The sequence below is a fragment of the Mesorhizobium sp. B2-4-2 genome (assembly GCF_006442845.1).
In the GTDB taxonomy this organism is placed as follows: domain Bacteria; phylum Pseudomonadota; class Alphaproteobacteria; order Rhizobiales; family Rhizobiaceae; genus Mesorhizobium.
Genome location: NZ_VFVM01000012.1, coordinates 1 through 57,671 on the forward strand (window position 1 = coordinate 1; position 57,671 = coordinate 57,671).

Here is a 57,671-nt window from a genome sequence, read left to right on the forward strand (position 1 = left end):
GCCGCTTCGGTGGCTGGCGGGCCCTCTATTTCCAGTATGTTTGGTGAGCAAAAGACAATGACATCGATCCAGAGAACCAATGAGAGTGGCAACGCAAACCAACGGGCAAATGACAACGATGATCATGCGCCTGCGCTACTGGACGCTGTTTCTTTGACGAACGAGGAAAACATTGCCGACCTTGTCAGGCGAACCGAGCGCGTGGCGATTTTGGTAGTGTTGGGAATGGGGGGCTGGTTGATGTTAGTCCCCGCTATCTACCTTGTACTGAGCCACCGAATATGAATGAATAATTACGCCAGCATATGATCGCCCGTCTCAGGGGCCGGGGTCGGACAGTTTCATCATCCGCGCAGCTTTTCGCCTCGAATTCCAGCGTGGCGCTCGTTACCGTGACGCTTGATCATCTTGTTGGGCTGCAGCACCTGATCTGGAACTCGAGCGCAGCCCATTGCTGACCGGCTCGCTAAAACACACCACCAATGCCTATGCCGCCACTGATGTCCGGTGGGGGAGGCGCGGGACGTCTCGGGGCGGCCTGCGAGCGTTTCGCAGTCGTCCGTACGGAGCCGTTTCGTGAAGGGGCGGCGTCCGACGCTATCTTAGCCGGCTTGGCCTTCACGATGACCGGCTGCTTGCAGATTCTGCCTGAGCGCAAAAAGAGATCGCCCAGCAGTCCGACGCTCGGCTCCGTCGTCGCCGCGACTTGCTTGGTATTCTTGTAGTAGTCGGTGAGAGCACGGATTGAACCCGTGCCCCAATCTCCATCAATCTGCATCCGGTAGCAACCCAAGCGACGAAGTTCGGTCTGAACGCTGCGCGCAAGATCGGCTGTCTTGTCTTTGTCCGCCTCGCCCATGGATGCGCCGACAATGAGCGTTTCGAGACCGGAGACGACGCTTTGGCGAGCGTCCTCAACCCTTTCGGTCGGAGACAGATTGGCGACCTGTGTGCCAACCGGCTCCGGTGAACTGGCGGACGGTGCCGGAATCTCGACCGACCGCAACGTCTGTCCGACGATTAGCACGGCGGTCTGCAGGTCATTGGAGGCAAGTTCGACTTGCAATCTCTTCTTTGCCGCAGGGTCCGCAAGGATGCGTGAAAGGCTTGCGCTCAACTGTCCCGGATCGAGTACCTGTTGCTCCGTGAAATAGAACTGCTCACGCAGGTTCGATTGATCCCACGGCACTTGACGGCCAACCGTCAACGCTTCGGTTTCGTTGCGGACGCGGATCATCATATCCGAAATGCTGAGCCCGGGGATCTCGAGATTCTTCAGCAGCGCAATGGTGAACGGGCTGTTTTCGCCGCCGCCATCGGCCGTGACATTGCCTGGCTGGGTGGCAAAGGCAACGAACGTGTTTTCACCGACTTCAACTTGCGCCAGACCATTGCCGGCACCGGCACCGAGCGGATTGTTGCGGCACGCGTCCAGGAATATGAACGTCTGGCGGTCGCGGCGCGCGAACCGCGCGATCACATCATTCAGCTTGATGGCCGTGGCGGTGAGTTTTTCCAGGCTTTCAGGATCGGGCGTATCGACCGGGAGCAGGTAGTTTTCGCCGTTCAACTGCACGCCATGACCGGCGTAGATAATCAAAACTGCGCTGACGGTAGGCAGCCTTGCATCAGCTTCTCGAAAGATTCTGGAAAAATCTTGGGTCGAAAGATCGGTGCCCGTCAGGACCTCAAAATTTAGCCGCTTCAAGCTCTCTGAGAGCTTTGCGGCATCATTTGCGGCATTGGGGAGATGCTCAAGTCGGCTGCTTTGATAGTTCGAATTCCCGATGACGATCGCTAGCCGGTTGCGTGGCTGCGGCGCCGCGGTCGGCTCCACCGCGGCGCGAGCACCAGCTGAGCCAAGAAGCAGGAAAATGAGAAACAGTGGGACACGAAACAGAAGTCCGTTGCAGTGGGTCATGTCAGCACGCTCGCTCCGGCCTGCCTCAATCTTGGTCCAGCAACTTCCCAACGCACCACGACGCAACCGCAATCAGCCTGAGCGCCTGCCCCATACCGGCGAAGGTCACCAAAATTTATACCAAGAATCCTGTCAAAGATAGGGAAAAGGGATTTGTATGCGATCAGTCATTGGACTGTGGAGGACAAGATGCCGACCAAGATCAATCTTGCGCTGCCGGTTTATGGAGCAGCCTACAAAAGCGTGTTCGTTCGCAGCTTGTTCGCGGCCTTAACTCATAAGAGCCTGTCCAACTACGCCTTCACGCTGTCGGAAATCGAGTACACGGATATTCCATTTTCGCGGAACTATCTGCTCACGAATTTCTACTACAATAAACCGGATTGCAGTCACATTCTGATGATCGACAGTGACATGGGCTTTTCACCTGATCTTATCGCGGCGATGCTGGCGCTGGACAAGCAAGTCGTCGGCACCCTGTATCCGCGGCGCCGGATCGATCTGCGCAAACTCCACTCCCTCTCGACACTGCCCTTCGACAAAGCCTTTGCGCAAAGCCTGGAGTTCATCGGAACCGTCGTCGAACCTCGGCAAGAGCAAGAAGGCTTTGTCCGGGTAACGTCATGCGGCACGGGCATCTTTCTGGTCTCCCGCGACTGCGTGACGGCCATAATCGAGAAGTTACCCGAGACGGTGGACCGGTCTCGTTACAGAAAGAGCAAGTACACCGCTCAGTTCGAGAACTTCCTCACGCCGTTTGCGAAGATTATGACGCCGGAACTGGACGTCCCTACCGACTTCTCGTTCTGTTACCGCTGGGTTGAGCAGTGTGGTGGCGAAATATGGGCAAGCTACCATCGCAAGATTGCACATGCGGGAGATCTGACTGTTTCGGCGGCCTATTCTGATCTTTAAAGATGCCTTTGAAGTTTGGCCACTGCTTTTGACAGGCTCATTTAAGTTTACGATAGTGTCCTTGTCGCCACAGATAGCCTTATAGTCTCCTGAGAACGAACGCCAAACCATTGCCGCCCAGCAACGCGACGCGTACAGTGCCGGTTAAGCAGTCAACGATCCCATGAGATGGATCGTTGATCTATTTAATTGCCTTGATTTGTGACGGTATCGATTTCTCGTAAGGTGGGGTCGAATGAGAGTGTCGCGCGAGGCCTATCAATTGACGGGAGTCTCGTTGCTCGCCTTAGCGGCGGCGTCCACGTTCCAAGTGTCTGGCGCGGCGGCCTGCTCCGCTACTGCAAACGGCGGCGGCACTCCCTTCCAGGCAACATCGGTTACCGTGAACTGCACGACGACCGGGGATTTTCAGGACGTCGATGGCGTATTCACCACCCGATTTAGCGGCTTCGAGAACTCGTCGGAAGTCATCGTCAACGACTACGACGGCAATGGCGACGACGTCGTGAGAATTTTTGGCGGCCTCCTGACCGATAAAGCGGCGACAACACCCGGTGTAGGCGGCCTGCCTGCGGGAGGGTCGACCTCCTTGCAGCCGGCGGACGGTACAATCGAACTCCTCGGCGGCAACGACCGGTTTGAGATGTTCTATGGGGATTTCTTGGGGGTTCCGTACGCCCCAACCGTCGCGGCCAATCTCAATACCGGGGCGGGGGATGACCTGGTCGTCATCCAGAGCGGCAGTATTCAGGACATTGACCTTGGAGATGGTGCCGACAGCGTCGTGATATTCGGCGACGGTACACAGGTTGGCAATGTGACCGGCGGCAGTGGTGACGACCTGTTATCGATCGGCATCCTCACTACCGAGGAGGGAATTTTTTTCAGTGCGCCGACCGTCGGCGTTCTCTCCGGGGGCGATGGCAATGATACCATCATCATTGCGGGGGGCACAGTTGATGCCCTGGATGCCGGGGCTGGCAATGACCGGGTCAGCGTCAGCGGCAGTGCCGCGGTCGACCTCGACCTCGACGGAGCGGGCGGAAACGACACGATAATGGTCGCTGGCAACGCCACCATTGGCGGCAGCATATTCGGCAATGACGGCGACGACACCGTCAACATAAACGGCGGAACCATAGGCGCCACGACAGGCGGCAACATCACCGGCGGCCTAGGCTTCGACAGCGTCTCGGTCGTCGGCGGCGACATAAAGGGCGGCATCGACGCCGAACATGTCCATTTGTCGGGTGGCACGATCGAGGGTGACATTACCGGCCTTGGACCCAACACGCTAACCATCGATCATATCGGCGCCGTCGAGCCGCTCATCCTTAGCGACGGGGTGCTATTCAGCGGTACAGGCGCCAACGGCACAGTCGTCGACACCGACCTTGCCGCCGGCGGCAAGAGCCAGAACTTTGCCGGCTTCGACAATTTTTCGGCCGACCATTCGACCCTTCGCTTCAGCGGTGGCACGCAGGGCATAAACCAACTCAACCTCGGTAACGGTTCAACGCTGTTCATCAACGGCAACGTCACTATGCCGGGTTCGATCATCGCGACAAATTCCCTGATCAACATGATGGACGGTGTCGCCGACGACGTGTTGATGCTCGGCGGCCTCGCCCTCAACAGCGCCACCATCGGCCTCGACATCAACCAACAGACGCTACGGTCGGATCAACTCGTTGCCAATGCGTTTTCGGCTGCCGGCACCAGCACCATTATTGTCAATCTGCTGGGCACCCCCCAATTCGCCCAAGTGACCAATATCCCGATCATCGTCTCGGCCAGCGGACCGGTTGCCGGCACCTTCCGTCTCGGAAGTATTTCCGGCACGCCGGGTTCGCTTTTCAGCTATGAGATCGTAAACGGCCCGAATGGCGGCTTGTTCCTGCGTGCCACGCCGGCCAGTTTCGGCATTGCGGCGGCGCCGACCAGCGCGACCAACGCGGGCGCGGTCGAGGTGGCACTCGACGCTCTCTACGGCATAAACCGCGACGCGATCGATGCTGACCTCCACCTTTCGCCTGCATCCGGATCTGGAATGGTACCGGTTTCTTCGAGCTTCGGGGTCTTTGCTTCCGGCCAGTTCGCTCATACCGAGCATGACGGCTATAACATCAGTGGCGGCGGCTTGAATGGCCCCGGCCCGAGCTTCGATGCCAATGATTTTTCGGCTGCCATCAGCCTGGACTTCAATGCCGCCAAGCATTTCCAGTTCGACAATGAGTATGGCCTGAACATCGGTGTATTCGCCGGCTACGCCTCGACTGACGTCAATCTCGGAGCCTTCCAGGGATTTGATGCCATAGGGGAAGGTAACAACAAGGCCGGACTGTTCGGCGGCTACGCACTGTTGCGCAAGGACTACAATTACGCGCTGGTCTCGGCCTCCGGTTTCTTCGGCCGAAGCGACGTGATGAACGGGGTGCTTGACACCACCGGCAGCTATGACACCGAGGGCTACGCGGTCACGGGATCTGTCGGCCACATCTTCGCGCTGGGCGAACGCACCCGTTTCGATCTGCGTGGCGGCCTGCTTGGTGTTTCATTCCGCGGCGATCCCTACACTGACAGCGGTGGCAATCAGTTCGGCAAGAGCCGGCTTTCATTTGGCGCCATCAAGTTCGAGCCTGGCATTTATGGCGATTACACGCTGAGCAACGGTATGGTGTTCAGCCCCTATGCGCGTGGCGAATTGCAGCAGCGTTTCGGTTACAAGAACACGACCGAGATCGGTACCAGGACGATCGCCTTCGACGATGCGGATTTTTCCGTGGCGCTATCGACGGGGTTCAACCTGAAAGTTTCGGAGTTGACGACCGTCAACGGCGAAGTCCGTGGTAAGGCCTCGTCGGATAGCTCCACTATTGGCGCCAAGCTCGGACTTAAGATAGCTTTCTAGCGGTTCCTCGATCCGCGGATCATCCGCGCCCGCGCTGAGTTCCTGACGTCTTTGGGATGGGAATAGCAGGACCTTCGAATCCCCCGCACTCAGGCAAGGTGCGGTATCGCGATGCCGGGATCGCGGGCTGGCCAAACACACCAACCGGGATGCTCGCCAATTGGCAACAAGTGCTCTATGCTCTCTGGAGACACCGCATGGTCGTGATGTCGATACGGGGTTCTGTTGTCGTAGGCAGGGGGAGCCATGTTCGAAGTTCTCGGAGTCTGGCGCAAAGCACGGTCAAGAAGCAGAGTCGCCGCGAAGACGCTTGGCTTGATCGTTTCGTTGTTCGTGTTGTTTTTGCCCGGACTGGGAACGGCGAACGCGCAGACGAACTGGGCGCTCGATCCGACCGCTTCGGTCCTCACCTATCAGTCGGTCAAGAAGAACACGATCGTCGAAACCAACAAGATCAGGAATATTTCCGGCAGCCTTACTTCGACCGGCGACGCCAAGGTCTCCTTTGACCTCAACTCAGTGGATACCGGGGTCGACCTGCGCAATGTCCGGATGCGGTTCCTTTTCTTTGAGACCTACAAGTTTCCAACCGCCGAACTGACAGCGAAAGTGGATCCGGCGGCATTTGCCGACCTCGCCACCAAGCGACGTATGAAGGCGGTTCTTCCATTCCGTCTCAACCTGCATGGGGTCGACAAGGATCTTGAGGCCAACGTCGTGGTGACCATGGTCAGCGACACCATGGTGTCGGTCGCCTCGGAGGCCCCTGTCGCGGTGCATGTGGAAGACTTCGGTCTATTGCCCAATGTCGACAAACTCCAACAGGCGGCCAGTGTGACCAACATTGTTCCTACCGCATCGGTGTCGTTCGATTTCGTGTTCACGGCCGACGGAAGCAAGCCGCCCCCCGCCCAGACCGTTGCGGCAAGCACCGAGGTCGGGCCCGTCGCCACCGATGCGACGAAGACCAACTTCAACGATGAGGAATGCCTCAACAGGTTTGCGGTGCTGTCCCGTACCGGGGCGATCTATTTTCGCCCCGCGAGCGCGCGGCTCGATGCCCAAAGCCGCCCGCTCCTCGCTGAGGTCGTCGGTGTCGTCAGCAAATGCCCAGGCCTAAAGGTCGAAGTTTCCGGACACACCGATGCCGATGGACCGGTTGCAGAGAACAAGCGCTTATCGGAGCGCAGGGCCCAGGCAGTGGCCGACGCCATTGTTGGAGCGGGCATTCCGCGCACGCAGATTACGGCGACCGGCTACGGCGAGGAACGCCCAGTCGCCGGCAACGACACGCCGAAGAACAAGGCGCTCAATCGGCGGATCGAGTTTTCCGCCACCAAGCTCGTCAACTGAGGAAGGATCTGTTGTCCCGGTGGGTTTCGATCTGATCGCCCGTCGCAGTAGCCTTCTGCGCGCAATCGGGCTCGCGGCAGTTGCGCTGCTTTTCACTTTGACGGCAGCCGATGCCGAGCGCCGTACAGCGCTGGTACTTGGCAACTCCCAATATCTGCACGCCCCGACACTCGCCAATCCGGTGCGCGACGCCAAAGCCATCGCCGAAAGCCTGAAAGATCTTGGTTTTGAAGTCGTTTCCGGCTTCGATCTGACCAAGTTGCAGACCCAGACGACAATAGCGCAGTTCGCAAAGCAGGTGCGCGGGGCGGACATCGCGCTTTTCTTCTATGCGGGCCATGGCTTGCAGGTTTCAGGCAGCAACTATCTTCTTCCGATCGATGCCGCCCTGGAGGACGAGACTTCGCTCGACTTCGAGGCGGTGCCTGTCGATTTCGTTCTGCGACAGATGTCTCGCGAGACCAGCATAAGGCTTATTTTCCTCGACGCCTGTCGCGACAATCCTCTAGCCGAGGTGCTGGCAAAGACCGCCGGCGTCAGGGGAGCAAAAAGCGGCCTTGCGGAAATCTCGATCGAGAATGGCGGTGCCGGTACGCTTGTCGCGTTCGCCACCAGTCCAAATCAGGTCGCCTACGACGGATCCGGCAAACATTCGCCGTTCACCTCGGCGTTGCTTGCGCACATTGGCGAGACAAATGTGTCCATCACTGAGGCGATGAACCGTGTTACCGCCGATGTGTTCAAGGCAACCGCTAGCAAGCAGCGCCCCTGGAGCAACGTCTCGCTGACCACCGAGGTCGTCCTGCACAAGGTTGATCTCAACGCACCGCTGATCGTCGGTGAGGCGGGCGTTCCCGGACCGCAAGGCGGCTCGGATACGCGCAATGCCACTGCTAATCCGTCGAGCTCCGCCAATGACGCCCAACTCGCACTCAATGTGCTCCGTCAGAAAATCCCAAAACTCGCCTCTGACGACCCGATCTTTTTCGACGTTCCGATCGATTTCGGCGACCCCGAAATCGATGGGAAGAGTATTGCGGAGCTCATAAAAGGCGAGCCACGCTTCAGTCCGGTGGAGGGCCTCGACAATTCGGTATGGCAGGGCAAGCACTGCGACGGCTGCCATGAGTGGAACGAGACCCGACTGTGTGATCAGGCGAAGAATTTCGCCGCCAACGATGTCTCCGTTCTGCGCTTGCAGCATCCGCTTGGGACACGCTTCAAGGTGGCGCTCGCCAAATGGGCTCAAGGCGGTTGCAAGTAGGCGGGACGGAGGGCGTCCTCCAGTTCTGTGGGTGCCGGTCTTGTGGGCGAGTGCCCCTAAGATGCATCCGTTGACTGGTGGAGGGCCTCGATCTCGGCCATCTGGATACCGATTTCGACGAACGCCGACAGCACCGAGAAACGGTCCACGAGCGCCACGCGTGCCAGACCGGCCAGAATTCCGGCATTGATTGCATAGGCAGCAGGAGAAGGCTGCAAATCCAGTGCCGGCATCGCGGCCACGGCTGACCGATCTTCACGCGATCCCGCAGCCAGGATAATCCAGCCGACCGGGGTTGTTGGCGATTTTGCCGCGGCGGCTCTGATCTCTGTTCGATGGCGGGGGCTGTCGGGCTCGCTCACCCAGTCGCGGACAAGACCGAGCAACCGGTGATCGGTCTCATCGAAGAGGTCGCTCAGATGGCTTAGGCATTCGTGGGCCCACCAGACCGCGGCCCGCTCGGGAAGCAGGTAGGCGCAAAATGTAATCGCTTCCTCAGGAATGCGCCCGGCGAGGAGGTCGCGGCAAAACGCGATCGAGTGCTGTTCGGTCGGAGCAGTGCGCATGTCCCTGGTGATAGCGGGACAAGCTGCGAAAAGATCCCGTGCCGTTTTGAATCGGAGCCCATGGGCCATGAACGCCGCGCTTTCATTGAGGAACTTTGGCCACTCAAGCCTCCGGCACGGCGCGGGTCAAGTCTCAAGCCGTGCCACGGCCAAAACAGTCGCGATGATCGCACCTCCAACGTTTGGCCACAGACAATTGCGCTGGAATTCGGTATGCTGGCGGTCGATCAAAATCGGATACTCAAACAGGAGGAGCGCTATGCAGTGGAGTCGTTCAGCCTTTGTGTTGGCGGTCGTGTTTTTCTCGAACCATGCTTCCGCCGATCCGGCTCGGAAATCAGAAGACATCGTGAAGTTTTTTGCCGGCGCAGCCGATCTTGGCAAATCTCGAGGAATTTGTGTCGGTTCCGAAGAGGAGTGCAACAAGAGCAACACCAATGGGCAGCAGGAAGGCAGATCCAACCTCGACATGCTGATCAATTTCGGGCTGGATTCGGCCCAACTCGACGCAACCGCGCGCGCTGAGCTCGAAGAGTTCGCCAAGGCTTTGAAAGACAACCGGCTGAGCACGTTCAACTTCGTCGTCGAAGGCTACACCGATGCGACGGGCACGCTGCGCTACAACGAAGGTCTGTCACAACGAAGAGCGAAATCGGTGGCAGCTTTCCTGACGGCCAGCGGTGTCGAGGCCGCGCGCATCAACGCCGTCGGCATGGGCGAGAAGAACCCTCGCAACGCCAACCCGTACGATCCTGCCAACCGCCGCGTGGAAATGCGGATAAAAACGCAATAACCGTCGAAACTGCGCGGCAAACCGAGGGGGAACCCTTCTGCGCAAGAAACTCATGCCAGACCTGACGCTCAGAGCGTATTTGGGATCGAGCCCATGAGAGCAGTGATGGCCTGTTTGTATTTTTCGAACTCCGGCGACGTCTGACGGATTTCGGTGGTCGTTGTCTGTGACCCGGCGTCGGTTGCCAGATGAGTCAGCTTCTGGCCCATTTTTCTTTCGGCCCAGTCCACCACGTAGCTGGCTGTCTTGCCGGTGAGGAACGGGTTGGCCTGGATGACGGCCGACCCCAGGACAGCGCTCAGCTGCGCCGAACCTGATGCCGACAGAACCTGATGCGCGCCTTCCATTCCAAGGAAATGACAGAGATAGAGCCGGCCGGCCGTGATTTGGTGGCCGCGCTGGCGCAGGTAGGCCTCGCCTTCGCGCGCCAGGTTGCGCACCATCTCTCGCGAGATCGTGGCGTCGTAGCGCAGGGCGAGTAGGTCGTCGGTCGACAGCGTGCGTGCAAGCTCCGGGCGGTAGGTATTCATCATCCTGATCCAGGTCTTGGTTATGAACTGGCCGGCGCCCGTCGCGGAAGAATTAGGATTCTTGGCGCGAGCACTACCGCCACTTTCGACGTGAACGATGCGCTCGGTGAGCGTTTCGACCGCGGAATCGTTCGATGCGACCGCGGTAACCGTGCCCAAGGGGTCGATCGCCTCGCCATTTTGGTAAAGCTCGAAATGCAGGTGAGGGCCGGTCGATAATCCGGTGGTGCCGATATAGCCGATGACGTCGCCTGCCTTGACCTTGGTGCCGACGCCGGCTTCGATTGCAAATTTCTGCATGTGCGCATAATGCGTCTCGCGGCCGTTTTTGTGCAAGATCTTGACCAGATTGCCGTAGCTTCCCCCATCGCCCTGGAACGTGATCTCGCCATCGAAGGCGGCTGCGATCGGCGTGCCGACGGGTGCCGCCCAATCGACGCCCTTGTGGATGCGCACGGTCCCCAGAATGGGGTGCTTTCGTGGTCCGAAGGTGGAGGTCATGACGCCATTCACCGGCGTGACCATGCCGTTGGTGACTGTCAGCGAGCGTACCTGATCGTCACCTGTAACACACGCAAACTGGCCGTCGCTTTGCTGGAAGACAAAACAGTCGAGGCTTTTCTCGCTCCCCTGCACGCCCACATACAGAACCCGTCCCGCGCCCTCGTCCTTGCCCCTGGGCGTCTGTGAATAGATCATCACCAGACGCTGGTCCTCGCTTGCAAAGGCGTCCAGATCCTGTCCTCTCGAAAGATACATGATCGCCTCGCCGATCACGCCGGTTGGAACATTGTTGCGGGCTGCCGTCGAATAGATGGCGTCGAGCAGACGATACTGTCGTTTACGCGTGCCTTCTTCCTGTGCGCCCGAATAGTTGAACAGATCTTCGCGAACCCAGGGATCAACACCCGACACGAAGGCGCCCGCGCCGTTGCGCGTCAGCGTGCCGACGAACAGGTTCTTGGCGTAGATCGAAACCTGCATCAGGGACATTGCGCTCGTGTCGCGCGTCGGCCTGAACCCTCGCATCGCAACGACGTAACCCGCTGCCAGGCCGTCCCGGTGGAAAAGCGCGCTCAGGGCCTCGCCTGCCAGCTTGGCATCCTGCGCGGAGAAGTGCGCATCCAACGCTACGCTGTCCAGACTGCGATCATTGAGAACCTTCACGAACGTGTCTTCGGTCGCCGCGAATCGCTGGTACTCATTGGTGACGGCTACGACGCTCGTGTTGTTCTCGATCTCGGTCTTCTGGAATGCCGGCAGGGCTGCATCGCCTGCATCGATCGTCTCACCCCATCCGGCTTCGGGATCGTCGCTGTCGGCTTTCTGACCGGAAGCCGCTTCAAGTTCCCTGGCGGGAGGCGAGGGCTGAAGATCGTTCTCCAGATCGCCCGATGGCGCGGCAGCGGTTTTTCGTTGCGCTTGGAAGAATGCGAAATCCTCCTGCGTCGACGGTATCGTCGTCATGAATTTTTCGCTGGCGCTCAGCATGACGTCTGACAGGACTTCGAGCTGGGGAGAAACGTCGGCCTGATCGAGTTCTGCCGGACGCGGGACCACTCGGCCTTTGGTTGCGGCGCCGGCATCTGGCGCAAGGGTGATCCACATCGGGTCCCCCGCCAGATCGATCAGCGCTGGCACGTAGACGGATGCGTCGGCCGGCACATCGTCCGCCCCCTCGACCGCATGCAACTCCTCGTCTTCGTCGCCGAATGACCAATAGTCCGCGGTCAGGTAAAAACCGGCGGCCACGCAAAGCAGCACAGCCGAGGTCAAACCCACCATCAACCTACGCCATAGCGTGCGCCTGCGAAGGGCGGCGCGCGCCTGCTTCTTCTGTCTGAAGCTCGTGTCGATATGGTGTGTCACGGATTGCTTGCGGTCAGGAAGAAGGTCCACCGCACCTGTTCGAGGGTGTCGACTTCCAGAAACCGGGCGGTGATGTGGCCGCGCTGCCAGCATTCGTCACTGCCGCGGATCGAGAAACGTCGCCGTTCGATGCACATTTCGGTCAATCCGGCGAGGATGGCATGACCAAACACGTCAGTTGCATAGATGTAGACGTAGCGGTTGGTCAGTTCCTCCCGGATAACGTTCACGCATTGGTTTGCGCCGATGGTCCACCATCCATCGGTCTGGTCCGCATTGTCGACCTTCTGGCCGACGGCGAGATTGACGACATCGAGTGTCTGATTGCAGACCGTGAACTCGGCTCGCGCTTGGCTGGACAACAGCAGGGCGAGGGGAGCGCCCAAAATGATCGCGAGTTTCATGCGGGCCCTCGGGGCAGATAGGGCTGGAACCGGACCTGCTGCTTTTCGGGCAGGGCAGACCAAGCGGTCAAACACCAGCGGCGGCGTTCCATGCTAGGCCCACGCTATCCGCCGAGCCGGAAATACTTGGCAGTGGCTGAGAACCGAGATCCGTCGGTCTCGACTTCCTCGATGATTTTGGGCAACAGCGCCGAAGCTGGCGTGGGATCGGAGAAGGCAGCCGACTGAATGTCGCGAGGGCCCGTGATCACCAGTATTATCTGCGGCACGGACTTTCCAGCAGCCTTATCGGCCGTGCCGAGACCAATCGGGATCCTGAAGGTCGCCTTGTCCGACCCCGTGACGATGCGGTCGTCGAGATTGAACACCATGCCTTTGTGGTCGATCAGCAGAACGCTGGAGATGAGCCCTCTGCGCGTTACCAATGTACCGCTAATCGGCGTACCGTTCGGCACGGATGTTCGGTCGAGAACAAGCTGCGGCTGGTCGGCCGCGGTCTGTCCCAGAAAGCGCAGAAAATTGGTTACCTCGCATTGGCTTGGCTCAATGAGGCGGACGCTGATGTCTGGCTCGACATGGAATTTTGCCTGGAAATCGCCGAGCATGCGTTCGAATGGCTGGACGGCCGTGCCAAATCCTTCGATTGCGGCGGCCTTGTCGGTAGCAGATGTGACGGCGGCATAGAAACAGTCGCCGCCGCCGAAGGCGCGAACCCAGGCGACGCGTTGAGCGATATCGTCGACCGCCGGGGGGATCGCTGGTTTGGGCACGTTCAACGCTACAACGCGTTGGTTCGGCTGCTTGCCTGTCGGCAATGCAGAAATCTGGCTGTTGCCGTTGGCATCCACCGCTGGACCTGCATTCGATTTCAGTTCCGGGATTGGGGCGGCCGGCGGGCTGGCCCGTGGTTCGGGCTTTTTGATCTCGACAACCTCTGTCTCAGCCGGCAGCGGAGTTGGGATCGTTTCGGCTTCTGGCGGGGTTGGAGCGGTCGTATCGGGGGAAGTCGGCTTTTGCCTATCGCTGGCCGTCATGTCAGGCTGGATTGCCGGCGATGCTCTTCCTGGCGGCGGCGCGTTCGTCGGGATTGGCTTCGGCGGCGCCTCGGTTCGTAGAGGTATGTCGACGGGCTTGGCCGACGGCAGTCTTTGAGCTGCCACAGCATCTGGCTTGCCCTCGGCCGGCGGTGTGCCGGCCTGCGTTTTCGGCTGCGCCGGCGGAACAACATGTGGCGGCTCGGGCGCGTTCGCCGCATTCTGCGTAGCGGCGGGCTGTGACGTTTGGGGCGCGGGCTTTGCTGGCTCTGCCGCGGAAAGCGACGTCTTGCCGACAGTCGGCGTCGCAGGCGTCATGACGCCGCCCAGATAAAGGCCGCCTCCAGAGGCCACGGCTAGCGCCGCCAAGGCACAGAGCGCGATCGTTCGGGTCCTTGTGGATTTGCCAGGCGCCTCGGCTGTGGCGGTACGTGCAGCGCCGACGGGGCCCGGACGCGGCGGTCCAGACAAATGCGCGGGCCGCACATGCTGGACGAAGCGCGGCCCACCTGAACCCGTCGCGGCTGCCTCGTCGTGCCGCTCGACCTCATTCTTGCTGGCTGGAGCCGCGGCTTGCCCTATCGGCGGCAAACCCGGCCTAACGCGGGGTGTGAGGGAAGTCGGCGGGATTGTCTCCTCGTTTTCATCACGCGTCATCCTGGCGATTTCGGCCATGCTGACGGGCCGGTCTCGCGGATCCGGTTGAAGCATGGCTTCGACAATGCCGCGAAAATCGTCATCGATATCGGAGAGATTAGGCACGGTCCGGCGCTTTTCGATGACTTCGAACTGCGAGCCGCTCATATCGATCGGCTTGCCGCGCAAGGCGGCGACCAATACCAGCCCAAGGCTGTAGATGTCGGACTGCTCTCTGACGTCGCCGCTGTAGAGCCCGAGTTGTTCGGGCGAAACATAGTTGTACTTTCCCGCGAACCTTCCGCCTATCAGGGTCTCTCCGCCCACCGTCGCCGAGCGTGCGATGCCGAAATCGATGATCTTCGCACGGTCAACCCGGTCCCCCGGCAGAATAATGTTATCCGGCGAGAGGTCGCGGTGTATTGCTCCGGCCTGGTGCACGGCGCTTAGACCGGAGGCGAGGCGATGGCACAGCTTTCGTACCTCTCCCGTCGGCATCGCCCCACGTCGCATGATGTCGAACAACGACGCTCCATCGACGAATTCCATGGCGAGGTAGGGACGACCGATCCCCGGATCGATCGTGAAGACGTGATAACGCACGACCGCGTCATGCGACAGGTGGTTCAGGATAGTTGCCTCTTTGCGAAACAGGGACAAGATCGTTTGGTCGCGCGCGAATTCCGGCAAAACGATCTTGATCGCGACGTGGTCGCCGGTCTGGATGTTGTGGCCCCGGTAGACTTCGCCCATGCCCCCGAATGCGATCCGCTCGTCAAGTTCGTAGATACCGCTCAGTTGCGTGCCCACGGCAGTGTTGGCCGCGCCTGGCGATATCCGCGTCTTGTCGTCGGCGCTCATCAGCCCCGCCCCCGCGCTTTGTACAGAGCTGGACGGGGCGACTGGCTGTCGTATCCGCCCGCGACCCTGACAAGCACGATGGTCACATTGTCTGTTCCGCCACGCGCCAGAACCGTTTCCAGCAGGTTTTCACACGCCGACTGAGGTGTCGCGGACACTGTCGCAGCCTTGATCTCAGCATCGGTGACATGCGCCGTCAGGCCATCGGTGCTCAGCACAAAGATGTCCCCCGGCAGGATTTCACCTTGCTGGAAATCGATGACAATCTCGTCGCTGACGCCGACTGCCTGCGTAATGACATTGCGGCGCGGCCAGGTGAGCGCTTCGGCTTCGGTGAGCATGCCTTTATCGATGAGTTCCTGAACCTCGGTATGGTCCTTCGATATTTGCGAGATCGAGGCCTCGCGGATCAGATACACGCGGCTGTCACCAGCCCAGAGGCAGGCGAACCGCCCGTCTATGGCAAGCAGGGCGGCAAAAGTTGAGCCGATTGTTATCCCGCGAGACTGGGAGATGCGGCGGATCTCGGCATTAGCCCTGCTCAGCCTGTCTTCGAAGCGCGCCCGAAGATCCGGTGCGGAGCTGGCAATCCCGATCGTTGCCAGATGATTGACGATACTGGCTGAAGCGACTTCTCCGGCGTCGTGACCACCCATCCCGTCGGCGACCAACCACAGGCCAGCCTGGGGCTCGACCAGGTAGTTGTCTTCATTGAGCTCCCGCACACAGCCTCTGTGGCTCACGCCGAAGCTTTCAATGGGAAGGGCGACATTGTTCAATTTGCCACCAAACGCTTCACCCAGCGTCCTCCGCGGCGCACCTTCGGGCGCGTTCGTGCCACTTTGCCACAGGCTCAAACATTAGAGTATCGAAAACTAAAATATGTGTGTGCCTGGTTTTGCGCTTCTGCGGCTTACTGCCCAGGATCATCTCAATCTCAGAACGCCTTGGGACAGGTGAACCCGGAAAGGGCAGGGAGCAGGAAGGGGTTGGTGCCGGACCCTGTCTGGATCGTGTAGGTGACGTCGCGCCCGCCGATCACGAAGCGGGCCTGCATGCTGCCCTCGTTGCCCGTGATAGCCGCCTTGCTCAGAAGCCGCGTCAAGGCCCACGGCCCTTCGAACGTGATGGCGGACTGGCGCCCTGGCATTTCTGGTGTCAGGCTGAGGCTCGCGGATGGGCTAGCCGTACCGGTCGGCCAAGTCACCGTGCTCGGCCCATTTCCGGTCTGGTTGCTCTGAACGGTCTGGCCATCGACATCAAGTACGGCCATGTCGGCATCGCCATGCAGCGAGAAGGGTGTAAAGGTGACGCTGACGGAGGGTACTGAAGCGCCCGATGGAAAAAAGGCAATGCGGATTTCCGCAGCCAACTGGAAGTCCTTCAAGGTCGATTTCGACAAGTTGCGTCCAAAGCGCGTATCCTGTTTCCAACGCCAGTCCTGGCCGGTCATGTCGATCAGCGAGGCCAGATTTTGTGCAAAGAACCGGTCCATCAGTCCGCCTGGGGCGAACAGCTTCGCGAAATCGGCCATGGCGACATCCTCGGTGCTGCTCCCGTCGAAGGGGTAACGGCCGTTGATCGCTGCCTCGCAGGGGGCTGTGACCGTCTGGTCGAGTATCTGGTTCAAGTTTGTCACCGAGGTTTCGGCGACGTTACCTTCGAACTCATCTGCCGTCGTGTTGACCATCCGGCCGAGTTGCTTGGGCAGACGCGAGACATTGGCGCGAAGGGTGGCAATCTGTAGCTGCAGATTACCGTTGAGCCGCTCCACCTGCGAAGGAACTTCGGTGGCCAGTCGCAGGCTTTGATAGATGTCGCTGAAGTTCTGGGTTAGTGCGTCGATCGGGCGATGTCCGGTGGGCCCGTTCACCAGGACCTGGAATGATTTGAATCGCGCTTCAATGTTCGCGCCCGGATTCAAGTTCTGTACGTCAGCGGGCTGTGCGCCGGCGCGGATTTGCGATTTGCCGTTGGCTATGTGTATGCCGATACGGGCTAAGCCCTTGGCTAATTCTGCGGCGCTGCGTTGCTGGTTTTGAGCCGCGGATTCTGTCTCGGCGCCAGGACCGTCACCTGGGTCCCGTGTCAGCGCCGTCTCGTTGGCGATCGCCGAAAACAGCCGCTCTATCGGCGAATTGGGGGAGGCAGCGGCTGAAAGCGCGGTGTAGTGCGGCTTGTCTGTCAGCATCGCCTTGAATTTCAACTGGTCGAGAACGCTGTTCCACGCGACGGCGAACGCCTTGCCGTAGCGATCGAGAAGTTCGGGGCCGAGCCTGAGCAATTGCTGATCGATGTCGCCTTGCTCTCCGCCACCACCGAGAACCCACTGCTCGTCGACGAGCATCTGCGCAATGCGCGAGAGTTGGGCAAGGTAGAACCTGTTGAAGCCGGAACTGGTGTAGAGACCGGGAACACGAAGGTCCGCCAGCTCGCTGCCATCGATACGTTCGAACAGCAGTTGGGCTTCGGGACCACCTTGCTGGGAAACGGAGAAGTCATCCAGCGCCGCCGCGTAGATCGCCGACTTGATCAAAGCGGTCGCTCGATCGGCAAGGCTCATGCGTTCGAGAGAGCGTTGTGCGGCTTCAACAAGTGGCTGGTTCAGTTCGAAAACGGGGTCGTAGGCGTCGTCCAAGGCGAGCATGGCGCGCAGGTGCTTTTCGAGGTGCGCTCGTCCCTCGCGGTTGTTTTCGCCCGGGTATCGGTTCTGTTCCCAATCTTGCTTCATCCAGGAAACGATCAGCGCGTCATCGACCTTCGGCGCTTTGCCCCCAAGCATGAGGTAGATTTTCAACGGCTCGTAGAGTGCGGCGGGATCGCCCATCTTGGCTTGGATCGTTCGCTCGGCCTGGATCAGCAGGCGCGAGCGCAACATGCGCTCCAGGCCTTTCCGATAAGCGGTCCGGGACGCGGAAAGAAGTCTTTCCCGCTGACTGAGGCCGAACGTCTCCCCGATCGGTGTCGCTAGCTCAGCCGCTTCGAACCCGGCCGGCAGGTCGCGCAACTGGTCGAGCGGGCCGATGACGTTTTCAAGGTCCACATCGGTAACCGTGGCCGCCTTGAGCAGCTTTTCCGCCGTCGCGCGATACTGGCCCATGGCAACCGTTGCGGACGCGATCAGCGAGCGGTTGGCCGCGAAGCTCAGAGCGAGCGTACCGAGTGCGGCAGCAGCGATCAGCGCTATCGTACCGAGGCCGCCAAATCTGGCCACCGCCGCCCGCCTCGCAGCTGATTTGTCATACGAAACCCATCCGGATTCGGCAAAAATGACGTCCGTCAGCAGATCATGCAAAAAGAAGCTTTTGCCGGTTCCGGAAAGGTGCGGGCGGGAATTGCCCCCGAAATTGCGGCCGATTGCGCCCAGCACCTGATCGATGGGCGTTCCCTCTTGCGTGCCTGACGAAAAATAGAGTCCACGCAGGCTGGCGTTCACCTGGCTGCGGGACGGGTCGAATAGACCGGCGACAAAACTGGTAATGCGAGCCCTCAGCGCGCCGAACTGAGCCGGAAAGCCGAAGATGGAGATGCGCGTGACCGGATCAGCCTCTTCCTGGAGGCGGTCGGCCATCTCGTCCGCCAGTCGTTCCGCCAGCCCATCGAGTTCGGCAGGAGCCGCGGCGGCCATGTTCCTATCGCGCTCCCCCGTCTGGAATGTCGTGCCCCATACCTTGCGTCTGCGCGCCTCGTCGAAACCGCCGAAATAATCCGTGAACCCTGAAACCAGATCGGCCTTGGTGAAAAGCAGATAGACGGGAAACTGGATCTTCAGCGTCTCGTGAATTTCTCTCAGGCGGCTGCGTATCTCGACGATGTGGGCATCAAGCTGCTGATCATCGAAGCTCATCACATCGGCAAGGCTGATGGCCAGGATGACGCCGTTTATCGGTTGTCTGGTGCGGTACCTCTTGAGTAGTGACAGGAATGCGAGCCAGCTCTTCTTGTCAATCTCGGGATTGGAGTCCTGCGTCGTATAGCGTCCTGCGGTGTCGATCAGCACGGCCTGATCGGTAAACCACCAGTCGCAGGCACGTGTTCCGCCAACACCGACCACCGGTTGGGCGTCCCCCGAACCGGCAAGCGGAAAATTCAGGCCTGAATTGACCAGGGCCGTCGTCTTGCCGGCACCCGGCGGGCCGATGACAACGTACCAGGGGATCTCATAGAGAAAGTTGCGCTTGCCGCTCGACCGTTTGAGCGCCGCCACGGCCTCGTTCATCCGCGCTTCGAGCACCCGAGAATCGTCATCGCGGTCGTCATTGTGCGCAACGACGGCTTCGAGCGCTTTTTGCGCCTTCCTCGCTTTCCAGAAACGCAGCGCGTAAAAAAGCGCCAGCAGCGCGAGGATCACACCAATGATCGTCGCGCGCAGCCACCCAGGTCCGAGCGGCCGGATGTCGGCGAAGCGGATCAATGGCCCGGCAAACCACACTGCCGCGACGAAGCCGACCAGCGCGATCACGCTGAATATCCGCAACAGCCAACGCGTCATGGGTGGTTCCAGCGGGCCGTGCTCACAGTGTTTCCTCCCTGGGGATCATCACATCGACACGGCGGTTCTTGGCGCGGCCATCCGGTGTCGCATTGTCGGCGATCGGCTCGTCCTCGCCCTTACCCTCGACCGTCAGTCGCGAGGGATCGGTGAATTTCACTGCCATCAACACTTCGACTGCCTTCGCCCGGGCGACGGAAAGGTCGAAGTTGGATTTGAACGCGCTCGACTTTCGTGGTTTCACATTGTCCGTGTGGCCGACGATCCGGATTGGTCCAGGCTCGTGTTCCAGAGCCGCGGCGATGTCGGTGGCAATGGGCTGGAATTCCGGCCTCGCCTCGGCCCTGCCGGACTGAAACAGCAGGAGATTGTTGATCTCCACGACGATGAAGTCGCCCTTGGTGCCGATGGTCAGCCCGCCGCCTTCGAGATCCTTGGCCAATGCCGCACGAATACGATCAATCTGCGCGGTGGCCGCTGGTGGGGTGACTTTCGCCGGCTCAGCCAACGGCGCCACGCTGGCGCGTTCTATGACGACTGGTGTTGATGGGTCGAGCGCCAGCAATTCACCCGCGACCGCCTCGCCTTCATTGGTGATGAAGACCCGCAATGCGAAGAACGCCGCTGTCAGCAACGCGGTCGCCGCTGCCGCGACGACCCAAAGCGGCAGGCGGGCGGAGGACTGCGCCATCGTCGCCGCTAGGCCCTGCCAATGCGGCGAGATGTCTCCACCGGAACGCGGCCTGAAATAGCGAAGCGTCTCGTAGACGTCGCGACGAACGCGTTCGAGATTGTTGTCTTGTCGCGTCACGCCTCGATACTGGCCTTCGAAACCCAGCGACAGGCAGGCATGCATCAGTTCGAGCAGATCGTAGTGTTTTTCGGGACTGGCCAGGATCTTGTTCAGCGCTTCGTAGAAGCCGGTGCCGGTGGGCTCGATGTGAAAGAATTGCCGCAGCATCCCGTGTGGCGCCCAGGCGTCAGTCCTGGGCCACGGCAGGTTACCGATGAGATCGTCGGCGGTTTCGCAGAGGGCGAATTTCGCGATCCGGGCATCCTCTTCGGCAACGCCTGACTTCTCAACTATCCGGTCGAATTTCTCAATCGCCTCCGTGACATGTTGCGCCAATGGCGCCGCCTGTCTTTCAACGGGCAAGAGCCTGAACTGTCCGAGCAGCATCAGCAAAGGTGCCGCCGCGGCGAGAATGGGGTTTGCCGCGGCGTATTTGATGCCGCTCCCGGCGTTGAATAGGCTTTCCTGCTCGATGCCTGTCCTCGGCGCAGTCCCAGCAGAGCCTGTCGGCGCACCAACATCGCCGGGGCCACCTTGATAAATCACGGTTCCGGATGCCCAGCCTGGCGACCACCCGCCGCCTGGATCGAACACCGTCGAATCCTTGATTGGAGAGGACTGGCCTCTGTCCGCGACGGGCAGCTCGGGAATTAGCGTCGATTTTTGCTTGCTCCGCGGATTTGCGCGAATGACCGTCTTGCCCGCCGGGCCGAAGGGGTCGTCCTCCGAACTCATCGCAGATCGTCCGTGCAGGCGGGGCGCCGGCGATGGGGTGAGATGGGCGCAGAACGGTTTCCAGTCGGGTAAAGGAAAAACAGCCGCTGCCGGCCGTGGCAATGGCTAGAAGATGCTATCACGCAGTGACATGACATTTGCCGCAGACCCTCAGCTCAATGAGTCTTACCCGCTTGGCGAACTGTCTTATGCGATCGTAATCTCAGAAATCGTCGATTGGAACCGGACGCCGGGCGTCAGCGAGACTTTTCTTCGCCGACTGCCGTGCCATGCATTTTTGGCCATATGCTTTTTGGCCATACGTTTCCCGGGGCCGTGCCTTCCTGGGACCTCCTATTTCTGCTTGCCGGCCTTGGCGTAGGCCTCGCTGAAATAGGCCAGGAATATATCAAGCATGCCGTTTTCATGTGCCTCCTCCATGGTCCGCCATGTCGCGACATAGACGTCCCAGGCTTGGCTCTTCTTCTTCGTAAACGAGGTAGGCGGGAGTTTCCTGCCGATCGCCTCGGGCGACAGGTCGTCAAGCAGCCGGGAGAGCGCGGTTTGCATCGCGGTATAAGTGGCAAACTCGTGAGTCTTGAGATCGCGGAATGCATCTTCGATGCTGCGCCTGGCATCAAGATAGCCGGTCCTGCGCCGGGCGAACATGATTTCCAGGATGTCGTCGGTTCCTGGAACGAACTTCATCGGATTGTTGTCGGCGGCGCTGATCATCGTTCGCTGTGTGCTTTTGGCCAACATTTTCGCGGCCGCGCGTGCTTTCAGCAGCAGGGTCAGCTCCTCGACCACGTCCCGCAAGACCGCGCCGATTTCGGCGGCAACTTCATGGGGGTCGCGCGATTGAAGCAATTCCGGCGAAATGCCGGCTGCGATCGCGATCTCCCGCAGCACCTCGTCCCTGGTTGAGGGCAGGGCGGGCGACGAGAATGTCGGCGCGGAACTGCGCTGTGCGGACCGTTGCTGCGCGGGCTCGAAGAAAGGCCCATCTCCGAATTCCAGCGGCCGGCCTGTCGCGACCGGCGTTTCCCGCTGTGTCGAATCGCGGCTGGGGTGGTCTGCCGTGGCGCGCTCTTCTTCGACCGATACTAAGACGACATAGCGGCCGATCAGCATCCGGTCGCCATCGACCAGCCGATGCGGGCCGCTCATGCGCTGGCTCGATCCATTGATGAAGGTCCCGTTGCGCGAGATGTCGTGCAGCCAGAACGCGCCCGCCTCGTATCGAACCTCGCAGTGCCGACCCGAGATGAACTTGTCGGGGTCGGGCAAGGTCCAGTCACAAGCATAGCGCCCGACTTCGAAGCCGCTATCACGCGCCGCGTAGCTGGTCGAGGTGCCAGCGAGCAGGGCGTCGACATTGTTGATCCGCAGACTGATGTACATCCAAGATCGCCGTCGATCGTTGATCGATACTCCAACATTCTAGCAGCTTGCAGGCAAAACAGGACAGCGGCGTTTCAAGCCGACGAGAAGGCGGGTAAGATTCTGTCGCCCGCCTGTACTCTTTGGTCAGCGGGAAAACATGTGATAGGCTAAACATGGCCTGGCGTGGCGGATTTGGAAAGTTCCTGAACGTAACACCGCTAATGACACCGTTGATATAGCGGGAACAACAAATCCATCACACTGGCGGCCGCGTCCAGGAGGGGGCTCGACCCATGCCGAATGAACGTGCCACCGTTGTCCGCACACCGGTTGGCTCCGACTTGTTGACCTTCACGCATCTTATCGGACGCGATGAGATCAGCCGTTGTTTTGCCTACACGGTCGGGTTCGTGAGCACAGATTCCGATATCGACCCGTTGAAGATGCTGGGCGGGCCTGTCTCGATCGAAGGTGAATCCGATCCGAAGCGCTGGCTCAGTGGAATCGTATCGGAGTTTCGGCTCACCCGCATGGAGGACCGGCTGGCCTACTACGAGGCCGTCATCAGGCCGTGGCTCTGGTTTCTCGGCAACACCACAGATTGCTATATTTTCCAGAACAAGAGCGTCGTTGACATCGTCAAGGATGTCTTCAAGAAATACGGTATCTCAGAATTCGATCTACGCCTGCAAGGGTCCTATCCGGCGCGTGAATATTGCGTGCAATACGACGAGACCGATCTGGACTTTGTGCAGCGGCTGCTGGAGCACGAAGGCATCTTCTATTTCTTCGAGCACGATGACGGCAAGCATACGCTTGTCCTGGCTGACGCGATGAGCAAGCTGAAGCCTGCGCCGGGCTACGAGAAAGTGCTCTATAACTTTGAAGGTCAGGGCTCCCGGCGCGACGTCGAATACATCACCGAATGGATAGCGGGCAGCTCGGTGCGCCCAGGCGCCTATGCCCACACCGATTATGATTTCAAGAAGCCGGGCGCCGACCTTATGGCCAAGTCGGCCCAGCCGTTCAGTCACAAATTGTCCGCGGGTGAGAACTACCGCCAGCCGGGCGCGCATCTCGAAGTAAGCCGGGGCGACAGCCTGGCTGCGATCCGGCGCGAGGAGATCCAGGCCTTGCACCAGCGCATCGCCGCGGCCGGCACCGTGCGCGGCTTGTATTCCGGCTGCACGTTCAAGCTGGACGGTTTTCCGCGCGAAGACCAGAACCAGGAATATCTGGTGGTCAGCGCCGAATACAGGCTGTTCGACCCCGGCTATAGAGCCCAGGCCGACGTCGAAAGCGAGAGTTTCAAAGTGGTCCTCGGTGTGGCGCCGACAGCCTTGCCCTATCGCCCGCCGCGGACCACGCCACGACCGATCATGCGCGGCCCGCAGACGGCGACGGTGGTCGGTCCATCCGGCGAGGAGATATTCACCGACAAATATGCGCGGGTGAAGGTCCAGTTTCATTGGGACCGCGTCGGCAAGAAGGACCAGAACAGTTCCTGTTTCGTACGGGTGTCGCAGAGCTGGGCTGGCAGTGGCTGGGGGTTCATCCAGATACCGCGCATAGGCCAGGAGGTCATCGTCGACTTCATCGAAGGCGACCCGGACCTGCCGATCATCACCGGCCGGGTCTACAATGCCTCGCAGATGCCGCCCTACGGCCTGCCTGGCAACGCCACACAATCGGGCTGGAAGTCGGATTCTTCCAAAGGCGGTGGCGGCTACAACGAACTGATGTTCGAGGATAAGGCCGGCTCCGAACTGGTCAATTTCCAGGCGCAGAAGGATCACAACCTTCTGATCAAGCATGACCGCACAAAGCTGGTCCAGCACGATCAGTCCGACCGCATCGACCACGACGCCAAACACTCCGTCGGCCACAACCTCGACGAGGACGTCGGCAACAACAAGACGGTCAAGATCGGCGTCGACCAGACCACCAACATCGGCTCGAACGACACCGAGACAGTGGGCGCCAACCGCTCGCTGACAGTCATGGCCAACGAGACCATTCATGTCGTGTCGAACTCGACGGAAAACATCGACGCCAATCATTCTCAGACAGTGGGGATTGTACAGACGATTACGGTGAAGGCGGCGCGTTTCGACACCGTCGGCGCCGCGGAAACCCGCTCTGTCGCCGGGTTTCAGAAAAATACGATCGGCGCGACCCGCTCCGTCAGCGTGGCGCTGGGGCAGAGCCATGACGTCGGTGCTTCCGACAGTTGGACCGTCAAATCCGACCAGACGGTGAAAATTAATGGAAATCAGACATTCAAGGTAGACGGCGATCATGCTTCGACAATCGGCAAGGGCCGTGCCGCCAAGATCACAGCGGACGACGGCACTCAAATCGACGGAGCGCATTCGCTCAAGGTCGGCAAGGGCAGCGCCATCGACGTCGCTGAAGACATGTCGATCGCTTCTGGCAAGAATATAACGATCAATGCGAAGGATTCGATCACATTAGAATGCGGCAGTGCATCGATTACTATGAAGAAGGATGGAACGATTCTGATCGATGGGAAGAATATCTCCATAAAGGGCGGCGGTAAGATTGACATCAGTGCTTCCAGCAATGTGAATATTAAAGGCAGCAACGTTCACAATAATTGAGGACAGGCAATATGGATGTGCTCAATCGGATTGACGGAGTGGTAATCGGGCTTGTGATCGGCATTGACGGCGGAATGCCGCTTGTGGTCTTTGTCGGCAATCCCCGCAAGACTGCGATCCCGGCGCGCAGCTTGGCCGAGCTCGATTTGACCGCCATTGGTTCGGAAGTGGCGTTACTTTTTGAAGGCGGCGATCCAACGAGGCCGCTTGTGGTGGGACGAATCGTTGAGCCCCTGCGAAAGAACAAGGACCTGCAGATCCTCCGCGACGGTGAACGGGTGTCGATAACCGCAGACCAGCGCATTGAGCTGCGCTGCGGACAGGCGTCGATCATCCTGGAGAAGGATGGGCGTATCACAATTCGCGGCAGCCAGCTGACGAGCCAGGCCAGCGGCACCAACTGCATCCGTGGCGGAGCCATCCATCTCAACTGAGGCATTCACGATGCTGCGTATCGCGTCTATCGCTGCCATCGTCGACCAGCACGCCAGCAACGCAGCCTTCCTCTGGTTCCGTCGCCGCCATGAAATCGATCGGCCGATCCTGGGCGAAACCGATATCGGCCGCATCGACCAACGCCTGAATGCAAATCTCGACGGGCTGATGGCGTCCGGAAAAGCCGGTTGGGAGGCGGCGCAGGCGCATTTCGCCGATTATGCCGAACTCGGCGAGCTTTTCGTGCTTGGCGCGCTGGCGTTGCGCTGGGGCGATTCCGAAGCCGTTGCTTCGGCGATTGACGCCGCGGCGACGCTGGGCGAGGTTGGCGTGTCGGGCCTGTCCGGCGCGATCGCGCGCACGCCGCGCGAAAACCTGCGTCCGTTCATGGCGGACTGGCTGGACGCGCGCGACGCGCGGCTGCGCGCCCTCGGCCTCGCGGCACTCTGGCATCATCGCGTGGATCCCGGTGCCCGCCTCGGCGTTTTGCTGAGCGATCCGTGCCCGGATGTTCGTGGACGTGCGTTTCGGCTTGCCGGCGGGCTCAAACGGCGCGACCTCCTTCCGGCGGTGCTGGCCGGACTTGAGGGCGACACGCCGAAGGAACGTCTGACTGCCGCTCTTGCGGCTTGCCTTCTTGGCGAAGCGCGCTCGGCTCACTCGGCGCTCGACCGGATAGTGCTGGCAGAACCCGGCCTCGCGCCCGCGGCGATCGAGATGCGCCTTCTGACGACGCCCCTGAAGACCGGCAGGGGCTGGTTGCAGGACCATTTGAAGCAGTCTGCCTTGCGCGCCACCGCAACAGCGGCGATCGGACTCTTTGGCGACCGGTCGGTCATGCCCTGGCTGATCGCCAAGATGCGTGAGCCGGAGCTTGTCTTCGCCGCCGGGCTGGCGCTGCGAGATCTTTTCGACGTGGATTTCAATGATACCAACCTGTTCACGATAGATCCGGCCTTGCTCGGCAGGGAATTTGAATTCCTGACCGCCAGCCCGCTTCCGGTTGCCGATCGCATCACGGCGTGGTGGGATGAGGTGCGCGGCGGAGGCAATCACGAGCCCTTCTATTCGATGCGCAGGCTTCGGCTGGACGCAATACGCGCCGCACTCGTTGAGCCGGATGCGCCGCTGACCGATTGGCGCAGGACGCGCCGGTTCCCGGCTTGGATGTGAGTTCGGCCGCAGGGTTAGCGGCGGGTCATGCCGGCCATCACCGCTGCCGCGCGCAGGCCGCCTTCGGAAGACACCTCGCAGATGGCGGTCGGCCCGGGCGCATAGTCGTTCACAAAGCTATCAGCGGCCAGCATCAGGGCCATCGCCCCTCCGGCAGCGCCTACGTCGCCGATCGTCATCGCTGGATAGGCGGTGGGCAGGATTTCACGGCTCGTGCGGTAAAAGCGCTGTCGCACAATGAGTTGCTCCCAGCCGTTGTAGCGCTCGCCATTGCCGTTGCTTACGACGAAATTGATGTCTGGTTCGGACGGACCCGGTCCGCTCGTCGCATCGCGCAGGGCACCGAGCATTGCCCGGCCCTGACTGAACCGCTTCGATAACACGCCATCGGTCTCCTGCGCCGTGCCGACGCCGTGGATCGCCACATGAACACGATCCACCGCCTTAGGCTCGCGGGTGAGACGTACGAAGACGGCGCCTTCGCCTGGCACTAGACCCTGCGCGTTGTCATCCCCAGAAAGGCGTCCGGCCCGGGCCAGCCGGGCTAGATCGGTGTCGTTGACAAGGCTGTCGACGCCGCCGAGCAGTACCTGCTCGGCGCCCTCAGTTTCTAGGATATTGATGGCGCGTTCAAGGAGGCCGAGACTGGCCGCCGCGCCGCCGTCCACAGCCCGTGACGCGCGGTGGAAGTGCTGCCCCGTCGCCGCAATGATCGCGCCAGGGAAGGCTGACGGGCGGATGTCTCCGTAGGCGGTATGCTGGCGAAAGCTCTCAGGTGGAGTCATAAGAATCGCCGTCGCCTCCGTGCGCGATTCGCCGGTGCGCATCGCTTCGTTGATCGCGCGGGCGGCTATGTTGGCAAGCCACTCGCCTTCGTTTCGGCGTACCCGGGAGCGCGCCGGCACGCGGGCAACGGTAATTGTTTCGCCCTCCTCGGTCATCCACGCATCGACTGCTGATAGACCGGCGCGTATAGCGGCGAGCGTCTGCGCAGCGTTGAGGCCAGCAGCTGTGACTGCGCCTGCGCCTGTGATATAAAGCGGTCGCCTCATGGCCGCCACACAGGCTGGTCGCGTAGTGTTCCGTCACCGCCGATGCCTGTGTATTCCTTGCCCTTGCGGGCAGCAGTAAGGAACATCGGTGTCACGTGGCCGAAGACGATCTCCCGCAGCGCGGGCGCGTTGCGCCGCGTCAAGACCGCAAGACGGGCCTTGAGCGTGACGCGTCTGAGATCAGGCTCGATCACTACCGTGTCGGCCCGGAACGCAGCGTTCTCGATGCGATCGTCGAAGATCAGCCGTACCGGCGCGGTGACGGATGGGAGGCGAAAATCCCAGCGGCTTTCGGGCGTTAGCCCGACTAGCGTCACAGCCTCCCCACCTAGTATCTGCGGCAGGCGCTGGTCGGCCGGCGCGCAAAGATAATGCTGAGAATCGAAGTCCTTAGGCGGAAGGGGCCACTGCGTGTCAGTCCACGCTTGATCATAGGTGCCGGCATAACGGATGCGAGGCTGCCACCCCCGCCCGATTACACCGAATCCCGCAGGCTTCGGCCGGTCGGAAGGACTGAGATAGGGTTCCCCCGGATAGGTGATGTTGGGAGCATGGGTCTTTACCGCAGGGTCGGCCGAGCGAGCATGGTGGAAGCCAACGCCAACCGGGTTGCGTGTTTCGACGCGCCCGTCCTCGGTCGTACCGCCATATGCACGCTCATAGACCAGCGACAAGGTGCGGAAAGGGTGCGGCGTCGAATAGCTGCCAGCGTCGTAGATACGGTCGCCGGCAACCTGAAGCGCCTTGCGCACTACGCCAATTCTCAAGCCAACCTGCATCTCGCGAACCGGCTTGTCGTTCGGCGCGTATGCGGTGCCATTGACCACGACCTCGGCGACCGTCTTCACTGGCGCGATATCGGCCTCATAGCGTATCGAGGAGGCTGCGGGGTCGCCGAACGGCTCGTCGCTCAACGCCACGGGAAGTTGTTCGGCGGCCGGCCAAAATGGGGCGCCCGCGTCGGCCGCCTCGAAGCTCGCGGAGAACATGGCGACCATGAGTTCCTGACCCTCAGCGTCGACCTGTACCATGGTGGCGGTGGCAAACGGCGTGCGGTTCTCTATCCAGACGTTGAAAGCAGCCATGTCAGCACCAACGCCCCTCTTTGGACAGGCCGACAGGCCAGTAGGGCTGGCTGGCCAGCACTTCGACGCAAAGGTTCTCGCCAGCTTCGATCACCCATGCAAGTAGGAATATCGGCGGGTCGACGGATTCGGCTCCACCGTCGTTGAGGGCGTCGCAGGCCAGCCAGAACTTGCGCACCACGGCGATGAAATGCATATCGGCAGCAGGACCAGCCGGATATTCCTGAGTTAGGAAGTCGCGCGCGGCCTCGGGGCTGCCGAGCCTGACGGTCTGATAGGTCATCGCCTCCTGCCAATCAGAGGCGACACGCTCCACGTGCGGCCGGAGTTGGTCGAGATAGGTCGCGAACAGTTCGCGATGTGGCGGCGCTCCCGGCTGTGGCACGGCCGATCCGGCAAGCGGCGCGCCGGAGAGCATGAGGTCGTCCGGCGCTTCCAGAAGGCGACGAATGTTCTGCTCGCGTCGATGCTGAGTAAGGATCGGGGACATGGCTCGGCTCCTCTCAGACCACGTGGTCGCTGGCGTCGAGACCAACCGGCTGGTAGACCAGCCAAACAACGGCGTCGACGAGATCCTCGTCCTCGCCATGCAGCGCATCCACGAGCAGCAGCCAGGGAGCGATTGGAACACCGTCTTCAAATCGCCGATTGTCATCATCTTCGTCGTCGATACCCCAGTCGTCCTCCGACGGCGGAATCCTTTCAACAGAATCACGTGCGTCGCCGTAGGTCTCGATTTCCTCGTTGATCGCCACCACGCTAAGGTAATATTTGCGGAAGACCGCCAGCACGAATGGATGCGAGGACGGACCGAACGGCCAGCGGGCCTCGATTATACGGGCGGCTTCCTCCTTTGAAGAGGTTTCGCCTGCAATCTTCACCTGAAGCTTTGCCCACCACTCGTTGGCCGCGCCTAAGGCTTCACGCAGGTCAAAAACGTAATTTCCATACAGGCGATCGAAGGCATTCATGCGCGTGTGTCCTACGCCAGATAGGTCTTGATGCGCTGCTGAACCTGGGCAATGGTCTCATTATACCGCGTGAAATGGGCCATACCTTTCTGCACATTATTAAGGCTGTGGTTGGCGCATTGTGGCTGAACTGCGGCGTTGGATGTTGCCCACCTCTTGAACGCTGCTCCGTTCCGGCAACCACCTTTGTACCATGCGATGACGATCGGGGGCTGGTGGTCGGCCGTCTTGCCCGGTTTTCCGCAACGTGCTCCTGTTGGCCCGATCACCCAGCACGGCTTGCCTTGGATATGGGCAGTCTGCGTGGGAGTAGGACCATATCCTTTGCCTGAACGCTCGTAGTGACGGGAGCATCTCTTCTTTCCCGAGAAAGCCTTGCGTCGCTTGAAGCGGGCAAGGGCGGACATGTCGCATGCCCCTGCGGGCGCGGATGCCGCCGCCTGGCCCATCGGATCGCCGTGGCGGCCAACCCCCTTGCCCTCGACTTTCACCAAGAAGGACCAGAGCATGAAGAAGCCCTTACCCTTGATCTTGTGCGTAACGACGTTGCCGCCCTGAACACCGCCTTCGTCGCCGGAACTCATCATAATCTCGGACGCGTTCTCGAGCGCGGTAGGCTCGCCATCAATTTTAACGCTCTTGCTTCCCTTAATAAGGTCGCCGGCCTGCAGCATGTTTACATAGGGCACAGGCACCGGCCCGGCCGGTGGCGGAGGAGGGCTGAGACAAACGTCGCCTGGCGCAATGCCCTTGCCACCACTCCCCTTGTGAAAAAAGCCCATGCTCTCAGCGAAGACAGTAAGGCCCATCGTCAGATATCCTCGATTGTGGGCTTGGTGGCCCGTAGCTTCGGCAAGGCGTTGTCGGCGAGGTCGTGGATATCAGCGAAGCTAAACTCGATGACGTCGAAGTCATCGCACCAGAACGTTATGGCGGAAGCGTCGCCCGTGCTCGTCTCTCTCAGCAAGGCCAGCGTCTCTGCTAGCTTGGTGGTTGACCAGTTTCCTTCCACAGCGCCGTTAAGGCAGGCGGCGATTTCGTCAAACCATCTGGCGGTAGGTTCCGGTGGCGGTCCAAGCCGCACAATGGCAAAGGGGTATCGGCGCCCGACACGGTCCTCGCTCATGCGCCATGCGCCGGCGCAGGGCAGGTCACCAAAAATACCGGGCTGCATAGTAAAGCGCCAGACACGCGAGTCCAACTCACCTTCATCCGGCCGCGCCAGCAATTCCATCGACATCCAGCGGTCCCAGCGGTCGATAAAAGTCCGCGGCAGGTTCCAAGCGACGAAATCCCCCGTCGCCGGGATCTTGCCGTAGAAGCCGGGCGCGTTCATATCTGCGGTGGACATGTGAATTTCTTGAACATTTCGAGGTTGTAGGGGTTTTCGACGCTGGCGGCCTTGAGCTCGAAATCGGCGTACATGCCTTTCGTGCCCAGGCGCAGACTGTAGACATCCGAAAGCGAGGTTCCGGTGAATCGGCCGCTGCGCAACATCCTCAGCCACGCCCAGCTGCCGGTCTCGTTGAGCATGATTTCGGGCGATCCGTCGATCGGCTGGAAGGCGAGCGAAATGACCCCGGTGCCGTCCTTGCCGGGCCAGGTCATCGGTTGCGGCCGCGTTGCGTTGTTGTAGTAGACGAGGCTCTGGCCATCGAGATTGAGCGTGACGCGCGTGAGGTTGGGAGACAGATCCTTCGGTTCGAGCGTGAAGCTCATCACCGGTCCGGCACCCCCGGGGAAAAGATCGTCGCGGATGTGCCTGGCCTGCTCGAACGCCGCCAGCGCCGAAGGGTCGAGGCCGAAATCGGCGCGCCACTTCCAAGGCTCGCCGGTCGTGTCGACATAATTGATCAGGTGGTCGTTGATGAAACCGTCGATCAGCCCGGCCGGCCCGAACAGGCGGGCGAAATCGCGCACGTTGACGTCGACCGCACTGGCTTCGCTGAAGGGATAGCGATTGTTCAGCGCCGCTTGGCAGAAAGGCAGTATGTCGGCTCGCCAGATGGCGTTGAGTTCCGAAGTGACCGCCTTCTGGGTCAAATTGCTGGTGTCGCCGGCTATCCCGCCCAACCAGCTGTTGATGGGATCGGGCAGGATCTGGGCCTGCCTTGCCACCGCGCCCGTCAGTTCGGCAAGGCCTCCCTGTTTCTTGATGGCATCCTGTGGATTGGGGTTCGCGGTGACCGTTTGCAGGACGTTGGAAAGCGCGGTCAGTGCGACAACGGCAGCATCCAGCGCCGGTGGCTGGCCGTCGACCTCTGCGATGGTGCTCTTCAGCGGTTTGAAATGTTCGGCCACCAGATTGCCGGTCAGGTCAACCTCGCTGGCGGATCCGGCGCGGGGAAGCAGTTTCGCACCCGATGTCGCCAGTTTGCCCAGCTTGCCCAGCTTGCCGAGCAGTTTCGAAGCGCCCTTGGCTGCCGCCTTGTCGTCGGCAGGCGCTTCGTCGGAACGGGTCAGTTCTGTCTCCTGAACGACCGCCGTAAGCAGCCGCTTCAGCGCTGAATCCGCACTTGAGAGGTCTTTCAGGTTTTCGCCGGCGACATTGAGATCGGTCAATGGTGCAAGCCTCATGTCGCGCAGGAAGCTGTCCCATTGTGCGATGTAGTCGTCGTAGTAGAGCTTCAGAATATCCTCGGACAGCGCCGAGACGGATGTCTCGGAATTTTCCGAGCAACCGCCGGCGAAAACCGCACGATCGAGCGCCGCCTGGGCGGCGACATCGTCGATGCGGTCGAGAATGACGTCGTGAAAGCCGGAATAGGTGAAAGCGCCCGAAATGCCGACGCGTAGTGTCTTGCCCGAACGCCGTGCAAACACCTTGCCGCCGTTTGGGCCGGCGAAATTGGCCGGTATCCACTCCTTCAGCCCGGCCACTGCCGGATCGGCCAACAACTGCTTGTAGCCACGCGCCGGCAACGAAATCGTGCAGACCGTTTTCAGAGCTTCGGCAACCAGGGCCTGGTCCGGCGCGACATAGCTTTCGTCGACCGTCATCCGGTGGATCGCGGCAAGCTGATGCTCTTCGGCGTCGGCTGTCGGAAATGGCGCCGCGGCCGCGAATTCGGGCAGACTGTTCACCCACCAGTTCTGGGCGTAGTCTGGATCCATCTGCGACAGGCCCGTCATCATGCGATAGGTCTTGAGCGCACCGAGCATGAAGTCGGGATCGCGGATCTGGCGCCACATCGTCGCCTCGAGCAGGGCCACCATCCGGGGCTCGAGCACGTTGCGGAGGGCGTGGTCATAAGTGTCGGCCTGTGCCCTGACCAGTTCCGCCGAGGCCGATGGGCCAAGCAGATCGTGGGCAGCGCCCGGCGGTGCTGTCCGGGCATTTGCGACCGCGTCCATCGCCTCGAGCGCGCCGTCCATGGCAGGCCGCTCCACCGATGCCGGGGTTGCGGCAGCGGAGGTCAGCGGCGTTTGCAGCGCTTCGAACTGGCCTGCCTGCGCCGAGATCGCATGGCGGTTGTCAAAATAGGACCAGGTGAACAGGCCGCCGGTCAGCAACGTCGCCGCCGTGCATGCTGCGGCCGCACCCCGCCACATCCAGGCGCGGCGGCGTTGCGCCAGCGGGTCGAATGTACCGAGGCCTGCTTCCTTGAAGATGACTTCAGTGAGAAGGTTCTTCAGGAAGAAGCTGCGTTTCTCGACCCGAGATGCGGGCAGGGCGCGCCGCGGCGGAAGACCGAAGGAGGAAGACAGCGCGGCGGTCAGCCGGTCGATAGGCGCCCCTTCCTGCGTCGCCGATGTCAGGTAGAGGCCGCGCAGCCAGGCAGCCTCCTCATACCGGCTTTCGCCGAACATGGCTTCGACCAGCACCTGTATCGGTTCAGACAAGCTTGCCAGTTGGGCGGGAAACCTGAAGATTTCGGCACGGGCGGCGAGTTTGTCCTCGTCCTCCAGGCGCGTCACCAAGCGCCGCTCGAGTTCGGTCGCCAGCGTCGCGATTTCTCGTTCGATGGTCTTGCCATCCACGCGCGCATCCAGCGCGAAGGTCGTCCCCCACACCTGTTCGCGCGAGGCGGTCGACAGGCCGCCGAAGAAGGGCTCGAAGCCCTTGATCAGGTCGGCCTTGGTCAGCATCAGATAGACCGGCAGGCGGATTTCAAGCCGGTCGTTGAGCTCGGCCAACCGGCGGCGGATCTTGCGCCCGTGCGCCTTGATGGCCTCGTCGCCCTCCGAAAGGACGTCGATCGAAAGCGCGACGATTACGCCGTTCAGCGCACGGCGGCCGCGATGTTTCTTCAAGAGGTCGAGGAAACCGAGCCATTCGGCCGCGTCGACATCCGGCTGGCTCTCCTGCTGGACATAGCGGCCGGCAGTGTCGATCAGAACCGCATTTTCGGAAAAGAACCAGTCGCAGTTGCGCGTGCCACCGACCCCCTGCAAGTCGTCTGTGAGGTCGATCGGAAAATTCAGTCCGGACTGCCGCAAGGCGGTGGTCTTGCCGGTGGCCGGCGGTCCGACGATCACATACCAAGGCATCTCGCGCAGGAACTTGCGCCCGCCCAGCTTGCGCCGCCTCAGTTCGGTCATCACCTCGGCGAACTTGGCGCCCACGGCGGCGACGTTCTCTTCGCCTGGGCTGAGCGGCTTTTCCACCGCTGGCGCGGCAATCTCGGCGACGAACATGCGGTTGGCGCGGATCGCCCGACGCTGGGCAACGATCAGCCAGACCAGCCAGAAGATGACCAGCAGCGCGACAATGACGATGCGCACATTTTCAGAGGCGAAGGGCTCGTAGGGACCGACCCTGACGATCGGACCGAAGATCCAGATAACCAGGGATAGCAGCGTCAGGCCGATCAGCGTCCACAGCCAGCGCGATGTCAGGACCGCCCAGAGGAAGCGCAGGATGAACATCTCACAGCCTCTTTTCGACGAGCACCTCGACGCGGCGATTCAAGGCTCGCCCCTCGCGCGTGCTGTCGCTGGCCACAGGATCGGTGGCTGCCCGGCCCTCCGAATGGACGCGATCCTGCGGCACTCCGTTTTGAACCAGCATGTCGGCAATCGTCCGGGCGCGAGCCTCGGATAGGCGCTGGTTGGTCGACAGCGGGTTGGCCTTTTGCAAAGGAACGCTGTCAGTATGGCCGACCACCGTGATGTTTCCGATCAGCTCCTCATTGGCGAGGATCACCTTGGCGATCGAACCGATCAAGGGTTCGAAACCATCGGTCAGTTGTGGCCGCGATGACTGGAATAGTTCGGGGTTGGAGGCCTGGATGATCAGCTTGGCCAGTGAAACACTCTCGGTGCCGCTGAGAGCAGATTTGAGCTCGGCCGGCGCCCCCGCCTGGAATTCCGGCAACAGCGCAAAATCCACTTTTTCCGGTGGCGGGGAGTCGACTTTGGGCGACGCGCGGGTGATGTCGCCGCGGGCAGGCGGTGGCAGGGCACGAACAAGTGCGGAAAGCTCGACCGCCTGGCTGCTCAGTCCCATCGACAGCCCGATATGGATCGCCGCGGCTGCAACCGCAGCACCGAGCGCCATGACCCAGACCGGCACGATGAAGCGCTGCGGCTGGTCGGAGGCGATGACACCTTTCCAGTTTGGCGCTAAAGGCGCGCCTTCGGCGTCGGCATTGCGCAGGAAGCGGGCCGCCGCCACCCGAACCGCATTGAGTGAGCGGTCGCCTGAGCGGCCGGGCACGCGATATTTGCCACGGAAGCCGAGCGCCAGGCAATGGTACTGCAGTTCAAGCAATTCTCGGTCCCGGTTAGGATGTCGTTCCAGTTCGTCGAGTCGCGTGAAGAATTGCGTGCCGGCATCGACATCGCCGCGCAGCATGACGACGAGCGGCTGCCGCGGCCAGGCACTGGCCCCGCCCCAAGGCGTGTTCAGGGCCAGATCGTCGAGCAACGCAGCCACCACCCAGGCTGCCTGGTCGGCCCGCTCCATCGAGGACCCCGTCGACATAGCCGTGTCGCGTGCCCGAACCAGTTCTTCGAGCAAACGGGTGCGCAAGACTTCCGGATTGTCTGGCGGCATTGCGCTTTCGAGCTCGGGGGCGAACTCGAGCAAGGGCGCAAAGGCGTTGACAAGCGCGTTCGGGTGGGTGCGAGAGCGTTTTACCAGTGCGCCCGGCGAAAGTGGCGCCATGGGCCTTGGCATCGGCGCGCCGCTCAATCGTATGCGAGTGCGTTCGCGATCCTCCGACAGTCCGAAAGGATCATCGCGGCTCATGATCTCACCTGTTCACCGAATAGCAGTCCACCTGCGGCTCGCTTGGCAACACGCCCGAAACACCGATGACGAAGCCTGGTGCGTCGAGCAGCGAGGCCCAGTGTTCGCTTTTCTGATCCAATTCGAGGCACAGTCGATCGCCGTCGTAAGGGATTTCGCGTGGCTGGGAATGAAGCGGTTTTAGCGGAATGCCGGGCAAGCGCGATTTCCACAGGCCCTCGAACTCGTCGGCCGAGCCGACGGTCGCCTGATTGACGAAGATCTTGCGCAGGGCATCCTCCGACAGCTCCGAGCCGACCCGGATGACGATGCGGCTGGCCACCAGCAGCTTTGGGTTGTCGATGCGAATTTTCCAGACATTGGTCGAGTGCCGCATGACAGGCAGCGCACGCGATTTCGGCTCGATGTAACGAAGGCTGAGAATGAGCGAGCGCAGCGCGTCCGCCAGCGCCGAATAGGCAGGGCCGGGCGCCATGTGATCGTAAGCGGGCAACTCGCCCAGCCGCCGCGCGCTCGATCCGTAAGTTGCCATCGAACCGGCGAGCCCGGCAAGTTCCAGGTAAAGCTCGGCCGGATGGAAGACATCCTGCGCCAGCATGTGAGCCAGACGCGGACGCGCCGCATTGGCGAGATTGAGCATCAACAGATCTTCGACGCTGCGCCCAGGCCCGCCCATGACCATCTTGCCATGCGCCTCGGCGATCTGGTCGAGGCCGGTGACAACTTCCAGAAGCAATTGCCGATACCAGGCCACCGCGCCGGTAACCAGTGCCGGTGGCAGGAAGGTCTCGTCCAGAGAGACGCCGCCATCGGCTCGAACTCCGTTGAGGTCGGCTATCGGCAAGGCGGTGTAGCCACCAACCGACTTGCCAGGTGCAAGCAGCAGCGCCTGCGGACGGGCGATTTCTATTTCTTCAGGATCCGAACCGCCCTGGACAGCGTCGCGCACCGAAACGATCCGCCCGTGATATCGCGCTCCAGAGGCGGCGGCGTGTGCCGGATCGAAGCCGACACCACCGGGAGGCTCCAGCGGCAAGGCGACCAGCACCGGCCCTGCGCCCGTCTCGGGGGTGACCGGCAGCGGTCGCGGCGCGTCCATCCAATCCGGAATGGAAAAAGGTGTCCCATCCGGGAAGATGCCCCGGGCCGACAGGATCGCGACCTGGCCGGATTCCAGCAATGCCTGGTCCAGCGTCAGCTGTCGAAAGCCGAACGTATGCAGTTGTCCGGCCTGCAACGCGCCGCGCACCGTCGCCTCGAAGAAACGATCCTGCTGCTGGAAATGCTGGGTTCGCAGGAAAAGTCCTTCGGACCATAGCACCCTGTTTGCATCGCTCATGCCGCTACTCTCTGCATTGAGCTCCCTTACCTTGGCTGCTAGGCGGAGATGCCGCCGCTGCCCAACGTGACATTGATGGTGAACTTTGATCCCGGCGACACCGACTTGGTTGTCCGCCAGTTCCTGCCGCCAGGTTCGCGGATCAGTGCAACGAAGCCCAGAGCCGTCGCGTCCGGCTCGACAGTGATGGTCTTGGATGCGGATTTTCCGGGCCCGACGGCGATCTGGTCGGAACCGATAAGATCTCCTGCGAGTGCGCTGCCGGCATCCCCCTGCAGCGCAAAATAGTCGGCGGAATTGAATTTGCCGGTGCTTTTTAACCGCATCACGAGAACCGTCACCGGCCGGTCGCCGCCACCTGGCCCCGGATTCATGCCGGCCCCGCCGGTCACGTTGACGGTGATCACCGACGGCTTTGGCGGACCGCTCTGGCACGCTGCAACCAGCCCGGTCGCGCCCAAGGCAATCATCAATTCACGTCGGTCGATCATGGCTTACTCCTCCTCATATGCATCTCGAAAATCAGTGCCGATTTCGCCAAGGAAGCTTTTTTCCGCGCTTTCGGCGATTTCGCGATGGCGTTTTTGATAGAGCTCCCACAGCTTGGCGCCGCGCCCGCCCGAAAGCAGGGTGCCGATCGCCGAATTCGATTTCAGCTCGTCCTCGATCGCTGCGGGATCGAAACGATCGATCATCCGTCGCAAAGCGGCCTGTATGCCTCGCCAAGCGCGCACGTGATGTTGCGCGAGATCGCGAACTGCATCGGCGATGGCCGCCTCCCCGGCGAGAAATCCGGGGCTGCGCTCGGCGATCAGCGTCACGATGGCGTCGTCGACCGACGGCAGAAATTTGAGCGGATTGACTTCGGAGGCACCGACCATTGTCTGGGCGACGCGAGCATTTCCTTTCTCCTCGGCCCGCTTGCGCAGAAGCTGCATCAGCCCTTCCATCATCAGCCGGTATTCGCGGCCGAACTTCTCCATTTCCACGATGCTGTCGCGCCCGGGGAAATCGGCTTCCTCGACGCCCATGCCGCGCAAGAAGGCGGCGCGGAGCGCCATCTCGGCGGGCTGCGCGCTTGCCGGCGGGCGGGCAGGTTTGGAAGCAGCACCCATGCGCGCTGGAGGCAGGACATCGGCCGGTTGCGCGGGAATATCCCAGGGATTGGCGGATGGTGGCCGTTGGGCAATGCGCTCGCGCTGTCCGGTCGAGGCCGAGTTATTCGTCGAACTGGGCGAGGAGACCGGTCCGAAACCAAAATCGTCGTTGAAGTCGGACAGCTTTCCCGCTGCGGATTCGCCTCCGTGGCTGGGAGAGGGGGGCCGGTCGAAGCTGAATGGATCCGCCCGGCTGGCCACCCCGCCCTGCTCGACATAAGCGGCGGCGCTTTTTGACACCGGCGTTGAAACCGGATCGAGGCTGAACGGGTCGTCGAAAGCAGGCGAGTTGCGCTGGCCGGAAGACGCGCGCTCGAACGCCCCTGGGATCGGCTGCTCGAACGGGTTCGGCAGATCAGCAGGTCGAGGCCGTTGCGGCGCTTCTTCGACCTTGGCGGAAAAGAAGTCATCGCGGCCGATGCTTACCGGCGCCCGCGATGCCGCTGGCAGACGTTCTGGTACCGGCTGGATGACTGCGGGCGCTTGAGCGGCCGCGATCTGCAGGTCGACACAGACGACGTAATCGCCCAGCCTGAGCCGCATGCCGCTTTGAAGGCGTGCGGACCTGCCTGGACCAAGCGGGCTATCGGAATCGTTTATGAACAAACCGCTGCTCGATGTGTCGGTGACGAAATATCCATCTCGCCCGCCAGAGATTTTGCAGTGAGCACGTGAAACGAACATGTCGGGATCATCGATCTGCCAGCCTGCATCGGCGCTGCGGCCGATCACCAGCTCACCTTCGTCCAGGCGAGTTTGCCGCACCGCCTGGGTGCGTGGCCCTTGCTCTAGCGTTAGCAGCAGACTCATGCCGCGCCCCCCGCCATTTCCGGCCGCCATCCGACGATTGTGCGCAGCCGCATATCATCAGCATCTCCCCTTTCAGCGGGTCGCGCAAGCCAGGCGGTTCGGCCGAGCTGCACCGCTCCAATACGGGGCGGCGGCACTGCTTCACGCGCAAGCACGATACGCAGATCGACATCGAGAGATTCTCCGACCATGTCGCGAACCGCGTGCTGGAACAGTTTGAGCCGCTGGCTGCCCGGCAGGAATGTCTTGAAATCATCATACTTCAAAGGGCCGACCCGCAGTTCGATCCTGCTTTGGCGGGTGAAAACGCGTGGGCCGATCGTCGCCCCCCGACCGAGCACAGCAAAGGATTTTGCGAGGCGGGTCTGGAGGCCTGCTGGTATGATTGTCCAGGCGGCGACGAATTCCTTGATCTTTACCGGCACCTTGAAGGCTTCCGCCAGGAACAGTGTCAGTCGTTCCGGGCCCTCGACCTGGCTGGCGAGCGAAGCCGCCTGGCGAAGCTTCACCACGTCGAGATCGATGTTTCGGGTGCCGGGAAGTCCGATACCGGCCATGGCCGCAAGCATGGCGCGAACCCGGCCACCGACCGCGCGTTCAACCTGAACGGCCGGATTCGCATCCGCCCACGCCCGATAGTAAAGGGCGATCATGCGGTGCTGCAGAATGTTGACGAAATCGACGAAAGTAGTGTCGCTGGTCAGCTGTGCGTTGGCCCCGGCGAACCACCGCTGCGACAGCCGGTCGAGCACCCAGCGCGTCAGATGCAGCGGCATTGGACCCTCGGGGCCCAAGAGACCCAGATTTGCAATCGTGACCCGGGCCGGCTTGCCGTTGTCGGCTTCGCGGAAATGGACTAGGTCCCTGGCCGAGAAGGCGAGGCGCACATGCTGGCCAAGCCTTGCCGGCTCACGGTCGGGACGGCCGGAATGGCCGAACACGGCATTTTGCTGTTCGAGACGGCGCAGCAATTCGAAAAAGTCGAACCCTTCGGACAGACCTTCAGCGGGGTTTGGGCTGGGCTTGTCTAGATCAGGGAGCGATTGCCGGGCGTCATCGGCCATGGCACATCCTCCTGCTTCTGCAGCAGCCGCGTGCGGGTCCGCACGAAACCGTTTATTCCGGCATATCGGGCGAACAGCCGCGCCAGCAAAGCCGAAAGCAGCAAAGTGCTTTGGCCAGCCAGGATGGATTCATCGACATGCAACGTCACCTCGGTGCCGCGTCCGAAGCACATCGGCCCCTCGATCTGAAGCCGCTCCACGACGGGCCGCGAGTCGATGCGGGCGATCGAATGTACATTGCGAGCCAGGCTGGGATCGCCTCGGTCGGCATAGATATCGAGAAGCGCATGCAACGGGTCGACGCCGCGGCCCTCCTTGGCAAGGCTGAGGAAGTTGAGCATGAGCTGTGCCACCAACCGCCAGGCGAGATCGTCGGCGCGCGATTCACCCTCGGCCCCTGTGGGCAGTGCTGCGGGGATCGCCGGCTGCGGTGGACGCAGGGCTCCAAGGAGCCTGACGATTTCGACCGGGTCGCCGGCCTCAAGCGTCAATGTGGGATTGTCATCGAGGATCGGCAGGTCACGATTGGTGCACAGTGCTACGACGTCGAGACGCTTCAGAGGTCGGTACGCCGGGCTTGCGAGCGGTCGCGATACGGCCAGGAAAACGTCGTCGCCGGTGTATGACGTGCGCGTTAGACCGTCGCGCCGTTCGTCTTCGGTCGCGCGCCGAGGGCGCCGCTCGGTTGAGTAGACCCACCCACTGCCGCTGTTCTGCCCCAGGCTGAACAGTTCCGGAATTTCGGCGTCGTTGCCTTCGGTGTCGGCGTCCTCAACACGAATGATCCGATAGATTTCAAAGTCGCGCGCCCTCGTGCGGTCTGCATGCAAAACCTGGCGTGTCTTACGCGCATCGATCTCGACGACGTTGCACTCACGTTCGAAAAGATTGATGATCGGCGTTGCGAAAAGTTCGAAGTCGGCCGATGTCAGATCGGCCAACTCTGGCACCGGACGCCTGAATTGGAAGACGATCTCAAGCCCTCCGTCGCATCGACGCACGACAGGCTGTAGCCCCGAAACCCGCACATAGTGGAAGCGCTCGGGCATTATGAAGTATTCTCGCAGGAGGCGATATCCTTCGAATGTCGGGCGGGTACGCGGCATCAAGGCTTCGTCGTCGCTGATGCCAACCATTTCGGGCGCTGGCAAGGGCGACAACGGGTTGCTCTTGCCCTCAGCGCGTGCGCCAACGCTTGAGCAAGTGCCGAAGATCGCGTCGAATAGCAGCGGCGCCTTGGTTCGCCCGGCAAAATAAATATCGAGCCGGTCGAGCGTCAATTCGTGGAGCTTGCCTTTACCGGTCGGGGCCAGCGTGATGCGGAGCGCCGCCTCGCCGCGCACACCGCCGACCGTGGCCATCCCGGCCGCCGCCAACGCGCTGCGGTCCTGAAAATAGCTGACCGAAGTGATTGCTATCGGCCACAGGGTCGTCTCTTGCGCGGTCGAGAAAGTGCAGCGCGTCGAAAGGCCGGGCCGCAGGCTGGAAACCAGCCGGGTGTTGCGCCTGACGACGTGGCCGTCGAGCATGGTCTGGACCTGCTGGCCTGGTTTGAGCACCACCATCGCCGTTGCCGGCGCCGGGGTGACCAGATCGGGATAAAGAACGTCGAGCACACTGCGCGAAAATCGCGAACGCTCGGCGTCGACCTTTAGCCGGGTGCGCGCCGCGAGGAAAGCCACGCCATCCAGCAGCCGCTCAACATAGGGGTCCGGACAGGGGACCGTGTCGAGGGAAAGGTTGCGCGCGACCGCTGGATGCATATCGGCAAATTCGGCCGCAAGGCCGCGGATGTGGGTCAACTCCTCCTCGTAATATTCGACGAAGACCCGATCCATCTCAGGCGTCCCTGATTTCGGTCCGCGCCGCGCCGTTATCGAGATTGATCGTAGTGCGCAGGCGCATGCGTTCCGGTGCCGGGGTTATGATCAGCACACCGTCAATCTCGATCTTGAGGCCGGCGGTCTTGTCGCCAAGCGTCACTGTGACCTTTGTTGCGCTTTCCTTGAGGCGGGGCTCGAAGGTGGCGAGCACCGCACGGATCTCACGCGCCAGCACATCGCGATCAAAGTCGCGCGAAGACCTGCCCGAGAAGGAGGGGACGCCGTAATTGACCACGCTCCGGCGCACCTCCGGGAAATCTGCGAGCGATGGTGGGTTGTCCGATACCTGTTCATTTTCCAGATCGGACAGGAGCGGCGTGGCCTCGAAGCGCTCGGTGTTGAAGAGCGCCTCGACGTCACGCCGCACTGCTTCTCTGAGCACGCGGGCTGACACCACAACGCCGCGACTTTCGATCTCGACCCGATGCTGGGTCTGAAAGGCCAATCGATGCAGACGCCGTTTTTGCTCGGCTGTGAGTTCGGCATCAGCGTCGATAGCCCGCGCGCTGGCGCCAACGAGGGCGTCGACACGGTCGGCGCCAAGCTCGTCGAGCAAGACATGGCGCAGCCCGTCTATCTCCGAGGTCAGACCAGGCAGGTCATTGACGAGGCGATCCCAAAGCGACGGCTGGACGGCCTCGCTTTTTGCCCGCAAGCTGCCGGTACTGTGCTGCTTGCCAGCGTCGGGTCGCCGACCCTCACTTGCCGACATAGACATCCATTTCGGCTTCATCATTGCCGTCATAGACGAACTTGATCTTCTTGTAGGCGAAGCTGACCTCTTCCTGGATCAGGTCTTCCTCATCCTCGGCCTGCGACATGTCGTATTCCATGATCGAGGCGTCGGTGAGGGTGACGACCAGATAATCCTTAGTCTCGCCATCGATCGTCCGACGTGCCGAGAACACCACTTCATCGAGGGCCTTGTTCTCGAACAAGGCTTTCTTGAGATAAGGCGAAGATTTGTCGTAGTGTTTGATGAACTTGATCATGCCCATGGACACGCGCCCCCGACGTGAGAGCGAATTCGGGTCATAGGGTGCGACCATCTTGTAGTCGACGCCATGGATTTCGATCTCATCATCGTGACCGTCGCGGGTGCTGGGGCCCTTGATATCGGGAACCTTCAGAAAACCATCAATCTTTACTGGCATTGTCTCTCTCCACCATTGTCAAAAAAAAGATTGTTGTTGCTGCAATCAAGTCTTAACGGACGGCAGTTCCGACACCAGTCGAAGCGAGGCATTGATGCCCTCCAACTGGTAATGCGGGCGCAGATAGAAGCGGGCGTTGTAGTAGCCCGGCCGCCCCTCCACGCTGTCCACTTGGACCTCGGCGGCGGCGAGCGGGCGCTTGGCGCGCGCCTTGTCGTCGGCAAAGGCCGGGTTGGCCAGCACGTAGCGGTTGATCCACTCGGTCAACCAGATCTGCATGTCGGAGCGTTCCTTAAACGACCCGACCTTGTCTCGCGCTATGGCTTTGAGATAGTGCGCAAAGCGCGAAACCGGGAACAAGTAGGGCAAGTTGGCGCTCAGCCGCTCATTAGACTGCGCATCGGGGTCCACCAGTCGGCCGGCGCGCGTTTCGTCGTCCTGTAACGAATGGGCACCGATGAAAGCCGCAAGATCCGTGTTCTTCCGGTGCAGGATCGGCATCAGGCCAAGCTTGGCGAGTTCCGCCTCACGCCGGTCATCAATGGCGACTTCCGTGGGGCATTTCATCGCTATCGACCCATCATCGGTCGGGAAGCTGTGCACCGGCAAATTAAGCACCGTTCCGCCGTTCTCGACGCCGCGGATCTGGGTACCCCAGCCAAACAGCTTGTGGCTGCGGTTGATGTTGACGCCCATCGGGAAGGCGGCGTTCATCCAGACATACTTGTTGTGATCGCCCTGCACCTCTTCCTCGAAGGTGAAGCCCTTCACCGGAACGGTGTCCGTGCCATATGGCAGCCGGGCCAGGACGCGGGGCATGGTCAGCCCGATGTAGCGAGCATCCTCGCTTTCGCGCAGCGACTGCCAGGAGGCATAGGCCGGGTTGGAAACGATCTGCTGCAAATCCTGAGGGTTCGGCAATTCCTGCCAGCTATCCATACGAAACAGTCGAGGCGAGGCGGCCGCGATAAAAGGCGTGTGCGCAGAAGCGCAGATGCCGGAGATGTTGCGTAGCAGACCGACATCGCGCGGGTGGTTGGAAAATTCGTAGGCGCCGATCACGCAGCCGATCGGCTCACCGCCAAGCATCGAATATTCGTCTGTGTAGACCTTCTTGAAGATCGGACTCTGATCCCACATCTGGCCTTCGTAGTCTTCGAGCGTGTCGGCCAGCTGCTCCTTGGAGATGTTCATCACCCGGATTTTAAGCTTCTGGTCGGTCTCGGTGTTGTTGACGAGGTACCACAGGCCGCGCCATGTGCCTTCCATTTCGCGCACTTCCGGCGCGTGCAGGATCTCGTTGACCTGAGCCGTCAGCATCTTGTCGATACCGGCGATCAGCGACTTGATCGACTTGATGGCATTGGACGAGATGGTTGTGGTGTCGGAACGGGACTGCGCTGCGAGCGCGAGATTGCGCACGAGTTGCTGCAGCTTCTCGCTGTCGTCTTTCTTGACCTTGAAATCCTTCTCGAGGAGTCCACTGAATTCTCCAAGGTCTATGGCTTCGGCCTCGGCGGCGAGGGTGGCGGTCTTTTGCTGTTCGGCCATGGTTTATTCTCCCGTCTTGTCGTCGTCAGTCAGCGCCTGGCTGGCGATCTTGCCAAGAAGTGGCTCGTTGTTCAGCAACTGCGCGATACGTTTTTCGGCGTCTACGCGGCCATCCATGAAGCCCAGCAATTCCTCGAGTTGACGACGCATCTTGAGGATCTCGGCCAGTTGCGGAACCTGCTCGGCGATCTTGTCGGGGGCAAAATCGCCCATTTTGGTGAAGGTGAGATCGAGTGCCAGTTCCTCGTCGCGCTCTTGGCCTTCGGCCTGCGGCAGCGTGTTCTTCACCCGCGCTTTGACGCGGGGTCCGAGCGCCTCCATGAACTTGGGGAAGCGGTTCGCGTCGGTCTCGACAAAGGAGCGGTCGAGAACCGACTTTGACGCTTCCTTGGTTTGCGAAGCACCGGAAAGGTCGGCCATCACGCCCATGACAAACGGCAGTTCGATCGTCGTCGGGCTGCCGTAGGTTTCCACGTCATAGGCGATCTGCACCCGTGGCGCGCGATTTCGTTCGATGACCTTGGCTTTGCTTTCGGCTGGCATGTGTCTTACCTTTCATCTTTCTGTGCCGTCTTCTTGATATCGGGAACGCCGGCAAGAAGCCGAAATTCCTTCAGTCCCGACGGGGCGAGATCTTCCATCAGTTCAACGAAATCCATATGCACCATTCGGCGCACGCGCCGTGCCAGGTGCGGGATCGGGCTGGACGGTTCGGTGCTGTCATAGAAGGCGACGACGAGATCGAGGCATTTGACGACGTCGTCGCGCGAGGAGATCCGGTCGGGCAGGCCGCTGTCGCCGGATTCTGCGTAGCTTGCCACGCTTGCCATCGTATCGGCTCCATCGCCGTTGCGAACACGTGCTGCCGGTTCTGCTGGCGTCGCGACCGGCTTTGCGAGGCCGTTCGCGGCAGTGGCACCGGTCGCGTTTCGTTCGAGGGTCGTCAGCAGACGCTGCAGAAACCGCTTTAACTCGGGAAGCGTGGCGCCAGCGCCTTCGAGGCGGGAGTTAAAGGCGGCTTCGACGCTCTCGAGAGCGGCGATCGCGGCGCGGGCGTCGGCTATGAGCAACGTCATTTCTGGCCCGGCCTGATCAATCAGCGCCGCGCATGCGCTGCGCACCCGGTTCACCAGTTGGCTGTGCTCGCTTGCCAGCTTCGCCTTCTCGGCCGCATTCAGTCCCGAAGCAGCCTCCTGCAGCATGACCCGCTCGTCAAGCGAACCCTTCTCCAGATCCGCGCCCAGGATCGGCCCAATGGCGCGCGGCGCAAAGAATGTCATTTTCCGCAAATCTTTGAGTAGACCGTCCTGGCTGTTCTGAAGGTCGGTAAGCGCATTGATGCGGCGCAAGGCTGCTTCGCGCGGCGTGGCGCCGGGCCGCAGGGCCGGATGCATGGTCGTCCAATGCTGATCGACAGTTTGCGCGATGAGGGTCAGGCCGGCAGCCAGGCCGGCCAACCGATGCTCGTTGGCCAGTCCACGCGTAACAATGACGAGAAGGCGCAGGTCCCGGCCGTGAGACCGCAGCTCTTCAGCCCTGGTAAGCACGGTAGGCCAGTCTATCGGAACGTCGACTTCAGTGTTTTTGCTGCCTTGGAACTCGACTTTCTTCTGCTGTTCCGTCAGTCGCTCCAGCTCATGAAAGGCCGGGTCGTTGCGCAAATCCTCCCCTGACGGATTTTCACCGTCGAGCGGAGTAAGCCAAAGTGCGACATCAATCACACAGACCCCCAGCGACCGGCCCTCAACGGCACCTGACCCAAGGTTACCACACTGATGTGCCGTACGCCAATTAAAGCCGCTGCTTAAAAGCTAACGAAAGCTGACCACCGCGTGTTCGCTATGGGATGGCTTGGCGAGACTGCCGAACCCGGTCGGCAAAATACACCACACGGATGCGCGAATTCTTCTGCCGCCAGTGGTTCGGGCTTCCAAAGGCTGACGGCCCCGCGAACGGCCTTGGCGACGCCGTCCATCGGGCGCTTTGTCAAGCGACGGCTTATGTGGCAGGTTGTCGACTGGCAGATTGCAGGAGCAGGTTCGATGGAACAGCGCCGGTCGTCACAGAGCTTCAAGCGTAAGGAACTGGTCGGCAAGCTCAATCCTGTCGGCGTGCGCGCCTTCAAGGCAGCCGCGGACACCGCCAAGCTGCGCGGCAACCCTTACGTCGAACTCGTCCACTTCATCGAGCAACTGGTGCTTTCCGATCGCTCGGACGTGCAAATGATCATCGCCGATGCGGGAGTGGATGCCAGCCGGCTCACGGCCGATATGACCCGCGCCGTGGACAAGCTGCCATACGGCGCCACATCGATCGAGGAATTTTCCGACCACATCTTTCATGCCATCCAGGAGGCCTGGAACTTGGCGACGCTTGAGTTCAGCGTCGAGGAAGTCCGCAGCGCGCATATTCTGCTCGCTTGCCTGAAGACCCCGGTCCTAGAAGGCCTGCTGTCGAAGATCAGCGGCGCATTCGACGAGATCGACGCCGACGCGGTGATCGCGCGGTTCGCCGATGTCATGGAGGGCTCACTCGAAGCTGGCACCTCGACCACGGTCTCCGCAACGGAGATGCCACGGCGGGCTCCGGGTGGGGATTCGGCGCTGGCGAAATACGCCACCGACCTGACCCAGCGCGCCCGCGACGGCAAGATCGATCCCGTCGTCGGCCGCGACCCCGAGATCAGGCAGATCGTTGATGTGCTGATGCGGCGGCGGCAGAACAACCCGATCCTGACGGGCGAAGCCGGGGTAGGCAAGACCGCGGTCGTCGAGGGCTTCGCCTTGCGTATTGCCCAGGGCGATGTACCGCCGATGCTACAGGGCGTCAGCGTGCGCATGCTCGATGTCGGTTTGATGCAGGCCGGGGCAAGCGTAAAGGGCGAGTTCGAAAAACGGCTTAAGGCTGTAATCGACGAGGTGCAGTCGTCCGAAACACCGGTTATCCTTTTTATCGATGAAGCTCACACCTTGATCGGCGCAGGCGGCCCTGCTGGAACCGGCGACGCGGCCAATCTCCTGAAGCCGGCGCTGGCACGCGGTGAACTGCGTACCGTCGCGGCAACGACCTGGGCTGAATACAAGCAGCACATAGAAAAAGACCCGGCGCTGACCCGTCGGTTTCAGGTGGTAAAGATCGACGAGCCTTCCGAAGCTGTGGCCGTTCTCATGTTGCGCGGGGTGGCCGGAGTTCTCGAGCAGCACCACCGGGTGCAGATACTGGATGAGGCGATCGAGGCGGCAGTGGGCCTGTCACACCGCTATATCCCGGCGCGGCAACTACCCGACAAGGCGGTAAGCCTTCTCGACACCGCTTGCGCCCGGGTCGCAATCTCGCAGCATGCCACGCCGGCCGAGCTCGAGGATATCATACGGCGGCGCCAGGCGCTGGAGGTCGAGCACGGCATCATCGATCGCGAGGCGGCGATCGGGATCGAGGTGACCGAACGGCAGGCACGGGTCGACACCGGACTTGCCGAAACAGGGGTCGCGCTGGCTGCCGCGCAACAACGTTGGGACCGCGAAAGAGTTTTAGTTGCCGAGATACTCGAATTGCGTGCCCGACTGCGCGGCGACGGTATGCCGCTCGATGCGATGGAAACGCCAGCGGATGCCAACGCCTCTGAGTCTGAGTTGCCTGAGATCCAAACGCCCAAGGACAAGGCATCCGATCCCAAAGTGAAAACGGCTGTTGCCGATGGACTTCCACCTGATCCGGTCGCCGATCTTACCCGGTTGCGCGAACGCATGGCTGAACTGGCCGAGGCGCAAGGCGAGGCGCCGCTGATCCTGCCCTCGGTTGATCGAAATGCCGTGGCCGCGGTGGTCCAGGACTGGACCGGCATCCCCACGGGGCGCATGCTGTCGAGCCAGACCGAAAAAGCCCTCCGGCTCGCGGCCACTCTGTGCGAGCGCGTGGTTGGCCAAGAGCATGCCATGGAGATGATCGCCAAGCGTGTGCAGACCAGCCGCGCCGGGCTCGGCGCGCCGGAAAAGCCGGTGGGGGTGTTCCTGCTTTGTGGCCCCTCCGGCGTCGGCAAGACCGAAACCGCGCTGGCCTTGGCGGAGACGCTTTATGGTGGCGAACAGAACCTGATCTCGATCAACATGTCGGAGTTTCAGGAGGCGCATACTGTCTCGACTTTAAAGGGAGCGCCCCCCGGCTATGTCGGCTACGGCAAGGGTGGCATCCTGACAGAGGCGGTTCGGCGCAAACCCTATTCGGTGATCCTGCTCGACGAGGTCGAGAAGGCGCATCCGGACGTCCACGAAATCTTCTTCCAGGTTTTCGACAAGGGCATGATGGACGACAGCGAAGGGCGGCGCATCGATTTCAAGAACACATTGATCCTGCTCACCTCGAACGTCGGCTCCGAAGTCATCATGGACCGGACGAGGAACGGCACGGTTCGGACCGGCCTCGAAGATCTGGATACGGCCTTGCGCCGGCCGTTGCTGAAGGTTTTTCCGGCGGCGTTTCTTGGACGGGTGGTAACCATTCCTTACTACCCGCTGTCGGATTCGATGATCGAGGCGATCACCCGTCATCAGTTCGCCAGGATCGCTCGCCGGCTGCGTGCAACCAGTGGCGCGGAACTGGTGATCGGCGACGGCGTCATCGATCTGGTCAGGGCACGCTGCACGGAAATCGAATCCGGCGGGCGGATGATCGATGCCATCCTAACCAACACGCTTCTGCCGGAATTAAGCCGCGGCGTGCTCAACCGGTCGCTTGACGGTGAAAAGATGACGAAGGTGACCGTTGGAACCTCCGACGGGGGCTTTACTTATTTCTTCGAGTAATTTGGGCGGATGGTACCGGCGCATCAAACGGCTTTGCATCCGCGCGGTGGATTGAAGGATGTCTTCCACGGCATGGCGCAAAGAGCGCGGCGAGGCTTTTGTCCGCGCTTGCGTGCAAAAGGCAACCAAGCACGCAAAGGAGTTCCTTTGGGCTGCTAGACCGCTCGCCGTCGCTTGCCGTCATAGTCCCCGGGTGTGCTCATTCTGGCCCCTGGATTATACTGAACGTGAATATGCGGAAACATAGGCCCTTGATCGTTCACCAGGACTAAATACTTGGCCTTGCCAAGTTCAGAGTTAAGCTCCTGCTGCAAAAAGTATCCTAAAAGGATTGACAACATACCGGTCCCGCGATCCGCCAGCTTTTTCGTCCTAATATCAACCGCATTGCCGGAATGATGCAGGGACCAGCGGGAATGATTATACCACTCTTTTCCAGCAGTAAGCTCAAGCTCAAGCCGCCTCGGCGCATGTTGTCTGAAAACGCGTCGAATTATCGGAATGGCCTCCTGCATTTGCGGGCTGAGGCCGCTTTCAATCGTTCTCTCCCTCATCGCAATCTCCATGAAAAGAAAGCGTCATTCCCTTACCACAACCATCACACGTACGCCTCATCCATGAATATCGCAGGGCCGAGATGGAGCTTTTTGTGAGTGCAAACGTGACGCCTCAGATCGTATGCAGCCGGTGCACCATGCCATGTTGCCGTCGTCGCCCATTTTGGCGAGCGGTTCTCTGTCATGCATCGTGGCAGGATTGTCGAGTTCGGCCCACCACCCGATCATTACTGACCCCACTCAAACGCCGCCGAAAATACGTCAATCTGCGACGCAACATACTGAAAACAAAAGTAAAAAGTTCCATAGATAATCAGCGACAATCGGCACGCAGATAGCTACTTCGTCGGCAGGTAGTCGTGCCGAAACCACGTCCCAATTCGCCAAGCGCCCGATGGGCTCACGGCAATTGGGGATTGCTGGTGGATTGCGGTAATTCGTTTGGTCGTGCTGGAATTTGATACGAGTGTCATTCCAAGTACCTGGCGACCATCGGCCACGCCGCAAGTTGGCGGCTATCTGCAGCCAGCTTTAAAAGCCAATGACCATCCACGGATCGGTGTCGTATCCGAGGCGCGGCTTTTCCGGGGTTGCTCCATCCGGCATTTTGGCCGTGCCAGTCAAACCGCAGTCCAGATCTCTCACCTGCTTCTTGGTCGAATGCTTCGTAGAGCACAGGGCCGCAGCATCACCGACCACCACTTTCTTTTCCTTGGCAATGGTGCCACCAGTCGCAGCGATCATGATAGCCGCGCAAAATATAGCAACTCTCATCGTACTCCCCCACGGTTGCGCATCCTCAAGATGCCGGACATTACGTTACGTCATTTTTATATTAGCACAAGCGAATATTTGATCCTCACGCCCGCCTCCTGCCAATGGCCTCGAGGCGGGCTGCTCCTCCATTTCGCGATGGCCTTCACGCCAAGCTCGTCCGCTGGATCATCGCCACGAGCGATGCCGACAACGTGATGACCGGCGGCGGCGAGCCGCGCCGAGAGCGCGCGGCCGATGCCCTTGCTGGCGCCGGTGACGAGAAATGTTCGCTTTGTCATGATGTTTCTGCCTGTAGTGAAAGAAGGGCGGTCAGGCGCACCCAGATCCAGGATCTGCGCGGGCACAGGGCGACTCCGCCGGAACCTATGGAGGTCGTCTCGACCGGCAGGAGTGCGTGGCGCTGCGCCGGACTCCTGCTCGGCCTATCGTCGTGTCAGGCGGCCCTGCTTGCGGCGCCATTCTTCGAATAGGTGGGGAAGTCCGTGTACCCCACCTCGCCATTGCGGGTGTAATAGACGGACCGGTCCGCTACGGCCAATGGCCAGCCGCTCCGAAGACGCTCGACGAGATCCGGGTTCGCGATATACGGCCTGCCGAAGGCAATCAGGTCCACCAGCCCGGTATCGAGCGCTGCCTGGGCGCGCTCGACGTCATTGAAGCCGCCGCACCAGATGAACGCGCCGGGGAACGACGCTCGCGCCTTGGCGAGCATGTCGTGGTCGAGATGGCGCGCCTCGAATGTGGCCGATTCCATGTTGCCGTCGGGCAGCAGTTCGTAGAGCAGATGGACATAGGCCACGCCACGGCGCCCGAGCTGCTCGACGATGTACAGGAACGTCTCCTCGACGAGCGGATCAGCGGGCATTGAACCATATTTGCCGAACGGTGAGAGGCGAACCCCCACGCGTCCCGCGCCGAATTCCGCCACGACCGCGTCGACGACTTCCATCAGGAAGCGCGCACGATCTTCCATGCTGCCGCCGCCGTAGCGGTCGGTACGGGTGTTGAGCACCGAGTTCATGAACTGCTCGATCAGATAGCCGTTGGCGGCATGGATCTCGATGCCATCAAACCCGACCTCCCGCGCATTGGCGGCGGCTTTGGCGAAGGTTCCCACCATGGCCGTCACTTCCTCGGTGCTGAGCGGCCTCGGCGTCTCTGCCGCCATGAAGCGCAACCGGCCGTCCGGGCCATGGGCGAACACCTCTGAGCCGACGGCCTGTTCCGCGGTCACGCCCACTGGCGCCTGGCCGTTCGGCAGAAGCGAGGAATGCGCCAGTCGGCCGACATGCCACAGCTGCATGAAGATGGTGCCGCCCTGACGATGAACCTCTTCGGTCACCGGGCGCCAGGCCTGCTTCTGGGCTTCGGAGTGAATCCCGGGAATCCGCGCGTAGCCGTGGCTGGACTGATCCACGTCGTTGACTTCGGAGATGATCAGGCCGGCGCTAGCTCGCTGACCGTAATATTTGACGGTCAGTTCGTTCGGGAGGTCGCCATCTGTCGGAAGAGCACCCTCGGAGGTGCGGGTGCGCGTCATCGGCGGCATGACGATGCGGCTCGTGAGGTGGACGGGACCTAGATCGAAGGAATCGAATAGAGAGGGCATGGGGCGGCTCCTGTGGAGAATTAAAGCTCCAGACGATATAAAGGGATACTCCTCAGCAGATTAGTGCCGGCCTGGTGGACTCACTATTGCGTCTGAAGCTACAATAGGCGGATGAACTCGCGTTTCGATGGCATCGCCGAATTCGTAGCCGTTATTCGGCTCGGTAGTTTCACCGCGGTTGCGGCGGAAATGGGCATGGCCAAGTCCGCGATCGGCCGGGCGGTGTCGCGTCTGGAGGCGCGCTTGGGCTCCAAGCTGCTCCACCGGACGACTCGCCGCCTGACCTTGACGCCTGCCGGAGAGGCCTGGCTGGAGCACTGCGTCGCGGCACTCGACGAACTTGAGCGTGGCGAGAGCGCCCTCGCGCTCGCGCGGGACACGCCTGGCGGCGAAGTCCGCATCGATCTCCCGACGGCGTTCGGTCGACTGCACGTCATGCCCGTACTGTTAGGGGTTGCGAAACGCTATCCGGCGCTGAACCTCAATGTCAGCTTCACCGACCGGCGGGTCGACCTGATCGGCGAAAACATCGACCTCGCCGTGCGTATCGGCAATCTTGAGGATTCGACCGACCTCGTCGCGCGACAGATTGGGGTCCAGCAGACGGTGATAGTCGGAGCACCTGGCTATCTCGCACGGCGGGGCGTTCCGCGATCCTGGAGCGATCTTGCCGGACACGATTGCATCGTCGGACGACGGCAAGGCAACCGCATCGCCTGGCTGATGAAGCAACCCGACGGCTCGACAGCGCGGCAGGCCGTCCCCGTCAAGCATGAACTGCAGGATTTCGAGACGGTGCTAATGGCCGCTAAGGCAGGACACGGTCTGACGCAACTTCCGTCATGGATGGTGGAAGGCGATCTTCAAGACGGGGCCCTTCAGATTGTCCTGGAGGGCCTGTCAGGCGGCGAACTGCCGATCAGCGTCCTGTGGCCGCAGACAAAGGCGCTGCCGGCGAAGATTCGCGTTACCATAGACGGCCTCGTTCAGTGGTCGCTTGTTTCAACGAGTGTCGCTGCCTAGCAACGTCTTACTTGGAGCAGCCTCAAATCGGCTGTCCGCCGTCGATCCGCCTAATCGCCTCGAAGAGCCGATCACAGGATTTTGCCAGGTTCTTGCCCGGCGTGGTGGCGACCCCGAGCAAGAGGCCGGATTCGGCAGTGGCGGGCGACGCATACCACGCGGAGAGCGGTGCGGGCGACATCCCGAAGGCCGAAACCTCGCGCGCCACCGCAATGTCCGATATTTCCCTCGGCAGCTTCAGCAGCACGGCCAGGCCCGGCGTTGCAATCTGGTCGGCATTCACATTCGCCCAAAGCTGCTCGAGCAACGTCGCGCGCCTTGCGACATAGGCCCGCTTCGTGCGGCGGAGATGGCGAATATAGTGGCCCTCCCGCATGAATTCGGCGGTCGCGAGCTGCACTACCGGTCCCGGGGCGGGCGCTAAGCACGCCGCGACTTCAGCGAAAGCGCATACGAGGCTGGCCGGCACGATCGCGAAACCCAGCCGAAGGGTCGGGCTGATTGTCTTGCTGAAGGACCCGATGTGAATGACGCGCCGGTCGCGGTCGAGCGACGCGAGCGCCGGCGCGGCCCTGCCGGTCAGCTGAAGCTCGCTCAGATAATCGTCTTCGATCACCCAGGCCTGGGTCGAAGCTGCCCATTCGAGCAGGCGCAGGCGCCGCTCGAGCGACAAGGTCGAGCCGAGCGGCGCATGTTGACCCGGTGTGACCAGGGCAAGCTTCGCGGTCGGATGCTGGCACAGTGCGTCATCGAGATCGATGCCGTTGCAATCGACCGGGACCGGAGCGAGAGACAAACCGGCGAGTTCGAGCCCCTTTCGGGTCCATGGGAAACTGGGCTCCTCGATCCAGGCGGTCTCCCCCGCCAGCTTCAGAACGGATAGCGCCAGGCCGAGCCCCGCACCGAAACCTCCAGTGATAATGACCTGCGACGGCAGACAGATGATGCCCCGTGCTACGGCGAGGTAGCCAGCGATTTCCCGCCTCAACTCGAGTTCGCCGCGAGGATCGGGGTAGAGGGGGGCGGCAGCGGCTTCGGCGCGGATGGCGTGCGCGCGTATCCGCGCGAACAAGGTGGCGGGGAAGATATCGCTTGCGGGGATGCCCATCTGGAAGATCCGGGGACCCTGCGTCATCTCCTGATAAATCCGCATGAAGGAGCCTTCATCCGGCACCGGCTCGGATTTCGCGACGGCGCGGGGGCGCTGTGCGACGCGCGTTCCCTCAGCTGGCGTTGCCTCGATCAACTGGGCGGCCGCGAGCTTCTCATAGGCGGTCCGGACGGTGCCGCGCGCGACGCCCAGCTGTGCTGCCAGGTCCTGCCATGAGGGCAACCGTGCGCCTGGTTCCAGCGCGCCTTCCTCGATTGCGACGGCCACGCCCTTGCGAATTTGCTCCGCAAGGGAAGTCTTGGCGGCGCGATCCAAATCCAGGTCCAGCGGCTTGCTCATGAAGCCTCAGTACACGATTTTTTTGCGTTCTTGGTGCTTTTTCCTGGCCCGATTCGCCGGCATCTAGACGGGCAAGGAGATGCCAATGCGAATTCGTGCCATTTTCACCGCCGCCTGCGCCGCGATTGCCATCGTCGGGCCGGCCTGGGCGCGCGACGACCAATCGGAGACGGTCACGCCGAAGTTCGAGCAGGTGATCCCCAACATCCCCGGCAAATCGATGGTCGTCGTCGAGGTCGATTATGCGCCGGGCGCCGCTTCGCAGCCGCACCGGCATGCCAAGTCCGCCTTTATCTTCGCCTATGTCGTCTCGGGCGAGATCGAGTCCAAGGTGAACGATGGCGAGACCCGCATCTACAAAGCGGGCGAGAGTTGGTCGGAGCTGCCCAACGCAACCCATTCGGTCAGCCGCAACGCCAGCAAGACCAGGCCAGCGAAGCTGCTTGCGGTCTTCGTCGTCGATTCCGACGACAAGGCCCTCACTACTCCCCTCAATTGAACGGATCGGAACGATGGCCAAGAGGCTCGACTACAACCAGATCGCCCCGAGCGGCGCCAAGGCGCTCGGCACCGTCTACGGCTATGTTCTCCAGAGCGGCTTGCCTGCCGAACTGGTCGAGCTCGTCTATCTGCGGGTCTCCCAGATCAACAACTGCGCCTATTGCCTTGACATGCACACGCGTGACCTCGTCAAGAAGGGCGTGAAGATCGAGAAGATCGCGCTGGTGCAAGCCTGGCAGGAAGGCGGCAGCCTGTTCAGCGAGAGAGAGCGCGCCGCGCTTCGCTGGGCCGAGAGCGTGACCAATGTTGCACAGACCGGGGTTCCGGACGCCGCCTATGAAGCCGTGCGTGCCGTCTTCGATGAAAAGCAGCTCGTCGACCTGACGATCGCGATCAGCCTGATGAACAGCTACAACCGAATGGCCATCAGCTTTGGGAATACGCCCCAGGCCGTTCTCGAGAATTGATGGAGCAGAATAATGAATGGTAACGTGATTTCCAGGATCAAGATCCCGGACAGCAAATTGGCGCGCGAGGCATCGCAATGGACCGTGAGGGCCATTTCTGATCACCAGATTGGCGCTTGGCGCATCGTCTCGGGCACGACCGGTTCGAATTCTCCGATAGATCTCCGTGCCTGACATATCGCCGCGTCCGGCTGCCATGCAGCTGTATTTTCGGCGATTGCTTGCCTGTGGTCGATCACTCGGCATGGGGTTCATCGATATCTCTATTCCCACAATGAATTTGCGAGCGAAGGAAAGAGAACGAAAATAAACGAAACAAAACGGATATGGGGAGGCGCATGGACGCGCAGACTAATCCAGAAAGCAGGCAGTGGATCCAGGCGATCCGTGCCGACAGTCTTTCCGTCGACGATGCGACGCGCATCGAGCACCAGGGGGTATGTATCGCCATTTTTAATCTTGCCGGCAAGTTCTACGCCACTTCAGGCATTTGCACGCACGCCCACGCCTTCCTTTCGGAAGGCTATATCGACGGCCAGACGGTGGAGTGTCCTTTGCATCAGGGACTGTTCCACATCCCCACCGGCACACCGCTTTCACCGCCCGTCACCGAGCGGCTGAAGACCTACGAAACCAAGGTGTCGGACGGCTACGTCCACATCCTGGTGGAAGGAGGAGTGACTTGAACTTGTCGGGACATATCCCGGGCTGAAACCAAAATATGGGAGGAGACCTAAAATGCTGAAATTATCACGTCGCCATCTGCTGAAGACAGCCGCGGCGCTTTCCGTTCTCGCTGCTGCACCGCTGACGACAGTTTCGGCCTTCGCCGAAGACTCCGTCCACGCCGTTCTCAATGGCCTGATCAAGAAATACTCCGACGAAGCCAAGGCGGGCATATCGAATGCCGACGTCAGTGCGCTGTTCGAAAAGGACGGTTTCCGGGACTATCTCGACATCTATCCGGTCGGGGACCTCGCCGGCGGATTCGTCTGGAAGCCGGGCATGGGCGCCAGCTTCGTCGGCCCTTACAGCAAGCTGCAGATCAAGGCGCCTTTCACGGATTATCTGCCGCTGCCTGAAGGTCCGGTGCTGGACGCCAGCAAGAAATATCGCATCGGCCTCGTCTTCCATGGCTTCAACCATCCCTGGCTGATCAGCCTCGCCGACACCGCCGCCTGGGAAGCCAAGCGCCATCCGAATATCGAACTGGAGGTGATCGACGCCGAGTTCGACGACAACAAGATGGGTCAGGTGATCGATACGTGGATCGCCAAGCAATATGATGGCATCGTGCTGTGGCCGAACCGTGAAGCGCCGATGGGCCCGCCCGTGGACCGTGCCATCGCCGCGGGCATTCCGGTCGTCAGCCTCGACCGCCGCACCTCGTCCGAGCAGATCAGCTCTGAGGTTCTGGGCAACTTCTATGCAAACGGTCTCCAGCAGGGCCTTTACCTCAAGCATGCTGCTCCGGACGGCAATATCATATTCAATCGCAAGGATCTCGGCAGCACCGCGGACTCGATCCGTACCGGTGCTTTCCTCGAAGCGATCG

Annotated in this window: 46 protein-coding genes and 1 pseudogene (1 of these 47 running past the window's edge); 15 read left to right on the forward strand and 32 right to left on the reverse strand. The window is 61.1% G+C overall.

Translation table 11 applies throughout. The features are described from left to right. Positions 1 to 285 (forward strand): hypothetical protein (locus FJ942_RS28705; protein ID WP_246679883.1); only part of this gene is annotated, 285 nt, incomplete at its 5' end. Between the two features lie 181 nt (positions 286 to 466). On the opposite strand, the gene FJ942_RS23340 is transcribed toward FJ942_RS28705, so the two are convergent. Next, positions 467 to 1,921 (reverse strand): caspase family protein, encoded by a 1,455-nt coding sequence (locus tag FJ942_RS23340; RefSeq protein ID WP_140623918.1) that lies wholly within the window; start codon positions 1,919 to 1,921, stop codon positions 467 to 469. Positions 1,922 to 2,110: 189 nt separating this feature from the next. Between FJ942_RS23340 and FJ942_RS23345 the strand changes: the two genes are divergently transcribed. From FJ942_RS23345 to FJ942_RS23360, 4 genes are all read left to right on the forward strand, one after another. Beyond that, positions 2,111 to 2,836 carry a hypothetical protein gene (locus FJ942_RS23345; RefSeq protein ID WP_140899054.1) on the forward strand — a complete coding sequence of 242 codons (726 nt, stop codon included), beginning with the start codon at positions 2,111 to 2,113 and terminating at the stop codon, positions 2,834 to 2,836. Between the two features lie 235 nt (positions 2,837 to 3,071). Continuing rightward, positions 3,072 to 5,747, forward strand: a complete 2,676-nt coding sequence (locus tag FJ942_RS23350) for an autotransporter outer membrane beta-barrel domain-containing protein (RefSeq protein WP_140899056.1) — start codon at positions 3,072 to 3,074, stop codon at positions 5,745 to 5,747. Positions 5,748 to 5,993: 246 nt separating this feature from the next. After that, a complete protein-coding gene (locus FJ942_RS23355) occupies positions 5,994 to 7,100 on the forward strand; it encodes an OmpA family protein (RefSeq protein WP_140566538.1) in 1,107 nt (368 codons plus the stop codon). 19 nt (positions 7,101 to 7,119) lie between these two features. Then, on the forward strand, positions 7,120 to 8,364 hold the full coding sequence (locus FJ942_RS23360; protein ID WP_140729111.1) for a caspase domain-containing protein: 1,245 nt from the start codon (positions 7,120 to 7,122) through the stop codon (positions 8,362 to 8,364). A gap of 56 nt (positions 8,365 to 8,420) precedes the next feature. Here the strand turns inward: FJ942_RS23360 and FJ942_RS23365 are convergent, their stop codons facing one another. After that, positions 8,421 to 8,930, reverse strand: a complete 510-nt coding sequence (locus FJ942_RS23365; protein WP_224681770.1) for a hypothetical protein — start codon at positions 8,928 to 8,930, stop codon at positions 8,421 to 8,423. 67 nt (positions 8,931 to 8,997) lie between these two features. On the opposite strand from FJ942_RS23365, the gene FJ942_RS23370 reads away from it, so the two are divergent. Then, on the forward strand, positions 8,998 to 9,723 hold the full coding sequence (locus FJ942_RS23370) for an OmpA family protein (RefSeq protein ID WP_318012684.1): 726 nt from the start codon (positions 8,998 to 9,000) through the stop codon (positions 9,721 to 9,723). 68 nt (positions 9,724 to 9,791) lie between these two features. Here the strand turns inward: FJ942_RS23370 and FJ942_RS23375 are convergent, their stop codons facing one another. The 7 genes from FJ942_RS23375 to tagH (FJ942_RS23405) form a co-directional block, all read right to left on the reverse strand. Next, complete coding sequence (locus FJ942_RS23375) at positions 9,792 to 12,122, reverse strand: M23 family metallopeptidase (RefSeq protein ID WP_140899060.1); 2,331 nt, start codon at positions 12,120 to 12,122, stop codon at positions 9,792 to 9,794. After that, positions 12,119 to 12,526, reverse strand: coding sequence for a DUF1036 domain-containing protein (locus FJ942_RS23380; RefSeq protein ID WP_181165311.1), 408 nt, complete (start codon positions 12,524 to 12,526; stop codon positions 12,119 to 12,121). The genes FJ942_RS23375 and FJ942_RS23380 overlap by 4 nt, the downstream gene beginning before the upstream one ends. Before the next feature lie 104 nt (positions 12,527 to 12,630). Then, positions 12,631 to 15,057 (reverse strand): serine/threonine-protein kinase, encoded by a 2,427-nt coding sequence (locus FJ942_RS23385; RefSeq protein WP_140566543.1) that lies wholly within the window; start codon positions 15,055 to 15,057, stop codon positions 12,631 to 12,633. After that, the gene (locus FJ942_RS23390; RefSeq protein ID WP_140581123.1) at positions 15,057 to 15,836 is read right to left on the reverse strand and encodes a protein phosphatase 2C domain-containing protein; all 780 of its coding nucleotides are present in this window, start codon (positions 15,834 to 15,836) and stop codon (positions 15,057 to 15,059) included. Before FJ942_RS23390 ends, FJ942_RS23385 begins: the two co-directional genes overlap by 1 nt. Positions 15,837 to 15,994: 158 nt before the next feature. Further along, positions 15,995 to 19,549, reverse strand: coding sequence for a type VI secretion system membrane subunit TssM (gene tssM / locus FJ942_RS23395; protein WP_140899062.1), 3,555 nt, complete (start codon positions 19,547 to 19,549; stop codon positions 15,995 to 15,997). A 22-nt stretch (positions 19,550 to 19,571) separates the two neighbouring features. After that, positions 19,572 to 20,888 carry a type VI secretion system protein TssL, long form gene (gene tssL, locus FJ942_RS23400; RefSeq protein WP_348642154.1) on the reverse strand — a complete coding sequence of 439 codons (1,317 nt, stop codon included), beginning with the start codon at positions 20,886 to 20,888 and terminating at the stop codon, positions 19,572 to 19,574. A 522-nt stretch (positions 20,889 to 21,410) separates the two neighbouring features. Continuing rightward, positions 21,411 to 22,460, reverse strand: coding sequence for a type VI secretion system-associated FHA domain protein TagH (tagH, locus tag FJ942_RS23405; RefSeq protein WP_140899067.1), 1,050 nt, complete (start codon positions 22,458 to 22,460; stop codon positions 21,411 to 21,413). Positions 22,461 to 22,735: 275 nt separating this feature from the next. On the opposite strand from tagH (FJ942_RS23405), the gene tssI reads away from it, so the two are divergent. Genes tssI through FJ942_RS23420 form a run of 3 tightly spaced genes read left to right on the forward strand, consistent with a single transcriptional unit; the run spans position 22,736 to position 26,671 of the window. After that, positions 22,736 to 25,063 (forward strand): type VI secretion system tip protein TssI/VgrG, encoded by a 2,328-nt coding sequence (tssI, locus tag FJ942_RS23410; protein ID WP_140899069.1) that lies wholly within the window; start codon positions 22,736 to 22,738, stop codon positions 25,061 to 25,063. 11 nt (positions 25,064 to 25,074) lie between these two features. Beyond that, positions 25,075 to 25,497 carry a DUF6484 domain-containing protein gene (locus FJ942_RS23415; RefSeq protein WP_140899071.1) on the forward strand — a complete coding sequence of 141 codons (423 nt, stop codon included), beginning with the start codon at positions 25,075 to 25,077 and terminating at the stop codon, positions 25,495 to 25,497. A gap of 10 nt (positions 25,498 to 25,507) precedes the next feature. After that, the gene (locus FJ942_RS23420) at positions 25,508 to 26,671 is read left to right on the forward strand and encodes a hypothetical protein (RefSeq protein WP_140632236.1); all 1,164 of its coding nucleotides are present in this window, start codon (positions 25,508 to 25,510) and stop codon (positions 26,669 to 26,671) included. Positions 26,672 to 26,685: 14 nt separating this feature from the next. Here FJ942_RS23420 and FJ942_RS23425 read toward each other — a convergent pair whose 3' ends face one another. The 18 genes from FJ942_RS23425 to tssA form a co-directional block, all read right to left on the reverse strand. Beyond that, positions 26,686 to 27,612 (reverse strand): beta-ketoacyl synthase N-terminal-like domain-containing protein, encoded by a 927-nt coding sequence (locus FJ942_RS23425; RefSeq protein ID WP_181170009.1) that lies wholly within the window; start codon positions 27,610 to 27,612, stop codon positions 26,686 to 26,688. A 107-nt stretch (positions 27,613 to 27,719) separates the two neighbouring features. Further along, positions 27,720 to 28,808, reverse strand: coding sequence for a DUF2169 domain-containing protein (locus FJ942_RS23430; RefSeq protein WP_140632234.1), 1,089 nt, complete (start codon positions 28,806 to 28,808; stop codon positions 27,720 to 27,722). 1 nt (position 28,809) lies between these two features. Further along, complete coding sequence (locus FJ942_RS23435) at positions 28,810 to 29,298, reverse strand: hypothetical protein (RefSeq protein ID WP_140560447.1); 489 nt, start codon at positions 29,296 to 29,298, stop codon at positions 28,810 to 28,812. Between the two features lie 13 nt (positions 29,299 to 29,311). Beyond that, positions 29,312 to 29,779, reverse strand: coding sequence for a hypothetical protein (locus tag FJ942_RS23440; RefSeq protein WP_140560448.1), 468 nt, complete (start codon positions 29,777 to 29,779; stop codon positions 29,312 to 29,314). An 11-nt stretch (positions 29,780 to 29,790) separates the two neighbouring features. Continuing rightward, complete coding sequence (locus FJ942_RS23445) at positions 29,791 to 30,588, reverse strand: DUF4150 domain-containing protein (RefSeq protein ID WP_140560449.1); 798 nt, start codon at positions 30,586 to 30,588, stop codon at positions 29,791 to 29,793. A 2-nt stretch (positions 30,589 to 30,590) separates the two neighbouring features. Then, on the reverse strand, positions 30,591 to 31,130 hold the full coding sequence (tagF, locus tag FJ942_RS23450) for a type VI secretion system-associated protein TagF (protein ID WP_140560450.1): 540 nt from the start codon (positions 31,128 to 31,130) through the stop codon (positions 30,591 to 30,593). Then, on the reverse strand, positions 31,112 to 34,648 hold the full coding sequence (tssM, locus tag FJ942_RS23455) for a type VI secretion system membrane subunit TssM (protein ID WP_140899075.1): 3,537 nt from the start codon (positions 34,646 to 34,648) through the stop codon (positions 31,112 to 31,114). The genes tagF and tssM (FJ942_RS23455) overlap by 19 nt, the downstream gene beginning before the upstream one ends. A 1-nt stretch (position 34,649) precedes the next feature. Continuing rightward, on the reverse strand, positions 34,650 to 35,972 hold the full coding sequence (gene icmH / locus FJ942_RS23460) for a type IVB secretion system protein IcmH/DotU (RefSeq protein ID WP_140899077.1): 1,323 nt from the start codon (positions 35,970 to 35,972) through the stop codon (positions 34,650 to 34,652). A 4-nt stretch (positions 35,973 to 35,976) separates the two neighbouring features. After that, positions 35,977 to 37,311 carry a type VI secretion system baseplate subunit TssK gene (tssK, locus tag FJ942_RS23465; RefSeq protein WP_140560453.1) on the reverse strand — a complete coding sequence of 445 codons (1,335 nt, stop codon included), beginning with the start codon at positions 37,309 to 37,311 and terminating at the stop codon, positions 35,977 to 35,979. Between the two features lie 38 nt (positions 37,312 to 37,349). Then, positions 37,350 to 37,802 (reverse strand): type VI secretion system lipoprotein TssJ, encoded by a 453-nt coding sequence (tssJ, locus tag FJ942_RS23470; RefSeq protein ID WP_140498291.1) that lies wholly within the window; start codon positions 37,800 to 37,802, stop codon positions 37,350 to 37,352. A 3-nt stretch (positions 37,803 to 37,805) separates the two neighbouring features. After that, a complete protein-coding gene (gene tagH, locus FJ942_RS23475) occupies positions 37,806 to 39,278 on the reverse strand; it encodes a type VI secretion system-associated FHA domain protein TagH (RefSeq protein WP_140899079.1) in 1,473 nt (490 codons plus the stop codon). Further along, positions 39,275 to 40,342 carry a type VI secretion system baseplate subunit TssG gene (gene tssG, locus FJ942_RS23480; protein ID WP_140498290.1) on the reverse strand — a complete coding sequence of 356 codons (1,068 nt, stop codon included), beginning with the start codon at positions 40,340 to 40,342 and terminating at the stop codon, positions 39,275 to 39,277. Before tssG ends, tagH (FJ942_RS23475) begins: the two co-directional genes overlap by 4 nt. Beyond that, positions 40,306 to 42,180 carry a type VI secretion system baseplate subunit TssF gene (gene tssF / locus FJ942_RS23485; protein WP_140498289.1) on the reverse strand — a complete coding sequence of 625 codons (1,875 nt, stop codon included), beginning with the start codon at positions 42,178 to 42,180 and terminating at the stop codon, positions 40,306 to 40,308. Before tssF ends, tssG begins: the two co-directional genes overlap by 37 nt. A 1-nt stretch (position 42,181) precedes the next feature. Further along, the gene (tssE, locus tag FJ942_RS23490) at positions 42,182 to 42,937 is read right to left on the reverse strand and encodes a type VI secretion system baseplate subunit TssE (RefSeq protein WP_140899139.1); all 756 of its coding nucleotides are present in this window, start codon (positions 42,935 to 42,937) and stop codon (positions 42,182 to 42,184) included. Beyond that, positions 42,924 to 43,379 (reverse strand): Hcp family type VI secretion system effector, encoded by a 456-nt coding sequence (locus FJ942_RS23495; RefSeq protein WP_115143971.1) that lies wholly within the window; start codon positions 43,377 to 43,379, stop codon positions 42,924 to 42,926. Before FJ942_RS23495 ends, tssE begins: the two co-directional genes overlap by 14 nt. A gap of 45 nt (positions 43,380 to 43,424) precedes the next feature. Further along, positions 43,425 to 44,930 carry a type VI secretion system contractile sheath large subunit gene (tssC, locus tag FJ942_RS23500; RefSeq protein WP_140498288.1) on the reverse strand — a complete coding sequence of 502 codons (1,506 nt, stop codon included), beginning with the start codon at positions 44,928 to 44,930 and terminating at the stop codon, positions 43,425 to 43,427. Between the two features lie 3 nt (positions 44,931 to 44,933). Then, positions 44,934 to 45,473 carry a type VI secretion system contractile sheath small subunit gene (gene tssB / locus FJ942_RS23505; protein ID WP_140515109.1) on the reverse strand — a complete coding sequence of 180 codons (540 nt, stop codon included), beginning with the start codon at positions 45,471 to 45,473 and terminating at the stop codon, positions 44,934 to 44,936. Between the two features lie 5 nt (positions 45,474 to 45,478). Next, a complete protein-coding gene (tssA, locus tag FJ942_RS23510) occupies positions 45,479 to 46,651 on the reverse strand; it encodes a type VI secretion system protein TssA (protein WP_140899081.1) in 1,173 nt (390 codons plus the stop codon). 321 nt (positions 46,652 to 46,972) lie between these two features. On the opposite strand from tssA, the gene tssH reads away from it, so the two are divergent. Further along, entirely contained in the window at positions 46,973 to 49,732 is a 2,760-nt protein-coding gene (tssH, locus tag FJ942_RS23515) for a type VI secretion system ATPase TssH (RefSeq protein WP_140739789.1), read from the forward strand. Between the two features lie 155 nt (positions 49,733 to 49,887). Here tssH and FJ942_RS23520 read toward each other — a convergent pair whose 3' ends face one another. From FJ942_RS23520 to FJ942_RS23535, 4 genes and pseudogenes are all read right to left on the reverse strand, one after another. Then, positions 49,888 to 50,286 (reverse strand): hypothetical protein, encoded by a 399-nt coding sequence (locus tag FJ942_RS23520; protein WP_140498284.1) that lies wholly within the window; start codon positions 50,284 to 50,286, stop codon positions 49,888 to 49,890. Between the two features lie 534 nt (positions 50,287 to 50,820). After that, the gene (locus FJ942_RS23525; protein WP_181168590.1) at positions 50,821 to 51,033 is read right to left on the reverse strand and encodes a hypothetical protein; all 213 of its coding nucleotides are present in this window, start codon (positions 51,031 to 51,033) and stop codon (positions 50,821 to 50,823) included. A 194-nt stretch (positions 51,034 to 51,227) separates the two neighbouring features. Beyond that, positions 51,228 to 51,344, reverse strand: a pseudogene (locus FJ942_RS23530) (SDR family NAD(P)-dependent oxidoreductase); the annotation flags it as partial. Between the two features lie 155 nt (positions 51,345 to 51,499). Then, the gene (locus tag FJ942_RS23535) at positions 51,500 to 52,675 is read right to left on the reverse strand and encodes an alkene reductase (RefSeq protein WP_140498282.1); all 1,176 of its coding nucleotides are present in this window, start codon (positions 52,673 to 52,675) and stop codon (positions 51,500 to 51,502) included. 111 nt (positions 52,676 to 52,786) lie between these two features. Here FJ942_RS23535 and FJ942_RS23540 point away from each other — a divergent pair, with 111 nt between their 5' ends. Beyond that, positions 52,787 to 53,698, forward strand: coding sequence for a LysR family transcriptional regulator (locus FJ942_RS23540; protein ID WP_140498281.1), 912 nt, complete (start codon positions 52,787 to 52,789; stop codon positions 53,696 to 53,698). Between the two features lie 22 nt (positions 53,699 to 53,720). On the opposite strand, the gene FJ942_RS23545 is transcribed toward FJ942_RS23540, so the two are convergent. After that, the gene (locus FJ942_RS23545; protein ID WP_140899083.1) at positions 53,721 to 55,148 is read right to left on the reverse strand and encodes a PLP-dependent aminotransferase family protein; all 1,428 of its coding nucleotides are present in this window, start codon (positions 55,146 to 55,148) and stop codon (positions 53,721 to 53,723) included. Positions 55,149 to 55,233: 85 nt separating this feature from the next. Between FJ942_RS23545 and FJ942_RS23550 the strand changes: the two genes are divergently transcribed. The 4 genes from FJ942_RS23550 to FJ942_RS23565 all read left to right on the forward strand — a co-directional run. Continuing rightward, on the forward strand, positions 55,234 to 55,647 hold the full coding sequence (locus FJ942_RS23550; RefSeq protein WP_140649824.1) for a cupin domain-containing protein: 414 nt from the start codon (positions 55,234 to 55,236) through the stop codon (positions 55,645 to 55,647). A 13-nt stretch (positions 55,648 to 55,660) separates the two neighbouring features. Continuing rightward, positions 55,661 to 56,116, forward strand: coding sequence for a carboxymuconolactone decarboxylase family protein (locus tag FJ942_RS23555; RefSeq protein WP_140899086.1), 456 nt, complete (start codon positions 55,661 to 55,663; stop codon positions 56,114 to 56,116). Positions 56,117 to 56,454: 338 nt separating this feature from the next. Next, complete coding sequence (locus tag FJ942_RS23560) at positions 56,455 to 56,802, forward strand: non-heme iron oxygenase ferredoxin subunit (RefSeq protein ID WP_181165314.1); 348 nt, start codon at positions 56,455 to 56,457, stop codon at positions 56,800 to 56,802. A gap of 52 nt (positions 56,803 to 56,854) precedes the next feature. Next, on the forward strand, positions 56,855 to 57,671 hold the 5' portion of the coding sequence (locus tag FJ942_RS23565) for a sugar ABC transporter substrate-binding protein (RefSeq protein WP_140899088.1). 482 nt of this gene lie beyond the right edge of the window; only the first 817 of its 1,299 coding nucleotides appear in the window; it begins with the start codon at positions 56,855 to 56,857; the stop codon falls past the right edge of the window.

What these genes read in the sequence shown, in the direction of transcription:
- FJ942_RS23365 (WP_224681770.1), bottom strand. Translation starts at nt 8,930, where the DNA reads ATGCGCACTGCTCCGACCGAACAGCACTCGATCGCGTTTTGCCGCGAC.
- tssG (WP_140498290.1), bottom strand. Translation starts at nt 40,342, where the DNA reads ATGGCCGATGACGCCCGGCAATCGCTCCCTGATCTAGACAAGCCCAGC.
- FJ942_RS23345 (WP_140899054.1), top strand. Translation starts at nt 2,111, where the DNA reads ATGCCGACCAAGATCAATCTTGCGCTGCCGGTTTATGGAGCAGCCTAC.
- tssJ (WP_140498291.1), bottom strand. Translation starts at nt 37,802, where the DNA reads ATGATCGACCGACGTGAATTGATGATTGCCTTGGGCGCGACCGGGCTG.
- tagF (WP_140560450.1), bottom strand. Translation starts at nt 31,130, where the DNA reads ATGTCCACCGCAGATATGAACGCGCCCGGCTTCTACGGCAAGATCCCG.
- FJ942_RS23370 (WP_318012684.1), top strand. Translation starts at nt 8,998, where the DNA reads ATGAACGCCGCGCTTTCATTGAGGAACTTTGGCCACTCAAGCCTCCGG.
- FJ942_RS23380 (WP_181165311.1), bottom strand. Translation starts at nt 12,526, where the DNA reads ATGAAACTCGCGATCATTTTGGGCGCTCCCCTCGCCCTGCTGTTGTCC.
- tssC (WP_140498288.1), bottom strand. Translation starts at nt 44,930, where the DNA reads ATGGCCGAACAGCAAAAGACCGCCACCCTCGCCGCCGAGGCCGAAGCC.
- FJ942_RS23415 (WP_140899071.1), top strand. Translation starts at nt 25,075, where the DNA reads ATGGATGTGCTCAATCGGATTGACGGAGTGGTAATCGGGCTTGTGATC.
- tssM (WP_140899075.1), bottom strand. Translation starts at nt 34,648, where the DNA reads ATGTTCATCCTGCGCTTCCTCTGGGCGGTCCTGACATCGCGCTGGCTG.
- tagH (WP_140899079.1), bottom strand. Translation starts at nt 39,278, where the DNA reads ATGAGTCTGCTGCTAACGCTAGAGCAAGGGCCACGCACCCAGGCGGTG.
- FJ942_RS23425 (WP_181170009.1), bottom strand. Translation starts at nt 27,612, where the DNA reads ATGACCGAGGAGGGCGAAACAATTACCGTTGCCCGCGTGCCGGCGCGC.
- FJ942_RS23550 (WP_140649824.1), top strand. Translation starts at nt 55,234, where the DNA reads ATGCGAATTCGTGCCATTTTCACCGCCGCCTGCGCCGCGATTGCCATC.
- FJ942_RS23340 (WP_140623918.1), bottom strand. Translation starts at nt 1,921, where the DNA reads ATGACCCACTGCAACGGACTTCTGTTTCGTGTCCCACTGTTTCTCATT.
- FJ942_RS23545 (WP_140899083.1), bottom strand. Translation starts at nt 55,148, where the DNA reads ATGAGCAAGCCGCTGGACCTGGATTTGGATCGCGCCGCCAAGACTTCC.
- FJ942_RS23560 (WP_181165314.1), top strand. Translation starts at nt 56,455, where the DNA reads ATGGACGCGCAGACTAATCCAGAAAGCAGGCAGTGGATCCAGGCGATC.
- icmH (WP_140899077.1), bottom strand. Translation starts at nt 35,972, where the DNA reads ATGAGCCGCGATGATCCTTTCGGACTGTCGGAGGATCGCGAACGCACT.
- tssK (WP_140560453.1), bottom strand. Translation starts at nt 37,311, where the DNA reads ATGAGCGATGCAAACAGGGTGCTATGGTCCGAAGGACTTTTCCTGCGA.
- FJ942_RS23385 (WP_140566543.1), bottom strand. Translation starts at nt 15,057, where the DNA reads ATGAGCGCCGACGACAAGACGCGGATATCGCCAGGCGCGGCCAACACT.
- FJ942_RS23350 (WP_140899056.1), top strand. Translation starts at nt 3,072, where the DNA reads ATGAGAGTGTCGCGCGAGGCCTATCAATTGACGGGAGTCTCGTTGCTC.
- tagH (WP_140899067.1), bottom strand. Translation starts at nt 22,460, where the DNA reads ATGTACATCAGTCTGCGGATCAACAATGTCGACGCCCTGCTCGCTGGC.
- tssF (WP_140498289.1), bottom strand. Translation starts at nt 42,180, where the DNA reads ATGGATCGGGTCTTCGTCGAATATTACGAGGAGGAGTTGACCCACATC.
- FJ942_RS23495 (WP_115143971.1), bottom strand. Translation starts at nt 43,379, where the DNA reads ATGCCAGTAAAGATTGATGGTTTTCTGAAGGTTCCCGATATCAAGGGC.
- tssI (WP_140899069.1), top strand. Translation starts at nt 22,736, where the DNA reads ATGCCGAATGAACGTGCCACCGTTGTCCGCACACCGGTTGGCTCCGAC.
- FJ942_RS23535 (WP_140498282.1), bottom strand. Translation starts at nt 52,675, where the DNA reads ATGCCCTCTCTATTCGATTCCTTCGATCTAGGTCCCGTCCACCTCACG.
- tssH (WP_140739789.1), top strand. Translation starts at nt 46,973, where the DNA reads ATGGAACAGCGCCGGTCGTCACAGAGCTTCAAGCGTAAGGAACTGGTC.
- tssB (WP_140515109.1), bottom strand. Translation starts at nt 45,473, where the DNA reads ATGCCAGCCGAAAGCAAAGCCAAGGTCATCGAACGAAATCGCGCGCCA.
- FJ942_RS23520 (WP_140498284.1), bottom strand. Translation starts at nt 50,286, where the DNA reads ATGAGGGAGAGAACGATTGAAAGCGGCCTCAGCCCGCAAATGCAGGAG.
- tssE (WP_140899139.1), bottom strand. Translation starts at nt 42,937, where the DNA reads ATGTCGGCAAGTGAGGGTCGGCGACCCGACGCTGGCAAGCAGCACAGT.
- FJ942_RS23435 (WP_140560447.1), bottom strand. Translation starts at nt 29,298, where the DNA reads ATGTCCCCGATCCTTACTCAGCATCGACGCGAGCAGAACATTCGTCGC.
- FJ942_RS23440 (WP_140560448.1), bottom strand. Translation starts at nt 29,779, where the DNA reads ATGAATGCCTTCGATCGCCTGTATGGAAATTACGTTTTTGACCTGCGT.
- FJ942_RS23420 (WP_140632236.1), top strand. Translation starts at nt 25,508, where the DNA reads ATGCTGCGTATCGCGTCTATCGCTGCCATCGTCGACCAGCACGCCAGC.
- FJ942_RS23445 (WP_140560449.1), bottom strand. Translation starts at nt 30,588, where the DNA reads ATGGGCCTTACTGTCTTCGCTGAGAGCATGGGCTTTTTTCACAAGGGG.
- tssM (WP_140899062.1), bottom strand. Translation starts at nt 19,549, where the DNA reads ATGACGCGTTGGCTGTTGCGGATATTCAGCGTGATCGCGCTGGTCGGC.
- FJ942_RS23525 (WP_181168590.1), bottom strand. Translation starts at nt 51,033, where the DNA reads ATGATCGCTGCGACTGGTGGCACCATTGCCAAGGAAAAGAAAGTGGTG.
- FJ942_RS23355 (WP_140566538.1), top strand. Translation starts at nt 5,994, where the DNA reads ATGTTCGAAGTTCTCGGAGTCTGGCGCAAAGCACGGTCAAGAAGCAGA.
- FJ942_RS23555 (WP_140899086.1), top strand. Translation starts at nt 55,661, where the DNA reads ATGGCCAAGAGGCTCGACTACAACCAGATCGCCCCGAGCGGCGCCAAG.
- FJ942_RS23430 (WP_140632234.1), bottom strand. Translation starts at nt 28,808, where the DNA reads ATGGCTGCTTTCAACGTCTGGATAGAGAACCGCACGCCGTTTGCCACC.
- FJ942_RS23540 (WP_140498281.1), top strand. Translation starts at nt 52,787, where the DNA reads ATGAACTCGCGTTTCGATGGCATCGCCGAATTCGTAGCCGTTATTCGG.